Raw genomic sequence first — 56431 nt, forward strand, 5'->3', positions numbered from 1 at the left:
ACCTGCACCTGGTCCCCTGGCAGCAGCCGTGCGTCCCCGCGGGTCGAGGAGTCGAGCGCGACGATCACGCGAGTGTGGTCCGGCAGCTCGACCCGGTCGCGGCCGAGGCGTGCTGACCGCTCAACGGGGTCCGCATGCGCGGTGACGCGGTCTCCGGCAGTGCTGAGCTCGGTTTCCCCGCTGTTGTCGGTGCGCCTCTGCGCCCGGATGGGAGCCGGTGGGGTGCGGATGCGCAGGTCGATCGTCATCATCAGGTCGGGGGCCGACGGGTCCGTGCGGGCCTCGACAGCACGGTCCAGCGGCACGAGCTGTTGCTCCTGCGCGTCGGTGCGCAGCAGCTGCACCGGCCCCGTGATGCACAGGACCACCGCAGTCACGACAGCGGTCGCTGTGAGGTGGGTCCGTGCCGGGGATGGCGGGTCGACGCGGTCGTCCTCGAGGCGACGGTGCCGCCGAGTGATGATCGCGGTCCCCAGCGCCACCAGTAGGCCCCCGGCGAGGACGGCGCGGCCGCTCTCCAGACCGGACAGCACACCGGTGATCGCTGCCGCCCACAGGATGACGGCGGCTGGGACGAGCCGGCTGCGGACCCGGCGATCCGGCGGCATCGGCGCGGCCGGATCGCCGCCCAGCGAGCCTCGGGCGGGGCGTTCACCAGAGGCGGCGTCGCCGGCTCTGAGGGTGCGTCGCCCAGGTCGGTCAGACTGTCGCGGAGTCACGCAGCTTCTCCAGCGTGGCCGGGCCGATTCCGCTCACCTCGGTGAGGGAGTCGACGCTGGGGAACTGGCCGTTCGCGTCCCGGAACTCGATGATGCGCTGGGCGATGGACGGCCCCACTCCGGGCAGTTCCTGCAGCTCCTGAGCGGTGGCGGTGTTGATGTTGATGCGCCCGTCGGCTCCCCCACCGGGCCCGCCGGTGCTGGTTCCGCGCGCTTCGGCGGGCCCGCCCCCGCTGCCCGGGCTGCTGGAGCCGGTGGTGCCGGTGCTGCCGGGTGAGCCGATGGTGCCGGCGCTGTACCCGGGCGGCGGTTCCTCCCCGTGGGCGAGGACATGGATGTGCTCACCGTCCTGGAGAGGGCGGGCGAGGTTGAGGGAGGTGGTGTCGGCGTCGCCGGTGAGGCCGCCGGCGGCGCGCACAGCATCGTGCACGCGCGCGCCCGCCGGAACCCGGACCACGCCCTGGTTCGGCACCTGCCCGGTGACGTAGACGTACATGACCCCGGCGGCCGGTTCCGGTCCCTCTGCCGGGGCCGCAGGATCGCCGGGGCCGGGAGTCGAAGCGGGGGCGGGCTGCGGGCGCTCCGCTCCCCCACCGGTCCCGCCACCATCGCTGGCGGCAGTTCCCGGATCGGTGCGGGCGGCGGCAGCGGGCGGCACCACCGTGCCGGAATCGCTCCCGGCCGTCACCAGCCGGGCCGCCAGCACCACGACGGCGATGACGGTTGCGAACAGGAGCACGCGGGTGAGGGTGACGGCGCTCCGGACGCGTTCGGTGAGGGTGGGGCGTGCCCACTTCTCCAGATCGTCCCAGCTGCTGGCCTGTGTGTGCGGGGCCGCTCGGCGGCCCTTCCGCGTATCCCTCTGACTCATGCGCCCACGCTAGGAAGCATCGTCCCCAGCCTCCGCCCGGAGACGGGGACTGGGGACAAGCGGTGATGTGGACCGAGCCGCCGTGTACGGACCGGGTCAGCTGCGGCTCACAGACCGAACATCAGCACCCACTGGTTCCAGAACATCACGACGATCAGAACGATCACGAGCAGGTACCAGGAGAGGGTGAGCACCACCCAGGAGCGCAGCACCCGTCGGACGGCCCCCTGGGCGCCGATGTGCCCGGTCTCCACCAGGCGCGCCGCCACCGAGAAGAACATGGGGGCGCTGGCCACCCACGCCACGAGGCACCAGGGGCAGAGGGCGTGGATGAAGAAGATCGCGGAGATCGCCAGCCAATGGATGAACGCGAACGAGAACGCCACTCCGCCGAACACCGCCCATTCGAACCAGCGCGGCAGGAGGACCCAGGACATCATCAGCGCACCGACGGCCGCCATGATCGCGAACCCGCCGATGCCGATCAGCGGGTTCGGGATGCCGAACGTGGACGCCTGCCACGTGTTCAGCATGGTGCCGCAGGAGATGAACGGGTTGACGTCGCACCCGAGCTTCGCGTGCGGGTCCTTCAGCAGGGTGAACTTGTCGAGGGTGAGGGCAACCGACGCCCACCAGCCGAGGAAACCGCCGATCAGCAGGACGAGCCCGACCGTGCGCTGAGGGGCGCGCGGGGCGGCATCCATATCGGCGCGGATCTCGGCATCCAGGTCCTGGTAGTCCTCAACGGCGTGAGTGTTCACGATGTCCTTCTGTCTCGTGCCCGACGGATGCACGTCAGCGGGGGCTGGTGGAGTAGTAGCGGCGCAGGATCTCGAAGCCCTCATCGATGCTGACCTTCGGCGTCCACTGCAGGCGCTCACGGGTGCGGCGCTGATCGAACCAGTGCGCGGTGGACAGCTGTTCGGCGAAGAACTCCGTCATCGGCGGTTCGTCATATCCCGGTCGGATCTCCCAGAGCCGCTCGATGATGCGCCCGGCGATGCGCGCCACTGACGACGGGATCCGCAGCGTGGGACGCTCGGCACCGACCGCGGCGGCGAAGCCGCCGATGATGTCGCGCACCGTGCGCGGTTCGCCGTTGGTGACGACGAACGATTCGCCGTGCACCTCGTCGATGCGGTTCAGCGCCGCCACGATCGCGTCCGCGGCGTTGGTGACGTAGATGGTGTCGATCAGGGCGTTGCCCTCGTCCAGCAGCGGCATCCGCCCCTGCTTGGCGCGGCCGCCGATGCGCTCGACCAGCTGCGTGTCGCCCGGTCCCCACACCACGTGCGGGCGGATCGAGGTGACGAGCATGCCGTCCTCGCCGTCCGCGGCCATGGCGACGAGCTCCGCCGCTGCCTTCGTCCGCGCGTACGGGCTGGAGGCGCGCTCCGGTTCCGGGGCGGTGGTGCCGAGGCCCACGATCGACTGGCCGAAGTGCGCGACCGACGGGGAGGAGATGTTGACGAGCTTGCCGCCTCCCTGTGCCTTCATCGCCTCAACGATGTGGCGGGTGCCCTCGATGTTGATCTTCCGGTACTCCTCTTCGGGACCGGAGATCGACACCTTCGCAGCGAGGTGCACAACGGCGTCCTGCCCGGCGACGGCGCGGCGGACATCGGCCTCCTCCGTGAGGGAGCCGGTGATGTCGGCGACGCCGTCGATGCCGGCGGGGCGGCGCTGGAATGCGGACACCTCATGGCCGGCGTCGCGCAGAGCCCGCGCAACATACCCGCCGAGCATGCCGGATGCGCCGGTGACGAGGACCTTCACAGCTTCGCCTTCTTTCCGGACAGTGCCACCTCGGCCCACGCGGCCAGGCGCGTGCGGTCGATCTTGGAGTTGTGGCGGATATCGGTGGGCAGCGTGGTGGTGGTGAACACGGCGGTCACTTCGGCGCCGGTGCGCTCGCGCACGGTCCGACGGATGCTGTCCTCCAGTTCGTGCGGCGCCGGCTTCGGCTGTGCGGGCCTGCCCGGACGGTGGTCCTCCTCCATCTCCACCACCGCGATGATCTGCTGGGTGCCGGCGGGGCCGACGCCGCAGACGCCGGCGCGGCGCACGCCCTCGACCGATTCCACGGCCTGCTCGATCACGACCGGGGTGCGGACGCCCTCGGCCGTGGGGATCACGTGCGCGAGGCGGCCCTCCACCCAGAGCCGGCCCTGGTCGTCGAGGTGGCCGATGTCGCCGGTGGCGTGGTAGCCCTCGATGCGCATCGCCTCCCGGGTGGTGCGCCACAGCATGAGGTAGCGGTCGCGGACATGGGCTGCGCGGACCAGGATCTCACCGGTCACCCCTGCGGTGGTGACGGCGTGGTCGGCGGCGCGGCCGAGCTCATCGACCGGCGCGATGGCGATCTCCACGCGCGGAACGGGTCGGCCCACGCAGACGCCGTTGCCACTGCCGGCCTCCTCGATGCCGTCGAGGTCGATCGCGGCGACCGCGAGGCATTCGGTCATGCCGTACGGGGAGAACGACTGCGCGTTCGGCATCAGCGTGCGCAGCTGCCGCAGCAGCGGCGCCGGGATCGGCGCGCCGGCGGAGAAGAAGCTGGGCACACGCGCCAGCGCTTCCCGCTGTTCAGTGGTCAGCTCGCCGGCGGTGTCGATGATGTTCTTCAGTGCTGCGGGGGCGGTGAACACGGCCGGGGAGCCGAGCGCATCCACCGCATCTGCGAGAGCCGCAGCGGTCAGCTCACCGGGGCGGGTGACATCCATATCCGGCACCACACTGGGGGCGCCGAGCGAGGGACCCAGCAGCGCGAACGGTGCGAACCCGGCGACCAGGCCGCGCTCGGGACGCAGCTGCAGGGTCTCGCCGACGGCGCTGAACATGGCGCTGGCCTGACGGTGCGTGTAGGCGGCGCCCTTCGCGGGGCCGGTCGAGCCGGAGGTGAACAGGATCAGGGCGTCCTCGTCCGGGTCCAGGTCTTCGGCGCGGGTATCAGCGGCGAGGGCGCGCATCTGCGAACCCTCGTTCATCAGCTCCGCCACCGAGGTGGTGACGCCGAGGACGGCGCGGTCCACGGTCGGCAGGGTCTGCACACTGATCTTCTGCCCCGGCCAGCCGAGCACCTTCGCGCCGATGAGGGCACGGTCGATGCCGATGATGAAGTCCGGGTGGGAGCCCACGACCGCGCGGGTCAGGCCCTTCACGCCGAGACCCGCATCGGCCACAACGGCGACGGCCCCGATGCGCAGGCAGGAGTAGAGCACGGCGGTGAGGTCCGCACCCGGCTCCACCAGCACGGACACGCGCGAGCCCCGACGGATGCCGTGGGCGAGCATGCCGGCGCTGAGGTCGGCGATGCGCTCCTCGAGGCGGCGCCAGGTGATGGTGCGGCGGCCCCCGTCGGGCCCGCCGTTCATCTCCACCACGGCGGGCAGGTCAGCGGTGGCGGGGTCCTCGGCGAGCTCGGTGATGCGGGAGCCGAGCGGCACGTGCGGCGGCTGGTCCGCGAACGTGGAGACGGCCTTCGGGCCGCGCTCCAGCGAGGGGACAGCGGTGTCGCCCGGCTTCTGGTCGCCGTAGACGTCCTGCAGCCACTCGGCGATGGTGCCGGCGACATCGGCGTCGTCCCACACGAGGTGGGAGGCGTTCTCGAAGCGGTGCACCTGGGCGTGCGGAACGCGTTCAATGAGGTCGCGCAGGAACCGGTCGGAGAAGACGACGTCGCGCGGGCCCCACAGGAACAGAGACGGCACCTTCATGCCCTTCAGGCCCTCGGCGAGGCGCTCGAGCGTGGCGCGGGAGGGGTGCATGGCGTCGGCCGGGATGTCCGCCACGAACTGTTCGATGCCGGCGCGGCGCTTGGAGCCGCGGTACGGGGCGAGGTACGCCGCCTTCACCTCAGAAGGCAGCGGCGGCTTGGAGAGGTTGATGGTGCCGCGGAGGAACGCGTCGGTCCCCGAGGTCATGGTGCGGATGATCGAGGGCGCGGAGGCGATCTGCAGCGCCTTCGGCAGGGACTCGCCGAGCCCCTGGTAGATCGCCGTGTTGGTGAGGATCATGCCGACGACGTCGTGCTTGTTGTCCAGCGCCCAGCCGATGGAGATGATGCCGCCCCAGTCATGGCCGACGGTCACGATCGGACCACGCAGGCCGAGACTGTCGGTGAACAGGGAGAGGTCGGTGATGCGGTCCTGGAGGCCGCGGATGCGCTTCGTGCGCTCCGAGTAGCCCATCTCCAGCTGGTCGACTGCGATGACGCGCCAGTCGATGTCGTCGCGGAACAGGGTGCGGAACAGGAAGGAGTAGGTGGGGTTGCCGTGCACCGCGAGGATGGTGCCGCGCGGCGTCACACCGCGCTCGGCGAGAAGATCGATGTTGTCCAGGTAGTGCCACTGGCGGTCGTCTCCGAAGGAGTCCTTCACGGTGGCGAACCTGTGCAGGCGAGGGTCCACTCCAGGCTGCTCGGGGATCTCCGGCGCTGCTGTACGGCCGGCGTCGGTGCTCTGGTGTCCGATCGTCACCACTCAACCTCCATCATTGCGGTGTTCAGACCGGAGCCCACACCCATCATCAGAATCTTGTCGCCGCGGGAGAACTTGTCCTGGTGCTTCGCCACGGTCATGGGGACCGCTTCGGCGGCGATGTTCCCGAGGTCCGGGAAGATCAGCGGCACGCGGTCGAAGTCGAAGCCCGCCGCCTTCGAGAAGGCGCGGGAGTACACCATCGACACCTGGTGGATGACCACCCAGTCGCAGGCGTTGTAGTCACGGCCGGACTCCTTGGCGGCGCGCCAGGTGTCCAGCACGAGCGCCAGTCCGTTCTCGAGCAGGCCGGTGGAGTCGGTCTGCATGTGGTCCATGCTGCCGATGCACAGTTCGTGGTGCTCGGTGCCCGCCCGGGACTGGGTGTGCAGCAGACGGTGCCCCTCCGGGTGCCGGTCGGCCGGGCCGATGACAGCGGCGGCGGCACCGGACCCGAGCGTGAGGGAGGCGAACTGGTTGTTGTAGTCGTCGCGGGTGGCGGTGCGCTGGTTGAGGCGGCCGATGGTGCGGCGCTGCACCTCTTCGACGTCCTCCGCGCCGACCACGAGCACGTAGTCGAGCTGGCCGGCGTCGATCAGGCCGGCGGCCATCGTCATGGCGTTCACGAAGCCGAGGCAGGCGTTGGTGATGTCGAAGTTCATCGTGGACGGCTGCATGCCGAGCGCGGCGTGGATGTGCGTGGACATCGCCGGCTCCAGATGCTTGCGGGACACCGAGGCGTTGATCAGCAGACCCACCTGGTCGCGAGAGATGCCCGCCTCGGCGATGGCCCGCTCAGCGGCCTGGACCACGCCGTGCTTCCACCCGTTCTCCGGGTCCTTCCACCAGCGGCGCTCGTACACGCCGGCCACGCGCTGCAGCATGCCCTTGGGGATGCGCAGGCGCTTGCGGGCGGGGGCGAGCATCTCATCGAGCTCGTCCGAGGTCACGGGGACCTGCGCCTCCACCGCGGTCATGGAGAGGATCGCGGCGTTGCGATGCTCGAACGAGGCGTTGCTGCTGAGAACCATGTCACTTCCGTCTGTCTTCGTCTGCTCGTTGTTCGAGGCGCGCACTCGTGCACGGGTGCGCGGCGCGCTGCTCTGCGGGAGGTTCGCGCTGCTCGGCCGACCGGACGGGGCCGGGCCCGAGCGCGCGGAATCCATCAGGTGATTCTCTCACCTGCCTCTGAAAAAGGGTGCAGAAATCCCATCACTCGAAGGCATGGTGACCGAGCTCGCGTCGGGCGAACGCCAGTGACCTCTCGATCGCCGGCATCTTCGCGTCCAAGCGGCGCCCCTTGCCGGTGCTGATCTCCACCACGATCGAGCCGTACCACTCCGTGATGGCGAGGTGCCGCAGAACCTCGGCGGCGGGCTGCTTGCCCTCCCCAGGCACCAGGTGCTCGTCCTTCATGCTGTGCCCGTTGCCGTCGGTGAGGTGCAGATGCGCCAGCCGGTCCCCCACCCGCTGCACCATCGCGAGCGAGTCGTCTCCGGCGGTGGAGGCGTGGGAGAGGTCGATCGTGACGTGGGCGAAGTCCTGGTCGGTCGGGTCGTGATCCGGGGCGTACACGAGGACTTCGCGCACGCCGAGGCGCCACGGGTACATGTTCTCCACCGCGATCTCCACGCCGTAGCGCTTCTCGAGGTCGCGCACGATCTGCTCGAACCGCGCGGCGTACTTCCCCTGCCAGCGGAACGGCGGGTGGGCCACGACCGTCGGCACGCCGAGCTCAGCGGCGAGCGCCGCGGACCCCGCCAGCTTGCGGCGCTGATTGAGGCCGCCGACGAACTGCAGCAGGAACAGGGTCGGGGCGTGCAGCGACAGGATCGGCATGTCGTAGCGGGCGACCAGGTCACGCAGGTGCTCGGCGTCGTGCGTGCACCTTTCGTGCGAGAGCATCACCTCGACGCCGTCGTACCCGGCCCCCTGCGCAGCTCGGAACGTGTCCTCGAGCCCCAGGGGGAACACCGACGACGTGGACAGCCCCACCGGGATGCGGCGGTTCACCTCGTGCCGCTGCAGAGCGTCCAGCTGCGGGCGGTTGCGCTCCCGCCACGCCGACGAGGCGCGCCTGGCCTGGTTCGGGCGGCTGATCCGCCTCCGGGGTGTGGAGTCGTCGGGCATGGCACCGAAGCTAGCAAGTCGGGGTGAACTAGAGTTGTGAGGCATGGCCAAGCTGCACTTCAAATACGGCGCGATGAACTCCGGCAAGTCCGACACCCTCATCAAGACCGCCTTCAACTACGAAGAGCGCGGCCTGAGCACCCTCACCGTGAAGCCCGCTGTGGACACCAAGGGCGATGACTGGGTCGTGGCGCGCGCCGGCAGCCGCCGCCGCGTTGACCTGCTGGTGGAGGAGGGCGAGGATCTGCGCCGCATGATCCACGACGCCGCCGCGCAGCTCAGCAGCCCCCTCGCCTGCATCCTCGTGGACGAGTCGCAGTTCCTCACCTCCGCGCAGATCGACCAGCTGTTCCTCGTCGCGAAGCTCGATGACATCTCCGTGATCTGCTATGGGCTGCGCACCGACTTCCGCACCGCGCAGTTCCCCGGCTCCTCACGGCTGTTCGAGGTGGCCGACAACTTCGAGAAGCTGCCCACGATGTGCCGGTGCGGCTCCCAGGCCGAGTTCAACTGCCGATCGGTGGGCGGCCGTTTCGTGTTCGAGGGCGACCAGGTCGCGATCGACTCCGGCGCCGGCGGCACCGTCACCTACGAATCGCTGTGCGGCCGCTGCTACCTTCAGGAGCGCTCCCGCGCCGCCGGTCCCGCCATGTTCTGACCGCGCACCGGGGGTGTAACAATGAGGGCATGAAGATTCTGTCCATCCAGTCCTCCGTCGCCTACGGCCATGTCGGCAACAGCGCGGCCGTCTTCCCCCTGCAGCGCCTCGGCCACGAAGTGTGGCCCGTCAGCACCGTGCTGTTCTCCAACCACACGGGGTGGGGCTCCTGGCGCGGCCCCGTGGTGGACGCCGACGATGTCCACGAGGTCATCCTCGGCATGGAGGACCGCGGCGCCCTCTCCGAGGTCGATCTGGTCCTGTCCGGCTACCAGGGCTCGAGCGCCATCTCCGAGGTCATCATCGACGCCGCGAACCGGGTGCGCGCCGCGAATCCGAACGCCACCTACACCGCTGACCCGGTGATGGGGAACAAGAACTCCGGCTGCTTCGTGGCCGATGACATCCCGCCGCTGCTGCGCTCGAAGGTGATCCCCGCCGCGGACCTCATCACTCCCAACCAGTTCGAACTGGGCTACCTCACCGAGACCGACCCGACCGATCTGGAGTCCACGCTCGCGTCCGTGGACCGTGCGTTCGAGATGGGCCCGTCGGCCGTGCTCGTCACTTCCGTGTTCCGCCCGGACCGCGAGGCCGACACCCTCGAGATGCTGTTCGCCGACCAGGACGGCGCCTGGATCGTGCAGACCCCGCACCTGCCCACCAAGCGCAACGGATCCGGTGACGTCACCGCGGCCCTGTTCTCCGCGCACTACCGCTCCGGCGCAACCCCGGAGGAGTCGCTGGAGCGCACCGCCTCGGCCGTGTTCGACCTGCTGACCGACACGGAGGAGAAGGGCGCGCCGGAGCTGCTGCTGGTGGAGAACCAGGAGCGCTATGTGAACCCGCGCGACCAGTTCACCGCCCGCCGCGTCCGCTGACCGGTCCGCACAGGGACCGACCCCGCACAGGGAAGGGCCCCGTCGGCGCTGAGGAGGTCTCCTCGGCCGACGGGGCCCTTCGTCATCTCACCCCAGCCCTGCGGGCAGTGCGGTGAGACGACCGGTCACATCTGCTCGGCCATGTGCTCCAGCACGCGGATCACCTGCGAGGAGTAGCCGAACTCGTTGTCGTACCAGACGTACAGCACGAGGCTGTTGTCCTCAGCGATGGTCGCGAGGCCGTCCACGACGCCGGCGCGCTTGGAGCCGACGAAGTCGGTGGAGACGACCTCGGAGGACGCGATGTAGTCGATCTGGTTGCGCAGCTCGCCGGTGAGGGACTCGGCGCGCATGTCGGCGTTGACCTCGTCGCGGTCGACCGGCTTCTCCAACGTCAGGTTCAGCACCGCAAGGGAGACGTCCGGCGTGGGCACGCGGATGGCGTTGCCGGACAGCTTGCCCTCGAGCTCCGGGAGGGCCTTGGAGACGGCCTTCGCAGCGCCGGTCTCGGTGATGACCATGTTGAGCGCTGCGGAGCGGCCGCGGCGCGGGCCCTTGTGGAAGTTGTCGATGAGGTTCTGGTCGTTGGTGTAGGAGTGCACGGTCTCCACGTGGCCGCGGACGATGCCGTAGGTGTCGTTGAGCTTCTTCAGCACCGGGGTGATGGCGTTGGTGGTGCAGCTCGCAGCGGACACGATGCGGGTGTCCGGGGTGATCTGCTCGTGGTTGATGCCGAACACCACGTTCGGCAGATCGCCCTTGCCGGGCGCGGTCAGCAGCACTCGGCCCACACCGGTGGACTTCAGGTGCTCGGCGAGACCGGCCTCGTCGCGCCAGCGGCCGGTGTTGTCCACCACGATGGCGTTGTCGATGCCGTACTCGGTGTAGTCCACGGATGCCGGGTCGGAGGAGTAGATGACCTGGATGCGGGTGCCGTTGGCGATGATCGCGTTGGAGTCCTTGTCCACGGAGATCGTGCCGTCGAACTTGCCGTGCACGGAGTCGCGGCGCAGCAGGCTGGCGCGCTTCTGCAGGTCATCCTCACCGTTCTTTCGGACCACGATGGCCTTCAGGCGCAGGCCCGCGCCGGAGCCCTGGTGGGCGATGAGGATGCGGGCCAGGAGACGGCCGATGCGGCCGAAGCCGTACAGGACCACGTCAGTGGGCTGCTGCGGGGCGCGGTTCTCGGCCTTCTCGAAGTACTCCAGGGCGGCTTCGCGCACGTCCTTGCCGTCACGGTAGGCGGCGCGGATCAGGCGGCCGAGGTCCAGCGGGATCCCGGTGACGTCCTTCTCACGGGCGAGTTCGAGCACGGCGAGGGTGTCCTCCACCTTCGCTTCGCCGTTCTCGATGCGGCGGGCCCAGCGGTGGGCCTTGAGGATGTCGGTTCCGGACTTGTTGATCAGAGTGCGACCGAAGATGTGGGGCTTCACATCCTTCTCGCGGTAGAGCCCGCCGATCAGCGGGATCATGCTTTCGGCGATCGCCACACGGCGGAGCCAATCGTTGTGGACCTGGTCAGCGCTGGCGGATGCGTTGCTCACGCGGTGTTCCTCCTTGAACAGCAAGTGGTGCTCGGACAGTCGGCATCGACTGTCTCCGGATACCATTGTGCCCGAGTCCGATCGAATGCACCCATAGAGGTGACACAGCCCGCAGGGCTGCGCGTGACGCAGTCCGCACTCCTCGGGCTGGGCTCGAATAGGGGGAGTGCCCCTATTGTTGGATCGAGAGCGCTGCCCGGCGCCCTCTTGTCTACGGTGAGGAGAAGACAGAGTTGTCCACCATGCCCCGATCCGGCCGCCGCGCCGATCAGCCCGCTGCTATGGCCGGCGCCGTCACCGAACAGGTGCGCACCTGGGTGCAGGATGCAGCCCGTCTGCCCGTTCCTTCACAGGCGAAGATGCTCGCCGATGTTCTCGCCGACCCCAAGGGCCTCGAGTTCACCGTCGGATTCGTCGACCTCGTGATCCGCACGGAGGATCCGCGCGCCGCCGCGCACCATCTGCGCCACCTCGCCCAGGACCCGCCGAAGTTCCTGACCGGTCCCCTGCGCTCCATCGTGCAGCTCGGCTCCACCGCGTCGTACATCACGCCGCGCACCACGGTGCTGATCGCCGGTGAGGTCATGCGCCGCATGGTCTCGCACCTCATCCTCGATGCCCGCGACCCACAGCTGGGCCGCGCCATTCAGCGCTTCCGCGATCAGGGCGTGAACCTCAACATCAACCTGCTCGGCGAGGCCGTGCTCGGCGCCCGTGAGGCGAACCGCCGGTTGGAGGGCGTGCACCGCCTGATCCTGCGCGATGACGTCGACTACTGCTCCATCAAGATCTCCTCCATCGTGGACCACATGTCCCTGTGGGGCGCAGACATCACGATCGAGAAGATCCTCGAGAACCTGAAGCCGCTCTATTTCGATGCGGCGCGTCAGGCGAAGCCGACCTTCATCAACATGGACATGGAGGAGTACAAGGACCTCGAGCTCACCCTCGAGGTGTTCGAGCGCCTGCTGTCCATGCCGGAGCTGAAGGACCTGTACGCCGGCATCGTGCTGCAGGCCTACCTGCCGGATGCCGCTGCCGCGATGGAGCGCGTGCAGGCGTTCGCTGCCCGCCGCGTCGCCGAGGGCGGTGCCCCGATCAAGGTGCGCCTGGTGAAGGGTGCGAACCTGCCGATGGAGCAGGTGGAGGCGTCCGTGCACGGCCTGGAGCTCGCCACCTTCCACACCAAGGAGGAGTCGGACGCCCAGTACAAGCGCGTGCTGCGCTGGGCCCTGACCGAGGAGCGGCTGAAGAACGTTCATCTCGGCATCGCCGGCCACAACCTGTTCGACATCGCCTACGCGCACCTGCTGATGAAGGAGCGCGGACTCGAGGGCTCGGACGCCGTTGAGTTCGAGATGCTGGCGGGCATGGCCCCGGGCCAGCAGCAGGTGGTCCGCGAGACCGTCGGCTCGATGCGCCTGTACGTGCCGGTCGTGCACCCCAAAGAGTTCGACGTCGCTGTCTCCTACCTGGTGCGGCGCCTCGAGGAGAACGCCTCCTCGGACAACTTCATGTCCGCCGTGTTCGAACTGGACTCCAGCGAGGCTCTGTTCCAGCGCGAGCAGAAGCGCTTCGAGGCCGCTCTGCGCCGCTCCTTCGAGGAGGAGGCGCCGGTGCGTCACCGCATGGGTGACCGCGCCGCGGAGAAGCCGGCCGACGGGTCCCGCATCCCGCTCGGCTCCGCCGCCATCCCGTCCACCCCGGGGAAGTTCCTCAACACCCCGGACACCGACATGACCACCGCCGCGAACCAGGAGTGGGCGCGTCAGCTGCTGCCGCGCATCGCCGACTCCACCCTCGGCGTCGCCGAGGCGGAGGCCGCCCGCGTGGACAGCGAGAAGGAAGTCCACGACATCATCTCCGGCGCGCTGCGCGCCCAGGAGGCATGGGCCGCTCGTCCGATGTCCGAGCGTGCGAACCTGCTGCGCGAATGCGCCCGAGTCCTCGCCGAGCACCGTGCCGAGCTGCTGGAGGTGGCCGCGTCCGAGACCGGCAAGACCTTCGAGCAGGGAGACCCGGAGGTCTCCGAGGCGATCGACTTCGCGCTGTACTACGCGGACAACGCCGAGGACCTGGCGAGCCGCGACGACATCGTGTTCGAAGCGCGCCCGCTGACCCTGGTCACCCCGCCGTGGAACTTCCCGATCGCGATCCCGTGCGGCTCCATCGTGTCCGCCCTGGTCACCGGTTCCGCCGTGGTTGTGAAGCCGGCTCCGCAGGCGATGCGCACCGGCGCCTACCTGGTGCGCCTGCTGCACGAGGCGGGCATCCCCGAGGATGTTCTGCGCCTGGTGGACGTGCCGGAGAACGAGATCGGTCAGGCACTCATCGGTGATGAGCGCATCGACCAGATCATCCTCACCGGCGCGTACGAGACCGCGAAGCTGTTCGCCCGCTTCAACCCGCTGGCGAAGATCAAGGCGGAGACCTCCGGCAAGAACGCGATCATCGTGACGCCGCACGCCGACCTCGACCTCGCCGCCTACGACGTCGCCCACAGCGCCTTCGGCCACGCCGGCCAGAAGTGCTCCGCAGCTTCGCTCGTCATCACCGTCGGCAGCGTGGAGCGCTCCCGCCGCTTCCAGTCCCAGCTGGCGGATGCCGTGCTGTCCCTGCGGGTCGGCTGGCCGACGGATCCCACCGTCGAGATGGGCCCCGTCATCGAGAAGCCCGGCGAGAAGCTGGAGCGCGGCCTCACCGTCCTCGGCGAGGGCGAGAAGTGGCTCGCGAAGCCGGAGCAGCTGGATGAGACCGGTCGCCTCTTCTCCCCCGGTGTGCGCACCGGTGTGAAGAAGAGCAGCGAGTTCCACCTCACGGAGTACTTCGGTCCGATCCTCGGCGTGATGCACGCGGACACCCTTGATGAGGCGATCGAGATCCAGAACGGCACCGACTACGGTCTGACCGCTGGTCTGCATTCGCTGGAGCCCGCGGAGATCGCCGAATGGGCTTCCCGCGTGGAGGCGGGCAACCTGTACATCAACCGCGGCATCACCGGTGCGATCGTGGAGCGTCAGTCGTTCGGCGGCTGGAAGCGCTCCGCCATCGGCCCGACCGCGAAGGCGGGCGGCCCGAACTACCTGATGCACCTCATGGTGGGCAGCGACCCCGTTGAGGGCGAGCGCGATGCCGCCTGGCTGGAGAAGGCGAAGAAGTCCGACATCGAGAACTGGTCGACCTTCTACGCCCCGAAGGACGTGCAGCAGCTGCACGGCGAGATCAACGTGATGAAGTACCGCCCGGTGGAGATGCTGATCCGCGTCGGCGGCAAGGTCACCGAGTTCGAGGTGGAGCGTGTGCTGCACGCCGCCAAGACCGTCGGCGCGACCGTATCCGTGTCGGTCCCGGAGCAGTTCGCCTCCCAGGTCCCCACCGACCACCCGGGCGTGGAGGTCGTCACCGAGTCCGCTGCGGCTCTGGCGGCGCGCCTGCGCACCGCACCGATCTACCGCGTCCGCGCCATCGGCGGTGTGGAGCCGGAGATCCGCGAGGCGATCAACCTCCGCCCGGAGGTCGCCCTGTTCGATCACGCAGTGGTGCAGTCCGGTCGCGCCGAGCTGATCAGCTACGTGCATGAGCAGGCGGTCAGCGCCACCAACCACCGATACGGCAACCCGCTGCCGTACGACCTGGAGAAGATCATCCGCGAGGTCTGATCCTCCGTCGGTCAGCCTCGCTGACGAACAGAAGCGGCGGCCGCTCCCTCGTGGGGACGGCCGCCGCTCGTCGCATCTGCGCCGCGCAGCCCTGCGGGTTCGCGCAGGCTCAGCGCGTCATGTCACGCGGTCATTGGCCCAGCACGGTCCCGTCGGCCACCTGACCGCCCTCGGCGCCGAGGCGCCCCTCACCGCGGACCACTACGTCCGCGCCGAACGTCCAGTCACCCTCCACGGTCAGGCGGGACGCCTCCTTCATGGACGGCACACCATGCGGGAAGCGGGCATCGAAGTCACCGATCAGCTTGTAGTCATCGCTCAGCGTCACCAGCGGCACCGTGTCCACCGCCTTGCGCAGCGCGAGGTCATCGGTGAGGGAGTAGGCGTCGGAACGGATCAGCAGCAGATCGCTGGTGGCCTTCACCGGCAGGAACCGGGCCCGATCCACCACGATCGCGGTCGCGCCCTCGAACACTTCGATCGCGGCGCCCATCGCGGACTCGATCTGGTAGACGGGCGTGCTGGACTTGTCGCCCGGGTCCACGGTCTTCTCATTGCGGATCAGCGGCAGGCCCATCACGCCCCCGCGCTCATCCAGGATCTCCTGCAGGCGCACCAGATCGAACCACAGGTTGTTGGTGTGGAAGAACGGGTGGCGGTCCTCGTCGGTGAAGAAGTCCATTTCGTCCGCCGGGGTCTGCGCGGTGTCGCGGAGGATGAGGCGGCCGTCCTCCTTGCGCACGGCCAGGTGGCCGCCCTTGCGGTCCGCTGCGGTGCGTCGGCACAGCTCCGCGGCGTAGGGGGCACCGGAGGCGGCGAACCAGCCGGCGAGCTCGGGGGACGGCTCGGCGCCGAGGTTGTCCGAGTTGGAGACGCAGGCGTAGCGGAAGCCCGCATCGATCAGCTGGGTGAGCACACCCGAGGCGAACAGAGCGGTGTAGATGTCGCCGTGACCGGGCGGGCACCATTCGAGGCTCGGGTCCGCCTCCCACTCCACCGGGGTGAGGTCGTCCTTGCGGAGCTTCGGCTCCTTGTTCTGCAGGAAGTCCAGCGGCAGCCCCTCCACGGCGAGGTCCGGGTACTGCTCGAGGACCTCGAGGGTGTCCTCGCGGGTGCGGAAGGAGTTCATGAACAGCAGGGGCAGGCGGGCGCCGGTGCGCTCCCGCGCCGACAGAACCTGCTCGGCGAGGATCTGCAGGAAGTTCTTGCCGTCGCGCACCGGAAGCAGGGTCTTCGCCTTGTCCAGACCCATCGACGTGCCCAGCCCGCCGTTGAGCTTGATCACCACGAGCTTCGAGAACGCGTCGGCCGCGTCGTCCTCGCTGACGGTCTCATCGGCGAGCTTCGGCGGGTTCAGGTACGGCTCGATGGTGTCCTCGGGGATCTGGCCGGTGGTGCCCTCCTCGAGCTGGCGGTAGAAATCGGAGAACACGCTGATGGCGGCTTCGGGGACGGAGGCCTCGCGCATCTTCCGCTGGGCGTGGGAAAGACCTTGTTCACTCATACCGCCATCCTACTGAGCGCAGGTGAGGACGCCTCGTAGACTGGGCCTATGAGCAGAGTTCTTTCAGCAGTCGCCTGGCCGTATGCGAACGGCCCCCGCCATATCGGTCATGTCGCCGGCTTCGGAGTCCCATCCGATGTGTTCTCGCGCTACATGCGCATGGCGGGTCATGACGTGCTGATGGTCTCCGGAACGGACGAGCACGGCACGCCCATCCTCGTCGCCGCCGATTCTGAGGGCGTGAGCGCTCGGGAGCTCGCCGACCGCAACAACCGGGTCATCGTGGAGGACCTGGTGCAGCTGGGCCTGTCCTACGATCTGTTCACCCGCACCACCACGGTCAACCACTACTCCGTGGTGCAGGAGATGTTCCGCGCTGTGCGGGACAACGGCTACATGATCGAGCAGACCACGCACGGCGCCATCTCCCCCTCAACCGGCCGCACCCTCCCCGACCGCTACATCGAGGGCACCTGCCCGATCTGCGGGACCGACGGCGCCCGGGGCGACCAGTGCGACGCCTGCGGCAATCAGCTCGACCCCACCGACCTCATCAACCCGCATTCGCGGATCAACGGCGAGACCCCGCAGTTCATCGAAACCCAGCACTGGTTCCTGGACCTGCCGTCGCTGGCGGAGGAGCTGGGACGCTGGCTGGACCAGCGGGAGAGGACCGGCCTGTGGCGGCCGAACGTGATCCGCTTCAGCCAGAACTTCCTGAAGGAGATCCGCCCGCGCGCCATCACGCGCGACATCGACTGGGGCATCCCGGTGCCGGGTTGGGAGGACCAGCCCACCAAGCGCCTGTACGTCTGGTTCGATGCGGTCATCGGCTACCTCTCCGCTTCCATCGAATGGGCCCGTCGCGGCGGCGATTCGGACGCGTGGAGGAAGTGGTGGAACGATCCCGAGGCCCTGTCCTACTACTTCATGGGCAAGGACAACATCGTCTTCCATTCCCAGATCTGGCCGGCGGAGCTCATCGCCCACAACGGCGAGGGCGCCAAGGGCGGCTCCCCCGGTGTGTACGGGGAGCTGAACCTCCCCACCGAGGTGGTCTCCAGTGAGTTCCTCACCATGGAGGGCAAGAAGTTCTCCTCGTCCAAGGGCGTGGTCATCTACGTGCGGGACATCCTCTCCCGCTACCAGCCGGATGCGCTGCGGTACTTCATTTCGGCGGCGGGTCCGGAGAACAACGACGCGGACTTCACCTGGAGCGAGTTCGTCTCCCGCACCAACAACGAACTGGTCGCCGGCTGGGGCAACCTGGTGAACCGCACCGCAGCGATGATCGCGAAGAACGTCGGCGAGATCCCCGCCGCCGGCGAGATGGAGCAGATCGACCTCGACCTGCTGGCGAAGATCCGCAACGGATTCGACACCGTCGGCGATCTGATCGCGCACCACCATCAGCGCTCTGCCATCAACGAGATCATGCGTCTGGTCGGCGAAGCGAACGGGTACGTCTCCGCGACCGAGCCCTTCAAGATGAAGGCGGAGGAGCAGCGGCCGCGCCTGCTGACCGTGCTGCACACGCTCGCCCAGGCCGTCACGGACCTGAACACGATGATCTCGCCGTTCCTGCCGCACTCCTCCAACGAGGTGGAGAAGGCCCTCGGCGGGGACCGCGTGGTCGCGCCGATGCCGCGCATGGAGGATGTGGACGACCTCGACGGCGGTCCCGGCTATCCGATCATCACCGGCGACTATTCGGACGTGCCCGCTTGGGGCCACCGCCCGGTCACCGTCGGCGCCCCGGTTGCGAAGCCGAAGCCGATCTTCCAGAAGCTGGACCCGTCGATCGTGGATGAGGAGCTGGAGCGGCTCGGCGTGAGCGACGCATGAGCGAGCCCCTGTTGCTGGCGATCGCGCACGGATCCCGCCTGGACTCCGCTGTCACCGCCACCCAGGACATCGCCCGCTCCGCGGCCCGCATCGCCGGCGCCCCCTTCGCTGACGCGTACCTGGACCTCGCGGAGCCGTCCGTGCAGGCGCGTGCCGCGGAGCTGGCGGCGAACCAGTGCCCGGGAGCGATCGCGGTGCCGCTGCTGTTCACGGAGGCGTTCCACGCCACCTCCGATGTTCCGGCAGCACTGAATGAGGCGCAGGCGGCGACGGGTCTGCCGATCCACCGCGCCGGCATCATCGGCACCGGTGACGATGTGCTCGCGGTCCTCGCGGACCAGGCACGGGCCCACACCTCACCGGGTCGCGAGGACTCCCCTGTTGTGCTGCTGGCGGTGGGATCCTCACACGAGCAGGCGAACGCCGCGGTGGCGGACCTCGCGGACCGGCTGGGCGCTGCCCTGGGCCGACGGGTGCGGGCGGGGTTCGCGACCTGTGCTCCGCGAGCGGCGGACATGATCACCGCGGACGAGCCGGGCCTGCTGCTGCCGCTGTTCACGGCGCCCGGTCTGCTGTTGGAGCGCACGTCGGCGGCTGCCGCCGCAACTGGGTGGAGCACCGCGCCGCATCTGGGTGCGGCGCTCGGGCCCCTGGTGGCGCAGCGCTATCTGGACTGCGCTGCCGCCCTCAGCGCCGACTGACCCGTTCGGGCAGCTGCTCGGCCATGAGCTGGATCATCGCACCCATGCGCTGACGCTGAGGCGCGATCGGGGTGATCCCTTCGGCTTCGAGGGGCTCCGCGGTGACGGGGCCGACGGCGACGGCCTGCACATCGCTGCGCAGCGCATCGACGACGTCGTCGCGGCGGCCGAGTTCGTCGGCTCGGGCGAAGAGGGCATCCACGGACGGCGCGGCCGTGAACGTCACCGCGTCGATGCTCCGCTGGCAGATGGCGCTGACGAGGTCATCAACGGAGTCGAGGTCCTCAGGCGGCTCCCACCGGTAGGGCGCCACCACCACGAGGTCGTGCCCCTCCCCCTCATCGGCGAGCCGGGTGAGGACATCGGGGTGGATGTAGCCGTGGCGCTGCAGGCCGACGGGGCCCGCGGGGACGCCTTCGGCGAGGGCGACGTCGACCATCGATGCGGACGTCTCCAACGGTGCGGCCGGTGCGTCGGGCAGGCCGCGGCCCCGGACAGCTCCGCGGGCCTTCGCACCGCGGCAGATGATGCGCGTGTCGGCGAGGTAGGCCATGGCGGCCTGCGCGAGATCGGGGTCGGCGCTGCTGAGGGCGTCGAGCCATGCGGTGAAGCCCTGTGCCGTGGTGACGAAGAACAGTGCGGGACGCACGTCCAGCAGGCGGCGCGTGTCGGTGAGCAGCTGGGCGTCGGCGCCCGTCGGCACGATCCTCATGGTGGGGGCGAGCAGGACGTCGGCGCCGCGTCGGCGCAGAGCATCGGCCTGGTCATCGGCGCGTCGGCTCGCCGTCACCGCGATCCGCAGGCCCGCCAGCGGCTGCTGCGTACCCTGTGCGGTCGTGGGTCCCGGTGCGGCCGACGGGTCCGCCGATCCCGCGTCGCCGGCGGCGGCAGGCGGTGTCTGCTGGGCGTGGTCGGTGGGCATGCCGTCTCCTTCTCTCAGAGGCCGTCGGTGATGTCCGCGGTGGTGGTGTGCAGTCCCGCCACCTCACCGATCACGATGATCGACGGGCTCGTCAGGCCGGCGTCGGCGGCGTCCTGCGCAACAGCGGCGAGGGTGCTGTGGCAGCGCTCCTCATCACCATGGAATCCGCGGTGGATGACGGATGCGGGCGTGGCAGGATCCAGTCCGGCCTCCAGCAGGGCGCGCTGGGTGAGCGGCAGGGTGCCCATGCCCATGAGGATCATGACGGAGCCGCCCAGCTGCACGAGCGCTGCGGCTTCTGCGCCGTCGATCGCTTCGTGGCCGGAGATGATCGTCACCGCGCGGGTGATGCCGCGGTGGGTGGCGGGGATGCCGGCCCTCGCGGGCACCGCCAGGGCGCTGGTGATGCCGGGGACCACGTCCACGCGGATGCCGTTCTCTGCGAGGTGCTGCCATTCCTCGGATCCGCGGCCGAAGATGAACGGATCGCCGCCCTTCAGCCGGACCACACGGGCGCCGGCACGGGCGAAGACCGTCATCTGCTCGTTGATGAGCTCCTGGATCATCGAATGGTGCCCGGGCTTCTTCCCCACATCCACGATGAGGGACCCGGGGGCGAGCCGGAGGCAGTCGCCGGCGGCACCGAGACGGTCGGCGAAGATGACGTCGGCCTCCGCGATGGCGCGCATGGCGGCCAGAGTGAGCAGCTCCGGATCGCCGGGCCCGCTGCCGATGAGCGCGACACTGCCTGGTACGGAGGGCGTCGGGCCCTCCCCCGTCGGTTCGCCGCTGCGCGGCGCTTCTACGCGGACGGTGATGGTGCCGAAATCGCGCGCCGCCCACTGCAGCACGGTGTCCTGCAGCCCCTGTTCACGGGCGAGGGCGTCGAAGCGCTGCGCGCGCCGCTGGGGCTCATCCGTGTCGAGGATGACGTGGGCGCCCTCAGCGGCGAACGCCTGCGCGGCCTGCCAGCTGAGGGGGCGGCCCGCCGTCTCCTGATCGACGGTCCGCCCCTGCCAGCTGCGCTCGAGGTGGAACGCGGTGGGCCTCACACTGTGCGCCCGGAGCCGATGGCTTCGCCGCGCGGTCCGCGGAACGCGATCTCGGGGCCGGAGATGAGGACCGATTCGCGCTCCTCCAGGGTGGCGGGGCGGTTCTGGTCGCGTTCGGGCACGCGGGCGAACAGCGGGTCGGCGGCCTCGGGGGCGTTGATGAAGGAGCGGAAGCGGGCGAGCTTCTGGGGGTCCTTCAGGGTCGCGACCCATTCGTCCTCGTGGCCGTCCACGAACTCCTGCATCTCCTTCTCCAGTTCGTCGGCGATGCCGAGCGAGTCCTCGACGACGACGGCGTGGACGTGGTCGATGCCGCCGTCCATCGAGTCGATCCACGCAGCGGTGCGCTGCAGCTTCTCCGCGGAGCGGATGTAGTAGCCGAGGAAGCGGTCCACGAGGGAGACGAGGGTGTCGTCGTCGACGTCGGAGGCGAGCAGTTCGGCGTGGCGGGGCGAGAAGCCGCCGTTGCCGCCGACGTACAGGTTCCAGCCCTTATCGGTCGCGATCACGCCGATGTCCTTCCCACGGGCCTCCGCACATTCGCGGGCGCAGCCGGACACTCCGAGCTTGAACTTGTGCGGGGAGCGCAGGCCCTTGTAGCGCTCCTCCAAGAGGATCGCCATGGACACGGAGTCCTGCTGGCCGAAGCGGCACCAGGTGGAGCCCACGCAGCTCTTCACCGTGCGCAGGGACTTGCCGTACGCCTGGCCGGACTCCATCCCGGCGTCCACGAGCCGCTGCCAGATATGGGGCAGCTGTTCGAGGCGGGCGCCGAACAGGCCGATGCGCTGCGCGCCGGTGATCTTCGTGTACAGGTTGAAGTCGGCGGCGACTTCAGCGATGACGCGCAGACGCTCCGGGGTGATCTCACCGCCGGGCACGCGCGGCACCACGGAGTAGGTGCCGTCCTTCTGCATATTGCCGATGAATCGGTCGTTGGTGTCCTGCAGCTCGCCGAGCCCTCGGTCGAGGATGTAGCGGTCCCGCTGGGAGGCGAGGATGGAGGCGACGGTCGGCTTGCAGACGTCACAGCCGTGACCGGTCCCGTATTCCGCGATGACCTCGTCGAACGTGCTGAGGTCATTCTCCCGGATCTTCGCGTACAGCTCGGAGCGCGAGTAGTCGAAGTGCTCGCACAGCGCGGTGGACACGGCGATGCCGGCCTTCGCGAGCTGCGCGGCGAGGATCTTCTGCATGAGCGGCACGCAGGAGCCGCACTGGGTGCCGGCGTTCGTGCAGGCCTTCAGGGTGGCGATGTCGCGGGCGGGGGTCTCGAAGTCCCCCTCGCCGTTGACGGCGCACTTGATGGTACCGGAGGTGACGTTGTTGCACGAGCAGACCACGACCTCATCGGGGATGTCGCCGGTGTCGGGCAGCTCACCGCCGCCGGCGGCGAGGTAGGCCGACGGGTCCCCCGGCAGCTCGCGGCCGATGTAGGCGCGCAGGGTCGAGTAGTTCTCTGCGTTGCCGACGAGGATGCCACCGAGCAGGACCCGGACATCGGAGGACAGGATGAGCTTCTGGTAGATCCCCTGCGTGGGGTCGGCGAAGACGACGTCCAAGGTGTTCTTCTGGGTGCTCTTGGCATCGCCGAAGCTGGCGACGTCGATGCCGGAGAGCTTCAGCTTGGTGGAGGAGTCGGGTTCGCCGAACACGGCCTTTCCGCCGAGGAGGCGGTCGACGACCACTTCCGCCATCGTGTTGGCGGGGGCGACCAGGCCGTAGCAGCGGCCCTCCACAGCGGCCACTTCACCGATCGCCCACACCCGGTCGATGGAGGTGGCGCAGTCCTGCCCGACCATGATGCCGCCGCGCGGCCCGATCTCGAAGCCGCCGACCTTCGCGAGCTCATCGCGGGGGCGGATGCCGACGGCGAGGCAGACCAGATCCGCAGGGATCTCGGAGCCGTCGGAGAGTCGAACGGCGCGCACGTTGGAGGCGGCGCTCGCCAGCGCGTCGGCTTCGGAGGCCGACGGCTTCCGCGAGGAGATCCGCTTCTCGATGGAGTCGAGGGAGACGCCCATGTGGAGGGTGATGCCGCGCTGTTCGATGAGGCGGTTGAGCAGTCGGCCGCCGCCTTCGTCGAGCTGAGCGGGCATCAGCCAGTCGGCGAGTTCGACGAGGTGGACGTCGTACCCTTCGGCGGCGAGACCACCGGCTGCTTCGAGACCGAGAAGGCCGCCGCCGAGGACGACGGCGGAGCCGGTGCGGTTCTCGTCGGACTGCATGCCCTGCACGCAGTCCGCCATCTGGTCGACGTCGTCGACGGTGCGGTACACGAACACGCCCTTGGTGTCCCAGCCGGAGATCGGCGGGGTGAAGGCATTGGAGCCGGTGGCCATGACGAGGTGGTCGTAGCCGTAGATGGTGCCGGAGCGGGTCCGTACCTGCCGCAGCTCGGTGTCGATGGAGTTGACGCGGTCGCCGAGGACGAGGCCGACGTGCTCGTCCTCCCACAGGGTGGGGTCGCCGAGGGTGAGGTCGTAGGAGCGGTCCCAGCGCTTGGCGAGGTTGACGCGGTCGTAGGGCGCCAGGGCCTCTTCGGAGATGACGGTGACCTTGAAGCGGTCCTCGGTGTCGCGGCGGCGCATCGTCTCGGTGAAGCGGTGTGCGGCGGGTCCGCCGCCCACCACGACGACGTGCTCGACCGCCGGTTCGTTCGTGCTGTGCGCGAGAGTGTCAGTGGTCATCAACTGGCCCTTTCCCAGAGGTCTGTTCGTCGCCGACGCTACCCTGAAGATCTGCGGGTCACCAGGACGAGCGTCCTGTTCGGGTCCATTCGACGGGTGGGAGGACCAGTGTCCCCGCGTCCCAGCCGCCCGGGCACGACAATGGTGGAGACAGCACCTGAGCTGAAGGAGTGTTCCATGACCGACGATCAGTGGCGCGAGGTGTGCCGGATTGACCAGTTGGAGAAGAACTGGGGCGAGGCAGCGCTGTTCGGCACCGAACAGCTCGCCGTGTTCCTCGCCTGGGACGGCCAGGTGCACATCACCTCGAACATCGATCCGCGCACGCACCAGGGCGTGATGTCGCGCGGCATCGTCGGCGACCACGAGGTGGGCGGTGAGCGCCGACCCACGATCGCGAGCCCGCTCTACAAGGAGTCCTACGATCTGGAGACCGGCGAGTGCTACACCTCGCCGAACTTCCGCCTGTCCGTGTACGACTCCCGCGTCCGCGACGGCGTCGTGGAGGTGGATCTGTCCTCCGCTACCGAGGCTGTCCGACGGGAGCTGCCGCAGCGCTGACCGAGCCCCGCCCGGCAGCTCCGGGCTCGGGCGGTTCGTTCGTCAGCAGCGGCGCCGGCTCAGCGGCGAGATCCGTCGGCCCCGAAGAGCCCCGACGCGCCGCGTCGGTGCGAGCCGACGAGGTGGGTGTCGACCAGTCCGATCGCTTCCATCAGCGCGAACATGGTGGTGGGGCCGACGAACCGGAACCCCCGTCCCTTCAGGTCGCGGGACAGCGCCCGTGACGTCTCATCCTGCGTGGGGATCTCAGCGAGGGTGCGCGGTGCGTAGGTGAGCGCCGGCTGGAACGACCAGATGTGCTCGGCGATGTCGGTTCCTTCTGTGCGCATGCGCTGGGCGATCCGCGCGTTCGTCACCGTCGCGGCGATCTTGCCGCGGTGCCGGATGATTGCGGCGTCGCTGAGCAGGCGCTGGATGTCCTCCTCCCCCATCTGGGCGACGCGGTCGACATCGAAGTCGTGGAAGGCGCGGCGGAACGCGGCGCGCTTGGTGAGGATCGTCGCCCAGCTGAGCCCCGCTTGGAACCCTTCGAGGCTGAGGCGCTCGAACACTCCCTGTTCGGTGCGCACCGGCATGCCCCATTCGGTGTCGTAGTAGGCGCGCAGCATCTCGTTGGCCGTCGCCCAGGGCGGTCGGGCGCACCCGTCGGCCCCCACTACGAGGTCGGGGCCTGCGCCGACGGGACCGACGGTCTCAGAAGATCTGCCCAACGGCTTCTCTCTTCTCCGCCTGGAACTGGTCCTCGACCCGCCCGAGCGCCCAGTACGCGGAGATGGACACGTCCTCGCGGTCGAGGCCGCGCTCATTGATGAGGGACCTGCGCAGGCGCTTCGTGGCGCCGCGCTCCAGGTGGCAGAACACCTGCAGACCCCGCTCGGCGATGAGCTCCTGGGGCAGCTCCAGCGATTCGACCGCCTGAACGAGCTCCTCACGGTCCCCGATGATCCACTGGATCCGCATCCCGTCGGGAGCGTCGAGGTCGAGCTGGTCCTCGGCATGCTCGAGGTGGATGAGCACCTGCCCGACTGCGTCGGCCGGCATGGCGTCCAGGGCGCTGCCGATGGCGGGCACGGCGGCGTGATCACCGATCAGCAGATGCTGGCGTGCATCGGTCCGCGGCGTGTAGCCGCCGCCGGCTCCGTTCATGGCGATCTGGTCACCGGGCGTCGCGGTGCGGGCCCATTCGGAGGCGATGCCGGTGCGGCCGGGCTCGGCGTGGATCACCACGTCCAGCCACAGCTCCTGGGCGTCGTGGTCCCAGCGGCGCACCGTGTAGGTGCGCCGGGACGGCAGCAGCTCAGGGGTCTGCTCACGGATCGCGTCCATGTCGTACGGCGGGGTGAGGCCGCTGCCGGGCTGCGGCAGCAGGAGCTTCACGTACCGGTCCGCGTGCTGATTCGGGTTCAGGCGTTCGATCTGGTCACCGCCCACGACGACGCGGGTCAGTCGCGGGGTGAGCGGCGTGACGGAGCGGACGGTGAGGACGGCCTGCGGGCGCGGTTTCTTCGCGGGGCGGGGGCTCGGAGTCATCATGCGCCCCACCCTACGCGAGCACCCTGTTTTCGACAGTCCCAGCTTGCATAAACCGGTCAGCTACGATCGGCAGCATGCCGAGCCGTCACCTCCCCACCGCCCTCATCGTCGTCGCTGCCGCCATTCAGCACAACGGAGCTTTCCTGTGCGCCCGCAAAGCCCCCGGCACCGCGAACGCCGGACTGTGGGAGTTCCCCGGTGGGAAGGTCGACCCCGGCGAAACGGACGCGGCCGCGCTGATCCGCGAGATCCGCGAGGAGCTCGGCTGCTCCATCACCGTCGGCGACCGTGTCTCGGCCACGGTGACGCCCGGCCGGCGCCGCGCCGTCGAACTGCGGGTCTACACCTGCGCCCTGACCGGGGATGCGCCGACATCATCCACGGACCATGATGCGATGCAGTGGGTGCACCCGTCGGACCTCCCACACCTGGCCTGGGCGCCCGCCGATCTCGACGCGGTGCGGATCCTCTCCGGCGGAGCCTCGCCGGCATGACGAACGGGCGGGCCCACGATGATCGTCGTGGACCCGCCCGGTGCGGTGATTCAGGTGCAGCGGATCAGCCCTGCTGCTTCGCCTTCTGCTCCTCGTAGGCCGTGCGCACCTCATCCATGTCCAGGCCCTTGACCTGTTCGATGAGGCTGTTCAGGTCGTTCTCGCGCAGTGCGCCGGGCTGACCGAATACGGGGATGCCGTCGCGGTAGGCGACCAGGGTCGGGATGGAGGTGACGCCGTACTGCATGGCGAGCTGCTGCTGCGCCTCGGTGTCGACCTTCGCGAAGGTGATGTCGGTGTGCTTCTCGGCCGCGGCCTCGAACACAGGGCCGAACTGGCGGCAGGGGCCGCACCATTCCGCCCAGAAGTCGATGAGGACGATGCCGTCCTTGACGATGTCGTCGTGGTTCTCGGTGGTCATCTCAAGAGTAGCCATGCTGGTTCCAACCCCTTTCGGTGTGGTGCTATTCCGTGTGCGTGAGCGCGGTCACTCGGCGGTGGTGATGCGCACTCGCGCGTCCTCAGCGGGGATCTCCCAGGTGCGGGCATCGGCCTGCACCTGCTCACCGCTGCGGATGTCCTTGACGTCGCCGGTGGTGCCGCCGTCCTCCGACGGGAACCAGACGAACGGGATGCCGCGCCGGTCGGCGTAGCGGATCTGCTTGCCGAACTTCGCGGACGTCGGCGACACCTCCGCGGCGATGCCTCGTTCGCGCAGTTCGCGCGCGATCTCGGTGCTGCGCAGACGCTCCTGCTCGCTCGCCACGATGACGAGGACCGCAGTCGGCACGGAGCGGGTCGGCACCGCCGCCTGGCGGGTCACCAGGCGCGACACCAGGCGCGACAGGCCGATCGACAGGCCCACACCCGGGTAGGTGAAGCGGCGATCGGCGGCGAGGGTGTCGTAGCGGCCGCCGGAGCAGATGGAGCCGAGGTCCTCATGGTCCTCCACGAACGTCTCCACGACGGTGCCGGTGTAGTAGTCGAGTCCGCGGGCGATCGACAGGTCCGCTTCGCACACGCCCGGAGCCGACGCATCGACCGTGCGGATCACGTAGGCGAGCTCCTCGACCGCGGCGTCGATGTCGTCGCTGCTGAGTCCGAGAGCAGCAATCCTGTCGGCGAGGTCGTCGGCGCCGGCGCGGATCTGGGCGAAGGCGAGGCACCCGTCGGCCTGCTCCCCCGTGGCGCCGGCCTTCTCCATCAGCTGACGGCGCACCTCTTCGGGGCCGATCTTCGCGATCTTGTCCAGTTCGCGCAGAACCGCAGGGGTGTCGGTGAGGCCGAGCGCGGTGAACACAGCTTCGGAGAGCTTGCGGTTGTTGACGGCCATGCGGAAACCGCCGGGCAGGGGGAGGCGGCGGAGGATGTCCGCCATCACGATCGCCACATCGGCGTCCATGTGGGCGGGCAGCGCGTTCTGGCCGATGATGTCGAGATCGGCCTGGTAGAACTCGCGGAAGCGGCCGTCCTGGGGGCGCTCGCCGCGCCACACCTTCTGCACCTGGTAGCGGCGGAACGGAAACTCCAGCCTGCCCTGGTTCTCCAGCACGTAGCGGGCCAGCGGCACCGTCAGGTCGAAGTGGAGGCCGAGGCGGCGGTCCTCCCCGTCGGGAGCGGGGGCGTCCTCACCGTCCTCCGCGTGCAGGCGGGAGACGACGTACACCTCCTTGTCGATCTCGCCCTTGCGCAGGAGCTGGTTCATCGGCTCCACCGCGCGGGTCTCGATGTTGGCGAAGCCGTGCAGTTCGGCCACCTCGCGGAACACGTCGATGACGTGCTGCTCCACGAGCCTGTCGGCGGGCAGCCATTCGGGGAATCCTGACAGCGGCGTGATCTTCGCCATGCGGGTGTGCTCCTTGGGGTGGTCCGGGTGGGGCGCCCAGCCGTGCGGCTAGAGGCTCAGGAACCTATTATCGGTCAGTTCGCGTCCGAATGCAGAGGCCGGTCCGTGTCCCGGCACGATCGTCATCGCACGCCGCTGCTCAGCGAGGGCCCGCAGCCGGCGCAGGGACGCGAGCATGTCGTCACTGCTGCCGCCGGGCAGATCCGTGCGGCCGATGGAGCCTCGGAACAGGATGTCGCCGGTGAAGGCGATGCCGTGCTCGTGGAGCTCGGCCAGGCCGTCGGTGATGCCGCCGGCGGGTACGGCCCGCACCGGAGTGTCGGCGCAGATGATCGTGGATCCCTCCGTGTGCCCGGGCAGGGTCGTGGTGGTGAGGCGGTGCGCGCCGAGCTGGATCGTGTCCTCCTCGGCGAGTTCGCGGACCTGCGCGGGCCGCTGCCAGCCGAGCTGCTCCCAGACCGGCCGGATGGCGCCGGTGAAGGCCTCCGGCAGCTGATCGATCGGGCAGTCCAGCCGGTAGGAGTCGCCCCGGCCCACGTGCACGGGGACGTCCCAGTCGGCGGCGAGGCGGGCCGCGTCGGCCACGTGGTCGAGGTGGCCGTGGGTGACCGCGAGACCGACGGGTTCCAGCTCCCCCGCGTCCAGGTACGCCTGCACGGTCGGCGCGACGTCGAACCCCGGGTCGATGATGAGGGCGGCTCCGCCCTGCTGATCCTCGTGGAGGACGCAGCAGGTGGCCTGCAGGAACGGGGAGACGACGAAGCGGACGGCGAGAGGACTGCTCATGACTCCATCGTGGCACAGGCCGGTCCCCGGGCCGATTCCGCGACGATTGCCCGCACTTCAGCCCGACGGGGTAGGGTTTTCGCAGGTCCCGGCCCACTCGCGCCCGCGCGTGCGATCACGGTGCGGGGATCGTCCCCGCGGCGGCTGACTGCGCGCTGCGGATCCATGCCCCGGGCACCGCCGAGTGCCCCTGTCCGCGCCCCCAGTCGGGCGCAGCACCGTACGAAGGAGCATCGACGTGAGCGACGACCGCACCGCCGAGACCCAGCAGAACTCCGGCGAGCCCACCGCCGCCGAGGCCGCCCCCGAGACCGCCGCAGCTGAGCAGACCGCCGGTGCGGTGACGCCCGCGGACCAGCCCGTCGACCAGTCCGCGAAGACTGCCCAGGAGGCGGCGCAGACCGGCGCGGTCCCGTCGGCCGGCGACGATGCCCCGACCCCGTCGGCACCCACCACGCCGGCGCCGTCTGCGCTCACCTCGGCGACCACGTCGTCGCCCGCCCCCAACCCGGCCGCTGTGGCCAAGCGGTCCACTCCCCTGGTGCCGGTGATCCCCGTGGCCGCCGAGTACGACGACGCGAAGGTCGCCGAAGCGAAGACCTTCGGCACGGTCCGCGAGGACGGCGTCGTCACCGTGCAGGACGGCACCCAGGTGCGTGAGATCGGCGCCGTCGAACCGGGCACCGACGTCGACGAGGCCCTCACTCCGTTCGCCCACGCCTACCTCGACCTCGCGGCGTTCCTCGACATCGTCGAGCAGAAGCTCGGGGTGGACGGCAACACGCAGGCCGATCTCAACCGCATCCTCGAGCAGATGCGCAAGAACATGAAGGAGCCGAAGACCGTCGGCGACATCCCGGCGCTGCGCCAGCGCGCCCACGACCTGCGCGAGAAGGCGAAGGAGCAGATCGGGGAGCTGGAGAAGAAGCGCCAGGCGGCTCGCGATGAGGCCACGGCGAAGCGCACCCGCTTCGTCGAGTCCATCGAGGAGCTCGTGGCCACCGATTCCCACCGCATCTCGTGGAAGAAGGCCGCCGCCACCATGCGCGGCATGGTCGGCGAATGGAAGACGATGCAGAAGGGCGATGTCGCCATCGACCGCTCCGTTGAGGACGGACTGTGGAAGCGCCTGTCCGCCGCCCGCAGCGAGTTCGACCGCAAGCGCCGCGCCCACTTCAGCCAGCTCGATGCCGACCACGCCGAAGCCGAGAAGGTGAAGGCCGCCCTGATCGACCGCGCCGAGGCGATGAAGGACTCCGAGGACTTCGGCAACACCGCCCGCGCCTACCGCGAGCTGATGGACGAGTGGCGCGCCGCCCCGCGCGGCAACCGCAAGAAGGACGACGCCCAGTGGGCGAAGTTCAAGGCCGCCCAGGATGCGTTCTTCGAACGCCGCAATGCCGACCGCAAGAGGATCGAGGGCGAGCAGAAGGAGAACCTCAAGGTCAAGGAGGCGATCCTCGACGAGGCGGAGGCACTGCTGCCGATCACCGACCTCGACGCCGCGAAGGAGAAGATGCGCGGCATCGAAGAGCGCTTCGACGCCGCCGGCCGTGTCCCCCGCAACGCGATGCGCCGCGTCGAGGACCGCATCCGCGCTGTCCGCGATGCCCTGAAGAAGGCGGAGGACGCCGAGTGGCGCCGCACCGACCCGCGCACCCGCGCACGCGTCGAAGGCGCCTCCAGCCAGCTCCACAGCGCCATCGCCTCCTACGAGGAGGACCTGGAGAAGGCGAAGGCGTCCGGCGATGCGAAGCACATCGAGAAGGCGCAGGCCGCTCTCGACGCCCGTCGCGAATGGCTCGCTGTCATCGAACGCTCCGCACAGCAGCTGAACTGACCACCGGCACTCAGCGAGTCCCTATGGACGCCTGACTGTCCACAAAAGGATCTCCCCTCCTGCCCCGCCGTCCGAACCGGACGATACTGACGGGCATGAGGGGAGATCTTTCTGCCTGTGCCGAACCGCTGACCGTGTGGTCTCCGCACGCGTACGAGCTCGGACGAACGATCAGCCGACATCTGCTGCTGGACGCCGGTGATGTCCGCACCCAGCTGATCGGCTTCGACGTCCCCGTGCACCGCATCGGTGCAGACCTGCTGCTGCCGGCCCACGTCGACGTGTCACTGCCGGAGCGCGCCGTTCTCGCAGCGATGGGCATCGGCGCGGACCTGCGCCGGCCGTGGGTGCTGGCCAACTGGAGCGCCGCCTGGGTGTACCTCGGCGGCGCGCCGCCCGAGCGTCCCGCCGTGGCGGTGCCGCACCGGGCCCGCACCCGTGGTGGGGTGACGCTCCACCAGTTCTCCCTCTCCCCCGCCGATATCCTCACGATCGGGGGCTGCCCTGTCATGTCGCCGAGCCGCGTGGCCGCTGACCTGCTGCGCACCGGGCCCGACGACCCCGGTGTGATCGCTGCGCTGCGAACGCTGCTGGAACGCGGGTGGACGCAGAGGACCGACGTGCGCGAACGCATCCACGAGATCGGGCCGGGCAGGAACTCACGGCGCTCCCTGGATGCGCTGGAGCGTCTCTGAACGGCCGACGGGACCGTCAGTGGGAGCGGGCACCCGTCGCGTCGAGGATCGGCTGACCGTCGCTCGAGACGCGATACGCATCCAGCACACCCTCGACACGGCGCACCTGCGCCAGCAGGAAGCTGAGGTGACCGGGGTCCACCAGCTCCACCGAGAAGTGGGCAATGGCCAGACGGTCCGGATGGCTGTTGCAGGAGGCGGACAGCATGTTCGCCTGCTGGTCGCTGATGACGTTCGCGAGATCGGTCAGCAGGCGGGAGCGGTCCAGTGCCTCCACCTTGATGTGGACCAGGTACTGGGAGCGGGCACTGCCGGACCATGACACCTTGAGGAACCGCTCCGGATTCTGCTTGTTCATGTCGATCGCGTTCGTGCAGGCCGCGTGGTGCACGCTCACACCGGCGCCGCGGGTCACGAACCCGACGATCGGGTCGCCCGGCACGGGCGCGCAGCACTTCGCGAGCTTCACCCACAGATCCGATTCTCCGTCGACCACCACGCCCTGGTCGGCCTGGGCGGCATCGCTGCGTCGCCGTGAAGTCACCTTCGACGGCAGCACCGCCTCCGCCTGGTCCTCCTCGGAGCCGTCGACCCCTCCGAGGGCGTGGACGAGGCGACCCGTGACAGCGCCTGCGCTCACATGGTTCTCACCGATAGCGGTGTAGAGCGCGTCCACGCTGTCGTAGTTGAGGTCCAGCGCCACCTGCGACAGCAGCTCATGGGTGAGCATGCGCCGCAGCGGCAGGTTCTGCTTGCGCAGCTCCTTGGCCAGTTCGTCCTTGCCGCGGTCCAGTGACTCTTCGCGGCGCTCCTTGGAGAACCACTGCTTGATCTTGTTGCGCGCACGCGGCGACTTCACAAAGGCGAGCCAGTCGCGGCTGGGCCCTGCGCCCTCCGCCTTGGAGGTGAACACTTCGACCACGTCGCCGGTGGCCAGCTCCGCCTTCAAAGACACGAGCTTTCCGTTGACTCGGGCGCTGATGGTGCGGTGCCCGACCTCCGTGTGGATGCTGTACGCGAAGTCCACGGGGGTGGCACCCTGCGGGAGGGAGATGACGTCGCCGCGCGGGGTGAAGACGTACACCTCCTGGGTGTTCATCTCGTACCGCAGGGAATCGAGGAACTCACCGGAGTCGGTGGTGTCCTTCTGCCATTCGAGGAGCTGGCGCAGCCAGTTCATCTCCCCGCCCTGGATGTCCAGGGTGCTGCCGGAGCGTCCGTCCTGCGGCTCGTTGCGCATCTGCGCCTTGTACTTCCAGTGCGCGGCCACACCGTACTCAGCGCGTCGGTGCATGTCCCAGGTGCGGATCTGGATCTCGACGGGTTTGCCGGTGGGGCCGATGACGGTGGTGTGCAGAGACTGGTAGAGATTGAACTTCGGCAGCGCGATGTAGTCCTTGAATCGGCCCGGGATCGGGTTCCACCGCGAATGCAGGATGCCGAGGACCCCGTAGCAGTCGCGCACGGAATCCACGAGGACGCGTACGCCCACCAGATCGTAGATGTCGGCGAAGTCGCGGCCGCGCACGATCATCTTCTGGTAGATCGAGTAGTAGTGCTTCGGACGGCCCGTGACGGACGCGCCGATCTTCGCCTGGGAGAGGTCGTCCTCGATGATGGCGGTGACCTGCCCGAGGTACTTCTCGCGGGCCGGGGCGTGGCGGGCGACCAGGGCGACGATCTCGTCGTACACCTTCGGGTAGAGCACCTGGAAGGAGAGGTCCTCCAGTTCCCACTTGATGGTGTTGAGGCCGAGGCGGTGCGCCAGCGGCGCGTAGATCTCGAGGGTCTCCTTCGCCTTGCGCTCCGCGGACGACCCGGACACGTACTTCCAGGTGCGGGCGTTGTGCACGCGGTCGGCGAGTTTGATGAGCAGCACGCGGACATCGCGGCTCATCGCGATGATCATCTTGCGGACCGTCTCCGCCTGCGCCGCTTCGCCGTACTGGACCTTGTCGAGCTTGGTGACGCCGTCCACCATGACGGCGATGGTCTCGCCGAAGTCGGTCCTCAGCTCGTCGAGGGAGTAGTCGGTGTCCTCCACGGTGTCGTGCAGGAGCGCTGCCGCAAGCACCTCGGACGGGCTGCCCATTTCGGCGAGGAAGGTGGCGACGGCGACGGGGTGGGTGATGTACGGGTCGCCGCTGCGCCGCATCTGGCCGCGGTGCGCCTTCTCGGCGACCTGGAAAGCGCGCCGGATGAGGGTGAGGTCGGTTTTGGGCTGGTGGCCGCGGATCGCCCGGATCAGCGGTTCGAGCAGGGGGTCGTCCGGGGTCTTCTTCCCGCCGAAGAGGCTCGTGAGGGACCGCCTGGGCGTGCTCGGCCCATCGGGGTGGGTGCTCTCAGCCATAGCGCGACCTCCTTCTGACCTGTGCCCTGATCCTAGCGGTCCGGCGCGCCTCGGCCAGCCACTCGCCGCGCTTGTGACCGAACCGTCAACCCTGGTCCGGTCCGGTCGTCAGTTAGGGACGCTCCACACGGTGGTGACGGGGACGTCGTCCAGGACGTTCCGTCCGCCCAGACCCTCGAGTTCGATGAGGAAGCTGGCACCGGCCACGTCGGCCCCGTACTGGCGGGCGAGGTCCACGGTGGCGCGGGCAGTACCGCCCGTGGCGAGGAGGTCGTCGACCACCATGACGCGGTGGCCGTCGCCGATGGCGTGCTCAGCGATCTCGACCGTGGCGGTCCCGTATTCGAGGTCGTAGGTGAGCGAGCGGGGGTCGCCGGGCAGCTTGCCGGCCTTGCGGACCGGCACGAATCCGATGCCGAGGGCGTACGCCATGGGGGCACCGAACACGAAGCCGCGCGCCTCGGTGCCGATGATGAGGTCGATGTCCGACGGGATCTTGGAGCACCAGTGGTCCATCACCTGGCGGAACGCGACGGGGTCGCGCAGCAGCGGGGTGATGTCGCGGAACAGGACCCCGTCCTGCGGGAAGTCGGGGTACAGCGCAATGTGGCTGTCGTAGAGGCTGTCGATGGTCGTGTCGCTCATGCGGCGACTCCTTCCTGGCCGGGCGCGGACGCCACGCGTGCACTGTGCTCCCGGATGCCGCGTTCACGGCTGCGCAGATCCACGAGCAGCCCCGGGGCGAGGAAGATCGAGGAGAACGTTCCGCTGATGATGCCGATGAACAGGACCAGCGAGATGTCCTTCAGCGTACCTGCACCGAGCAGGAATGCGCCGATCACGAGGATCGCGCCGACCGGCAGCAGCGCAACGACGGAGGTGTTGATGGACCTCACCAGGGTCTGGTTGGCGGCGAGGTTCACCAGCTGTTCGAACGTCCTGTTCTCCCTGGGCAGGTGAGCGGTGTTCTCACGGACCTTGTCGAACACCACGACCGTGTCGTACAGGGAGTAGCCGAGCACGGTGAGGAACCCGATGATCGTGGCGGGGGTGATCTCGAAGCCGATGGCGCCGTAGGCGACCACGCTGAAGATCAGATCGCTCAGCAGGGCCAGCAGCGCTGCGGCGGACGCCTTCCAGTTGCGGAAGTACAGCGCCATCACCACGCCGACGAGCGCGAGGAAGACGAGGACTCCGCGGATCGCCTTGTCGGTGACGCCCTGGCCCCAGTTGGGGCCGATGAAGGAGGTGGAGACGGCCGACGGGTCCACGCTGTAGGCGGAGGCGAGGTCGGCGGCCAGGGCCTTCGTGGCGTCGGAGTCCAGCTGCTGGGTCTGGATCCGCAGAGTGTCGGAGCCGAGGGCGGTCACGGTGGGTTCGTTGTCCGGGACGTGCTCGCGGACCACGGTGCGGGCGGTGTCGGTGTCAGTGACGCTGACGCCCGGCACCTGGAATTCGCTGCCGCCGGTGAAGTCGATGCCCCAGTTGAATCCCCGCACCCCGGCGATGATGCCGAGGATCAGAAGGACGCCGATGACGATGGCGTACCAGGTGCGTCGGTGGGTGACGATCCCGAAGGAGCGCTTCCCACTGTGGAGGTCGTTGCCGAATTCGGCCAGGTTCAGCGTGCTCATGCGTCGTCCTCCATCTCGCGCTCCAGGCGCGCCTTGCGCTCGGCCAGGGTCTCAGTGGGGGCATCGTCTCCGCCGCGGCGGGAGCGCAGGCCCTTCCTCTCATCGGCGCTGCGGAAGCGGCCGCGTCCGGCATAGGCGGGGACGTTCCGACCCAGCTGCGCGGGATCCAGACCGCTCATCGGGTGGCCCTTGCCGAAGAAGTTGGTGCGCACCAGGGTCTGCAGGATGGGGTGGGTGAAGAGGAACACCACGACGAGGTCGAGGACAGTGGTGAGTCCGAGGGTGAAGGCGAACCCGCGCACCGATCCTGCACTGACGAGGTACAGCACCACCGCGGCGATGAGGTTGACCGCGTCGGAGGCGAGGATGGTCCGCTTGGCGCGGTCCCAGCCGTGGTCGACCGCGGCGCGGATGCCGCGGCCTTCGCGGATCTCGTCGCGGACGCGTTCGAAGTAGACGATGAACGAGTCGGCGGTGAACGCGATGGACACGATCAGGCCGGCTACACCGGCGAGGGAGAGGCGGAAGCCGATCTCGCTCAAGTTCGACATGATCGTGATGATCCCGTACGCGAGCATGCCCATGGTGAGCAGACTGAGCGTGGTGACGATGGCGAGGACGCGGTACTGGAAGAACGCGTAGACCACCACGAGGACCAGGCCGATGAGACCGGCGATGAGGCCCTTCTGCAGCTGGTCGCCGCCGAGCGTGGCGGAGATCTCCTGCTCGGATTCGACTGTGAACTCCAGCGGCAGCGCCCCGAACTTCAGCTGATCGGCGAGCTCCTGGGCGCTGTCGGCGGAGAAGTTGCCGGTGATGGAGGCGCCGCCGTACGTGGGGGCCTGCACCTGGGGTGCGGAGATCACCAGGGAGTCCAGGACGATGGCGAACTGGCCGGTGGCTCCCTCCCCGTTGAACAGGGCGGTGGTCATGTCACCGAATGCCTTGCCGCCGGCCTTGTCGAAGTTCATGGAGACCTGGTAGTAGGTCGAGTTCTCCTGCGGCGCGGCCTTGGCGTCGGTGATGGAGGTGCCGTCGGCGGTTTCAGGGCCCAGGATGTACTTGGCGGATCCGTCGGGCGCGCACGCCACCACGGCGGACTTCGGGGCACTGTTGACGTCGTGGTTGCGGCGGACCTCGGCGTCGGTGCAGTCGAGGCTCGTCCACTGCTTCTCCACCTCGGGAGTGATCTGCTCCAGCGACCAGGCCGGCTTGCCGTTGACCACGGTGGGCGATGCGCCGCCGCCGGCATCGGAGGCTCCGCCGGCATCGGAGCCGGTCGCTTTCGGAGCCGCCTGGGCGCCGCCGCCGTCGGATGCGGCCTGGGCCTTCGCCTGGTCGATCTCCGAGGTGCCGTCGGACCCGCCGCCGTCGGAGGCGGTGGCGTTCGGCGCGCCCTGGATGAGCACGGGCCTGAAGGCGAGTGTGGCGGTGCGGCGCAGAGCGTCGGAGGTCTTCTGGTCGATCGAGCCGGGGACGCTCACCATGATGTTGGTGCCGCCCTGGACGGAGATCTCCGTTTCCGCGACGCCCATGGCGTTGACTCGCTGCGCGATGATGTTGCGGGCCTGGTTCATCTGCTCGCTGGAGATCGGCTCGCCCGTGTTGGATCGGGCCTTGAGGATCACCTGGGTGCCGCCTTCGAGGTCGAGGGCGTACTTCGGCTGCGCCTGCCAGCCCTGGGTGGCGACGGCGAGGCCGAGCCCTCCGCAGACCAGGATCAGGAGGACGGCGAAGGCGCTCAGGGCAATGCGGCGTACTGGCATCAGTGCTCTTTCACGGGAAAGCACCGCCCCGTCATGAGGGGCGGTGCTGCGGAGGGGTCAGAGGGCGGAGGATCCGCGGGTGTCGTCGCGGCGGTCGGAGGGGCGGGTCTCACCGAACGGGCCGGAGGTGTCCTCGGGACGGTGGCCGAACGAACCAGCGCTGTCGCTGTCCACGGAATCGGCATCAGCAGTCGTGGCGCTGCCGGTCGCAGAACCGGACTCGCCGTGGGTCTCCGCGGTGTCCGCCGTGACGGCATCGGTCGGGGTGATGCGCTCAGCGATGGACTGAAGCGCCCACTTCAGCTCGGAGCCGTCCTCGGCTTCGAGGATGACGACGTCGTCGTACTTCTCGACCACGAGGCCGTAGAAGCCGGAGGTGGTGCGGACCTCTTCTCCGACCTGGACGGACTGCACCATCTCCTGGTGCGCCTGCATGCGCTTCTTCTGGCCGCGGCCCATGAGGAGCATCGGCAGCAGCATGAGGGCGAAGAGCAGGAGGAGGAAGGTGAAGTCCACGGAGGGTCCTTTCATACGATGAGTGCGAGCGGCTCAGCGGCCGCGCACAGTGCACCGTCCACTGTATCGGGCGGAACGGTGTTTGCGAGAGCAGCCTCAGGCGAATCGTCCGAGACCTATGTCGTCCCCGGGGTCGTCGGTGAGGGCGGGCTGCGCGCCCCACTGCGCGGACTGCGGCGGCGCGGCCAGGCCGAGGTGCTCCCACGCGGCCGGGGTGGCGATGCGTCCACGCGGTGTCCGGCCGAGCAGACCTTCTCGCACGAGGAAGGGCTCCACCACGGTCTCCACGGTTTCGGTCTCCTCCCCCACCGCGATCGCCAGAGTGGACAGGCCGACGGGGCCGCCTCCGAACTTGGTGCACAGGGCGGAGATGACCGCACGGTCCAGGCGGTCCAGCCCCCGCTGGTCCACTTCATAGACGCGCAGGGCTTCGAGAGCGGAGTCGATGGTGATGTCCCCGGTTCCGCGGACTTCGGCGAAGTCGCGCACGCGGCGCAGGAGACGGTTCGCGATGCGGGGTGTGCCGCGGGATCGGGAGGCGATCTCGTGGGCGGCATCAGGATCGACGGCGATCTCCAGCCGACCCGCGCTGCGCTCGATCACCTGGGCGAGTTCAGCCGCCGAATAGAAGTCGAGGTGGCCGGTGAATCCGAAGCGATCCCGCAGCGGGGACGGCAGCAGACCGGCCCGGGTGGTGGCCCCGACCACGGTGAACGGCGGCAGCTCCAGCGGGATGGCGGTTGCGCCCACTCCCTTGCCGACCACGACGTCCACGCGGAAGTCCTCCATCGCCATGTAGAGCATCTCCTCCGCCGGGCGGGCCAGGCGGTGGATCTCGTCGATGAACAGCACCTCGCCCTCCTCGAGGGAGGAGAGGATCGCGGCGAGGTCACCGGCGTGCTGCACCGCGGGACCGGAGGTGATGCGCAGCGGCGCCCCGAGCTCGCGGGCGATGATCATGGCGAGCGTGGTCTTGCCGAGCCCGGGCGGTCCGGACAGGAGCATGTGTTCGGGAGAGCGGCCGCGCGCGGAAGCGGCGTCCAGGACCAGGGACAGCTGTTCGCGCACGCGGGTCTGCCCCACGAACTCCCCGAGGTCCTTCGGCCGCAGCGCCCCTTCGGCGGCGCGCTCCAGAGCGGCGGCCTCCGCGCGCACAAGGTCCCGGCCGTCCGCGTCGGCACCCGTCGGCCCTCCCCCACCGGGACGCGGCGCCCCCTCGGGGCTGCTGGAGCGTTCGATCATCGCTGACCTCCGAGGCTGCGCAGCGACAGACGCAGCAGCAGCGACGACTCCGCGAGGCGCGCTTCGTCCTCGCTCATGGTGGACAGGACGCTGGTGACGGCGTCCTCCGCCTGCTTCTGCGACCAGCCGAGACCGAGCAGCGCGGTGACCACGTCGGCCGCGTTCGGGGGCAGCGCCGCGGTCTCCTCGTCGGGTTCGGGGCCCGACGGGGCCTCCTCGTTGCCGAACGCAGCGAAGCGCGCCGCCTTCTCCTTCAGCTCCAGCAGGATCCGCTTGGCGCTCTTGGGGCCGACGCCGGGCACCCGGGTCAGCGCTTTGACGTCATCGCTGACGATGGCGCGGCCGAACTCGCCGGGGGTGAACACGGCGAGAACAGCGAGCGCGATCCGCGGCCCGATCCCGGAGACGGACTGGACGGTGCGGAAGAGGTCGGTCTCCTCAGCGGTGAGGAACCCGAACAGGGTCAGTGAGTCCTCGCGCACCACCAGTTCGGTGTGGAGCAGAATCGCCTGGCCGTGCCGGGCCTGTTCGAGGGTCTGCGGAGCGGAGTGGACGAGGTAGCCGATGCCGCCGACCTCCACCACAAGCGCATCGAGGCCGATGGCACTGACGGTGCCGTTCAGAGTTGCAATCACGAACCCATCCTAGAACACATGTTTGATCACCAGTGGGATGTGGAGGCTTCTCGGGAGCGCCGGGCTCGTCGTTCGGCGTCGGCCCACTGCGCCTGCGCGCTGGTGCGCGCCGCTCCGGTGCGGTCCAGGCGAACGGTGCCGCGTCCGCGCCACAGCTGGGTGATCGCGATGGCGACCGCGTCGGCGGCGTCGGCCGGCTTCGGCGCTTCGGCGAGCCCCAGCAGCCGGGCCACCACGGCCTGGATCTGCTTCTTGTCGGCGCGTCCGTTGTCGGTGATCGCGCGCTTCACCTCGGAGGGAGTGTGCATCTCCACGGGGATGCCGCGCTGGGCGGCGAGCACGATCGCCAGTCCAGACACCTGCGCCGTGCCCATGACGGTGCCGACGTTGTTCTGCGAGAACACGCGTTCCACGGCGAGGATGTCCGGGGCGTACTCCTCGATCACCTGCTCCAGGCCGGTGTGGATCTCCAGCAGGCGCTGGTCGATCGTGTCCGCGCTGGAGGAGGTGATGACGCCGGCGCCGACGAAGACGGCGGAGCGAGAGGCCCCGCCGTCGACGGCTCCGAAACCGCACCGGGTCAGACCCGGGTCGATGCCGAGAACGCGCATGGAATCCGATCAGTCGTTGAGCTGCGCGGCGACGTCGTCGGGGATGTCGAGGTTGGTGAAGACGTTCTGGACGTCGTCGGAGTCCTCGAGGGCGTCGATGAGGCCGAGGACCTTCTTCGCACCGTCGAGGTCGACCTCGGTCTTCATGGACGGCACGAACTGCACCTCGGCGCTCTCGTAGTCCTTGCCCGCCTCCTGCAGGGCGGTGCGGACCGCCACGTAGTCGCCGGGCTCGGAGATGATCTCGAAGACATCGCCCTCTTCGTTGATCTCCTCAGCGCCGGCGTCCAGGACGATCTCGAGCAGCTCGTCCTCGGTGTTGCCCTCGACGGCCACCGCGACGACGCCCTTGCGGGCGAACATGTAGGACACGGAGCCGGAGTCGGCCATGTTGCCGCCGCCGCGGTTGAACGCGAGGCGGATCTCGGAGACAGCGCGGTTCTTGTTGTCCGTCAGGGCTTCGACCAGGACGGCGACACCGCCGGGCGCGTAGCCCTCGTACCAGAGCGTCTCGTAGTCGACACCGGACCCGTCCAGGCCACCGCCGCGCTTGACCGCGCGGTCGATGTTGTCGTTCGGCACGGAGTTCTTCTTCGCCTTCTGGATGGCGTCGAAGAGGGTCGGGTTGCCGGCCGGGTCAGGTCCACCCATGCGCGCTGCGACCTCAATGTTCTTCACGAGCTTCGCGAAGAGCTTGCCGCGCTTGGCGTCCAGTGCCGCCTTCTTGTGCTTGGTGGTTGCCCATTTGGAATGACCGGCCATCGATGCTCCCTCTGTCTGTCGGCGAACGGGGGCGCAGGGGTGTGGAGGCAGGCTCCATGGGACCCCGTGCGCCGGGGTCAGGAATCCATTGTAGTGGTCCCACCTGATGCGCCGTTCACCGGCAGCGTCAGGGACGAGATCAGGCGCCGTTCGGACACCAGATCGGTCAGCAGCTCCGCTTCTGTGCGGCGGGCGGCGGCCCCGGCGTCCGCTCCCCCGCTCTGCCGCTGCATGGCGAGCGTCAGGGCCGTGCGGTGGAACGCCCGCATCGCCCACAGCACCACTGCTCCCTGCTCGGACGCCCACACGAGGGACCGACGGCGACTGCGGATGCCGGCGAGCATGTCCACCTCACCGGGGGTGAACCAGCCCGCGGCCGCGTACTCTCCGAGGCGACGGCGCACGATCCGGCGCTGCCGCAGTCGCAGCGCGATCAGCACACCGGCGAGCACCACGAAGATCGGCACCTGGATCAGCGAATAGGTCAGCAGGAAGCTGCCGAAGCCGCCGTCCTGACGGCTGGCGGGGACGAGGAAGGAGGAGCCGTTCCACAGGGCGTGCAGGCACATCCCGAGCGCGATCCCGGCGGGACCGAGCGTGAGGCCGAGCAGGGGTGAGCGGCGCTCGGCTGCGATGCCGAACGCGAGCCCTGCAAGTGAGGTGAAGGCGGCGTGCGCGAAGGGCGACAGCACGCCGCGCACCAGCAGCATGGTCCAGAACAGGGTGGAGTTGCCGGTGATGCCGGCGGCATCGAGGGCGCGAGCGAAGTAGGTGATGTTCTCGGTGAACGCGAATCCGCTGGCGATGAGCATGGCGTAGACGACGCCCTGGACGGGCCCGGCGATGTACCGCCGGCCGAACGCCAGCAGCACGAGCAGTCCGGCGGACTTCATCAGCTCTTCGATGACGGGCGCCTGGATCACCGCGCTGATGAACTGCTGCTCCGTCGGCTCCGGACGCTGCACAGCGAGCAGCAGCTGCACCGCGGTGCCCAGGATGAGGGTGAGCACAACGGAGCCGATCGCGCCCCACGCGAACGCGTACACCATCGTTCCGCGCGGCACCGGGTTGTAGCGGTCCAGCCACCAGATGCCGACGCCGACGATCGCCAGCGGCAGCAGTGAGGCCGTGCCGGCGGCCAGCGCCGTTCCGAACCCCATCGGGATGAACACGAACACGAGCAGCAGCAGGGCTGCAACGGCGAGAACGGCGGCGGCCATCCCGAACACGATCCAGCGCGGCCAGCGCCTGCGGCGCACGTCGAGGTGCGCCGTGCGGGAGCCGTTGGTGAGCGGTCGGTCCGCGGAGCCGGCCGGTCGCTCGACGTCATAGTCGTAGTCGTGGGCGTTTCTCACGCGCCGTCCTTCGGCCAGGCGTCGGCAAAGGCACGGCGGGTGTCGTCCAGCAGGATCGGCAGAGCCTTGGTGCGGCCGATGATCGGCAGGAAGTTCGCGTCGCCGAACCAGCGGGGAACCACGTGCTGGTGGAGGTGCCCGGCGATCCCAGCGCCGGCCACGTCCCCCTGGTTCATGCCGAGGTTGAACCCGGCCGGTTTCGACACGGAGCGGACCACCCGCATGGCTGTGCGGGTCAGCTCCGCGACTTCGTGCACCTCCTGCTCGGTCAGGTCCGTGTAGTCGGCGACGTGCCGGAACGGACACACCAGCAGGTGACCGGAGTTGTAGGGGAAGAGGTTGAGGATCACGAAGGCGCTCTGTCCGCGGTGGACGATCAGGGCGTCCTCATCGGTCCGGTCGGGCGCGGAGCAGAAGGGGCATTCGTCCGTCGCGTCCGTGGAGGACGGCTTGCCCGCCCCGTCGATGTACGCCATGCGGTGCGGCGTCCACAGGCGCTGCATGGAATCGGGCGCCCCGGCGAACCGGTAGGGGGCTTCGGATGCGGGCGCGCCCGCGCCCTCGCCGGAGGCGGGGACGCGGGCGGTGTCCGGGTCGTGCGGGAGCGGAGTGCTCACACCTGCTCCTTCTCGGCGATGGAGCGGACGATCCTCTCCACGGCTTCGTCCACGGGGATGCCGTTGTCCTGGGAGCCGTCGCGCATGCGGAAGGACACGGCGCCGTTGGCCTGATCCTCTCCGCCGGCGATCAGCAGATACGGCACCTTCTCCTTGGTGTGGGTGCGGATCTTCTTCTGCATGCGGTCGTCGGAGTCGTCGATGACCACGCGCACTCCCCGCTTGCGGAGCTTGTCCGCCACCTCGTGGAGGTAGGGAGCGAAGTCGCCGGCCACGGGAATGCCGACCACCTGCACGGGGGCCAGCCACACCGGGAACGCACCGGCGTAGTGCTCCAGCAGCACACCGAAGAAGCGTTCGATGGATCCGAAGAGGGCGCGGTGGATCATCACGGGGCGCTGCCGGGAGCCGTCGGACGCGGTGTACTCGAGGTCGAAGCGCTCCGGCAGGTTGAAGTCCAGCTGGATGGTGGACATCTGCCAGGTGCGTCCGATGGCGTCACGGGCCTGCACGGAGATCTTCGGGCCGTAGAACGCGGCGCCGCCCGGGTCCGGAACGAGCTCGAGGCCCGAGGCGGTGGCGACCTCTTCGAGGGTGCGAGTCGCCTCCTCCCACACGGCGTCGTCACCCACGTACTTCTCCTCGTTCTTGGTGGAGAGCTCGAGGTAGAAGTCGTTGAGGCCGTAGTCCTTGAGCAGGTCGAGGACGAACTCGAGCACGCGGGTGAGCTCGTCCTTCATCTGATCGCGGGTGCAGTAGATGTGGGCGTCGTCCTGCGTGAAGCCGCGGGCGCGCGTGAGGCCGTGCACCACGCCGGACTTCTCGTAGCGGTACACGGTGCCGAACTCGAACAGCCGCAGCGGCAGGTCGCGGTAGGACCGGCCGCGGGAGCGGAAGATGAGGTTGTGCATCGGGCAGTTCATGGGCTTCAGGTAGTAGTCCTGGCCCTGGCGGGTGATCTCACCCTCGGCGCTGCGCTCCTCGTCCACGTGCATCGGCGGGTACATCCCCTCGGCGTACCAGTCGAGGTGGCCGGAGGTCTGGAACAGCTGTGCCTTGGTGATGTGCGGGGAGTTGACGAAGCAGTAGCCGTCCTCCACGTGGCGGCGGCGAGAGTAGTCCTCCATCTCCATGCGGATCATCGCACCCTTGGGGTGGAACACGGGCAGGCCGGAGCCGATCTCGTCCGGGAAGGAGAAGAGGTCGAGTTCGCTGCCGAGGCGACGATGGTCGCGGCGCTCCGCCTCCGCGATGCGCTCCTGGTACTCCCGCAGCTCCTCCTTCGTGGGCCAGGCGGTCCCGTAGACGCGCTGCAGCATCGGGTTCTTCTCGCTGCCGCGCCAGTAGGCGGCGGCGGAGCGGGTGAGGGCGAAGCCGTTGCCGATGAGCTTGGTGGACGGCAGGTGGGGGCCGCGGCAGAGGTCAGTCCACACGACTTCGTCGCGACGGTTGATGTTGTCGTACATGGTCAGGCCGCCGTCGCCGACCTCCACACTGGCGCCTTCGGCGGCTTCGGACGCGTTGGACTTCAGACCGATGAGCTCGAGCTTGTACGGCTCGGAGGCGAGCTCCTGCTCGGCATCGGGGTCGAGGATGTCACGCCGCTGGAAGCGCTGACCCTCCTTGACGATCTTCACCATTTCCTTCTGGAGGGCCTTGAGGTCCTCCGGGGTGAACGGGGTCTCCACATCGAAGTCGTAGTAGAAGCCGTCGCGGATCGGCGGGCCGATGCCGAGCTTCGCCTCGGGGTTGATGCGCTGCACGGCCTGCGCGAGGACGTGCGCGGTGGAGTGGCGGAGGATCATCAGGCCGTCGTCGCTGGTGAGCTCCACGCCTTCGACCTGGTCGCCGTCGGCGACCTCCGCGTAGAGGTCCTTCAGTTCACCGTTGACGCGCAGGGCGACGATGTCCCGCTGAGATTCGAAGAGCTCGGTGCCGGTGGTCCCTCCCTCGACGGTGGTGGGCGTTCCGTTGAGGACGATGCTGATCTGGGACACGTGAGCTCCTTATCGCTGAGGGGATCCGACCTACCATGCCGGCTCTGCCGTCCAGTGTAACGATGCACCGGGGGCGCTCACAGCTAGGGTTGTCGGTATGGATCACATGCCACGCCCAGCCGTCGATCCGGCCGTGCTCCGCGGCTGTTCGGGACCGTGGGATGCGGTGGTGGTCGGCTCCGGCCCGAACGGCCTGCTCGGCGCACTGACTCTGGCCCGACGGGGCATGCAGGTGCTCGTGCTGGAGGCGGAGGCCACCCCCGGCGGTGGGGCGCGCACGCTCGATCTGGGGCTGGCCGACGGGGTCGTCCATGACGTCTGCTCGGCTGTGCATCCGCTGGCGCTGGCGAGTCCGGCGATCGGAGCTCAGTGGCTGCGCGCCCGTGGTGTGGACATGATCGCGCCGGAGGCGTCGTACGCGCATCCGCTGGACGGCGGCAGGGCAGCGGTTGCGATGCGCAGCGCCGCTGCGACGGGAGATCTCATCGGTGGGCGCCGCGGGCGAGTGTGGGCCGACGTGTTCTCCTCTCTCGCCGCTCATGGACCGGACGTGATGGCTCTGATGCTCGGCACGGCTGAGCAGCGCCTGCGCGCCATCACCTCACCGACGGGTGCCCGCACGGCAGCGCTGCTGGGCCGGGCAGCTGCCCTGGCGGACCGCTCCGTCCGCAGCGGCGACGATGCCGGCGCGCTCCTCGCGGGGGTCGGCGCCCATGCGATCAGCCCCCTCTCCTCCCCCACGGCGATCGGGACGGCTGTGCTGCTCGGCTCCCTCGCCCACACCGGCGGCTGGCCGATCCCCCGCGGCGGCTCGCAGTCCCTGGTCACCGCGTGGATCGCGGAACTGTCCGAGCTCGGCGGCTCAGTGGTGACGCACGCGCCGGTCACGTCACTGGATCAGCTCCCGCCGTCGAGGGTGGTGCTGCTGGATCTGCCTGCCCCGTCGGCCGGTCGACTGCTGGCTCCGTGGGCGAGGTCCGCCGCCTCCCGCCGGCTCACCCGCCGTCTGCAGGTCTTCCCTCCGTCGGCGGGGGCGGCGGCGAAGGCGGACCTGGTGCTGTCCGGGCCGATCCCGTGGGCGGCCGCACAGCAGGCGCCGGGGATTGCGCGCGCCGGGACGGTGCATCTGGGCGGGTCGGCGACCCTGATCAACACGGCCGAGCGGGAGGTGGCGGAGGGTCGGCTGTCGGAGGCCCCGGTGGTGCTGGTGAGCGATCCGGCGGGGGCGGATCCCTCGCGGGAGGTGCGAGGGCTGCGGCCGGTGTGGGCGTATGCGCACGTGCCGCTGGGCTGCCCGGTGGATCCGGTGCCGTTGGTGCTGGCACAGCTGGAGCGGTTCGCCCCGGGCGTCCGAGACCTGGTGGTGGCGGCGCGGGGCGTTCCGGCCTCGCGCATGACGGGTCACAACCGGAGCCTGACCGGCGGGGACATTGCGGGCGGCAGCACGGCTCTGCCGCATCTGGGGGCCCGGCCGTTCCTCGCGACGGATCCGCACCATCTGGCGACCCTGCCGGGCTGGGCGCCGGGCGGCGAGGATGCTGAGGTGCTGCTGTGCTCGGCCTCGAGCGCGCCGGGGCCCGGTGTGCACGGCCTGGGAGGGCAGGCGGCAGCGCGCAGCGCGCTCGCACGGCTGGCCTGAGAGCTGCGATGCGCGGACCCCGTCGGGTTCCCCTGCGCCTGTCATGCAGAAGACCCCCTCGGCGAACCAAGGGGGTCTTCTTCGTGGGTGGGCGATACTGGGATCGAACCAGTGACCTCTTCCATGTCAAGGAAGCGCGCTACCACTACGCTAATCGCCCGTATGCAGGACCCGTGGGCCCATTGTTGCGAGGTGGGTACGGGATTCGAACCCGTGTACACGGCTTTGCAGGCCGTTGCCTCGCCTCTCGGCCAACCCACCGTGCGAGAACCGAAGTTCTCCGAGCGGATGACGAGACTCGAACTCGCGACCCTCACCATGGCAAGGTGATGCTCTACCAACTGAGCTACATCCGCAGATCACTATTCATATGTGACGTGGGCGATACTGGGATCGAACCAGTGACCTCTTCCGTGTGAAGGAAGCGCGCTACCACTACGCTAATCGCCCGGGTCTGCCGGTGCGTTTCCGGAGCGGCCTGCTCCCTCAACGACCTGAACAACATTACACGACTTCCGAGCGGCGACAAATTCGCAGAGGCCGAAAACGGGCAGTTTGCGGCGAGCGCCACATTCGGCCCGCTCGGCCGTGACCCCGACCACGAAGCAGCCTGCGGATTTGCGCGGCCCTGACGGGCCTGGCTACTGTCTTCTTTCGTCGGAGCACGCTCCGGCCGACCCATGCGGATGTAGCTCAGCTGGTAGAGCATCACCTTGCCATGGTGAGGGTCGCGAGTTCGAGTCTCGTCATCCGCTCCACGAGGAAAGGGCCCCGGGTAACCGGGGCCCTTTCGCTGTTCCAGAGCCCGCACCCGCGCCAGCACCGCCGGCGCGGGCCACGAGTGGGCGGTGCACGCCGCGCCTCACACGAGCGCGCGGGCCCCGTCGGCCTGCAGCGCCCCCAGGCGGGACAGGCAGCGCAGATACTTCTTGCGGTAACCGGAGTTGAGCAGGTCCTCGGTGAACAGCTCCGGCACCCGCACCCCGCTCAGTGCCACCGGCACTTCCCGGTCGTAGAGGCGGTCGATCAGAACCACGAGACGCAGCCCGCGGTTGTGCTCACTGACCTGCTCCATCCCCACGATGTGGCAGCGCTCTATCCCTTCGATCATCGCGCCGTAGCGGGAGGGGTGGACCTCCCGCAGGTGCTCGGCGAGCGGTTCGAAGTCGTCGAGGCTGACCCTGTCACCGCGAGCGCCGCTGCGGACCTGGTCGTCGGCCAGCTGGGGCGGGTCGTCGATGCGGTCCTTCTCGCGGTAGTCGAGGCCGTCGATGCGGAGCACATCGAAGCGGTCGGCCATGGCCTGGATCTCGCGGAGGAAGTCCTGGGCGGCGAAGCGGCCCTCGCCGAGTGCGTCGGGGAGGGTGTTGGAGGTGGCGACCACGGGGACGCCGCGGTCGGACAGCTCACGGATCATGCGCGTCATGAGGAGGGTGTCGCCGACGTCGTCGAGTTCGAACTCGTCGATGCACAGGACGCTGGCGGTGGAGAACTCCTCGACGGCGCGGGTGAAGCCGAGGACGCCGATGAGGTTGGTGTACTCCACGAAGGTGCCGTAGAGGGGCCGTCCGGGTGCAATGTGGAAGAGGGCGGTGAGCAGGTGGGTCTTGCCGACTCCGAAGCCGCCGTCGAGGTAGAGGCCGTGGGCTGCGGCCGGGCCCTTCTTCCTGCCGAACATGCTGAGCACGCCGCCCCGGCTGCTGCTGGGCTGAGCGGTGAGGCGGGACGCGAACTGCTGCAGGGACTGCTTCGCCGCCTCCTGGGAGGGGTAGTCCGGGTCGGGGATGTAGTTGTCCAGGCGGGCCTGCTGGAAGCGCGGCGGGGGAACGAGCTGGGCGACGAGTTCGCCCGGTGCGGGTGTGGGGAATCGGGAGGTCAGGCTTGTGGTCACGGCGTTCAGTGTACGGCGGAGGGGTCTGGGTCTGCTCACTATGCTGGAGGCGATCCCAGGAGCCCGCGAGCCGTGCCGGGCCCTTTTCCTGCGCGGAGGATTGGAGAGTGCGATGACCGCCGACGGGGTGCAGAAGGACAGTGTGCACATGGTGCTGCGCGATGGTGCGTTCACCGACGGTGCCGCTGCCACGGTGCCGATGGACGATGCGGGTGCTGAGGAGCTCGCGGACCTGTACCAGTTCGATCCGGAGCGCACCACGGTGCGGGTGATGATGAACTCCTCGGTGGACGGTTCCGCCACGGGGGCCGACGGGACCAGTGCGTCTCTGGGGAACCCGACTGACTTCTTCAACCTGGTGGTGCTGAGGGCGATGCCCGATGTGATCGTTGCGGGCGCTGAGACTGTGCGGGCGGAGGACTACAAGCGGCCGGGCGGCCGGAAGTCCCTGCGCTCTCCCAGCAGGCGGCCGAGCGGGACGGAGTTTCCGGCGCTGGTGGTGCTGACGGGCAGTGGGGACCTGGGTGGGGCGGTGGATCCGTCGTGGCCGACCCTGCTGGCGACCTCGCGGGGGAAGCGGGATGCGGTGATCGAGGCCTCCGGTTTCCCCACGGAGAACGTGGTGACGTTCGAGGAGCCGTTGGACCTGATCGAGCAGCTCGCGCAGCGCGGCTGGGTGGGCATCCAGGTGGAGGGCGGCCCGTCAGTGAACGCGCTGTTCTTGGAAGCCGATGCAGTTGACGAGCTGTGCGTGTCCACCAGTCATGTGACGGTGGGCGGCGAGCACACGCGGATCGTGCGGGGGGCGGAGCATGACGCGCAGTGGCAGCTGTCGGACATGCTGGTGGGCCGCGGCGCCACTCTTCATCGGTACGTGCGGGACCGCGACTGACGCCGGGGCGCTGGTGGCTCCCGGCTTCAGAGCCTGCGACCGGAGGACAGCGGCTGGGCTGGGGCGCTGGGCTGACGGATCGGGAGGGCCGACGGGTCCACGCGGTTGATCGGGAACCCCGCTCCGGCGGAGCGCTGCTGGATCCAGGTGAGGATCTGGCTCTCCCAGCGCGCCGGGTCGAGGTTCCATTCCCGGGTGTGGGAGGCCATGTCCCAGGTGCGCAGGTGCACGAGGTCGGGGCGCGAGTGGGCGAGGAGCCTGCTCGGTTCGTAGGGGACGACTTCGTCCTCGCGGGAGTGGATGAGCAGGGTGGGGTGGCGCAGCGCGTCTGCCGCGTAGTCGGTGGTCATCTCGTTCAGGAGGATCGGCTCCAGCAGGCGGACGGAGCGTGACCAGCGCGGGTGCGTCATCAGGCTGCGGGCCGCGAGCGCGAGCGGCTGCGGAACCCGTCGGAGCCGCGTGTGGTGCTCGAGGATGACCTCCCAGTCGACCGCGGGGGCGTCGAGGATGAGGGAGTCGATCACGTCGCGGTGCTCGGAGAAGAACGAGGTGCGCAGAGCGATGGCGCCGCCCATGGAGAAGCCGATCAGGAGGATGCGGCGAGCACCGTGCCGCAGCGCGAACGCGATGGCGGCGTCGACGTCCTCCCACTCCTGGGCACCGAGGTGGAGGAGGCGGTCGGGTGAGGGGGCGGCTCCGGCGTCGTTGCGGTAGGAAACCATCAGCGTGGTGAGGCCGAGGGCGTGCAGCAGCGGGAGGACGCGCAGGCCTTCGCCGCGGACGGAGCCGTGACCGTGGATGGTGATCGCCCACGTGCGGGCGGGGTCCGGGCCGCCCGCGCTGGGGGCCGCGCCGGGGACCAGCCAGGACGGCATGGAGCCCACGGGTGAGTCGATGGTGACGTCCTGGAAGGGCATGCCGTGGGCGTGCATGGGTGTGCCGGCCCAGAACAGGCCGTTGCGGGCGGCGGGTCCGGGCGCCAGGTGCTCGCGGGTGTCGGCGGCGAGGATGCGCCGCACCACCGTGGTGGGCGTGGGTTTGGCGATGATGTCGCCGATGCGGGCGTGGACGGCGCCGCCCTGTTGGCGGATGCCGAAGACGCCGGGCCATTCGGCCGAGCGGGACGCGGTCAGGGTGACGCAGTGGACATCGGCGTGCTGAACGGTCAGCAGGGGCGGTTCGGACGCGACGGGGGTCAGGGGCGCCCGGGCGACCATGGTGGCGGCCGCTGCTGCTCCGGCCGCGGAGAGGGCGAACGCACCGGCGCCGACGGTGCTGGCGACGGCGATACGGGAGGCCTTGGTCATGTTCGTCAGGGTACGGGACGGGCCTGGGTGCAGATGGTGCAGGGGCCGGGTCTACGATCGGTGACATGTGCACCCTCGCCGAGCAGTGCGGCCCCGATCTCGTGGTGGTCGCCGACTGCACCATCGACTCCATCGATGCGCTCAATGCCCTGACGTTCCTCGGGATCGACCCGCGGGACGGCGGCCGCCCGTCGGCTCGTCTGCGAGTGCACTCCTCCCGCACCCGGAACCTGGTGCTGGACACCGTCGACGTGCTGGGCCTCTCCGATTTCGCCGACCGCTTCCCGCAGGAGATGGCCCTCCTGCGGGGTGCTGAGCACGGCCGCGAGCAGGCGGAGCCCGAGGAGATCCTGTCGTCACTGACGCGGGCGTTCACCGCGGCGGGCTGCGATGTGGTGGACGGCTGTGTGACGGACCGTCCCCTGTCGGCCTGCTCCGCGGACGTCTCGGAGTGCTCGTCGATGACGATCGTGGCGTTCACGCAGCCGATCGTGCGCGACCATGAGTTCGCCGACGAGTGGGCGCATACAGTGGAGGACGCGGTGGAGGCGACGTTCCTGCACCTCTACCCCACCCCGGCGGGTGCGGCACCGGCGCGCCCGCAGTGAAAGGAGTCCACCCATGAGCACGCACCGGATCGGCGACGGCGACTATCCCCTGGCGCTCAGCGGCGAGCAGTGGCGTCAGCGTCTCAGCCCTGAGGAGTTCCATGTTCTGCGCGAGGGCGGCACGGAGCGGCCCTTCACCGGCGAATATGAGGAGGTCCGTCCGTCGGGGACGTATGCGTGCCGAGGCTGCGGCGCGGAGCTCTTCACCGCTGAGACCCAGTTCAACGCGCACTGCGGCTGGCCGGCGTTCTACGCGCCGACGGATTCCGACGCGGTGGAGCTGCTCGATGACGATTCGTTGGGGATGCGCCGCACCGAGGTGCGGTGCCGGGCCTGCGGCAGCCACCTCGGGCATGTGTTCCGGGGAGAGGGCTTCCCCACCCCCACGGATGAGCGCTTCTGCATCAATTCGATCTGCCTGGTCCATTCCGACGACGCCGCCTGAGAACACCGGCGATCGTCGCGACCGGCCCCATATCCGGTCGGCGCGTGCGGCGCGCCGCCGCGATCCGGGAACAGCGCGCCGTTAGGGTGTTCGCGTGGCAGTCCATCAGTTCCCTCAGCATCGTGCGGCGTTCCAGGCCCTGACCGATGCTCTCTCGACAGTCCGCGTGCGCCGGGAGGTCGAGTGGAACGAGATCCCCGCTCCCTCCCGCCTCGCCCCGTTCACGTGGGCGGCGTCCGCTGAGCTCATCGGCGATGACGATGAGGAGGTCGCCAGCGGAAAGTTCATCGTGCTGTACGACCCTGCCGGGAACGACTCATGGCAGGGCGACCTGCGCGTGGTGACGCTGATGCAGGCCCGGCTGGAGCCTGAGTTCGCTGTGGAGTCGATGCTCGGTGACGTCGCCTGGTCCTGGGTGACGGAGTCGCTGGAATCGATGGGCGCGTCCGCTCATGAGCTCGGCTGCACCATCACCCGGGTGGTGTCGCAGAGCTACGGCGCGCTGGCTGCCCGCCCAACCTCGGTGGATGTGGAGATCCGTGCCTCGTGGACACCGGACGAGCACCACCTCGAGCCCCATTTCGCCTCCTGGACGCAGATCCTTGCAGCGGCCGGCGGCCTCCCGCCGCGTCCGGTCGACCTCGCGTCCGCCCGACCCCCTCTTCGAGCCGATGACCTCTGAATCTCCCCGCTCCTCCTCACGCACCCGGACGCGCTCCCGCAGCCGCGCCCGCTCCCAGTCCCGCGCTCGGTCCGGGCGGCCCTTCTCCTCAGCCGCCGCCGACGATGCCCCGGCGTCCTCCGGCTCCCCTGCCGATACCGGGTCCGCGGATGCTGCTCGCACCGGCCGTGCCGGTGACGCGGCAGCCCCGGCGCCGGCGGCGCCGCTGGTGCGCGAACCAGCCGGCGGCACTCCTGAGCTCACCACCACGATCCAGCAGCTCCTGGCGTGGTGCGACCGCGTGGCGGCCGAGGAGGACCTCGCGGTCGATGTGGAGCGCGCCTCCTCCTACCGGTACAGCGCGAAGGCGTACCTGATCCAGGTGCGCAGCGAATCCGCAGGCACCGTGCTGGTGGATCCGCTGGCGATGCGGTTGCCGCGCAGCTTCGTGGAGCTGATGAACTCCCGCACCTGGGTGCTGCATGCCGCCCGGCAGGACCTGCCGTCCTTGGCGATGGACGGAATGGAGCCCGCGGGGCTGTTCGATACGGAGGTCGCCGGTCGGCTCCTCGGTCTGGAGCGCGTCGGCCTCGGTGCCGTAGTGGAGGAGTTCATAGGGGTGCGCCTGGCGAAGGAGCACTCCGCCTCGAACTGGTCGAAGCGCCCCCTGCCGACCTCCTGGCTGGCCTATGCCGCTCTCGATGTGGAGTACCTGTTGCCGCTGCGGGACGCGCTGACGGAGCGTCTGCGCCACGACGGGAAGTGGGAATGGGCCCTGCAGGAGTTCCACCACGAGATGCGGTTCTCCCACCCGGAGGTTCCCGATGAGCCGTGGCGGTCCCTCAGCGGGGTCAGTTCACTGCGGTCCCGCAAGCAGCTCGCGATCGCCCGTGCCCTGTGGACGAAGCGCGATGAGATGGCGCGGACCGCGGACATCGCTCCGTTCATGGTGGTGCGCGACAAGCACCTGATGGCGATGGTGAAGGCGTCGATGCGGACGAAGGCGGATTTCCTGGCGGCCATGCCGAAGGGGATGAAGCAGGGCGAGGCCTGGTGGCAGGCGGCCCGCGCCGCCCGCGCCCTGGGGGTCGGGCATCTGCCGGAGACGAACGAGAAGGGCCCGCACCCGCACCACAAGTCGTGGGCGCGGAAGCACCCGGAGGTGCAGGAGCGGTACCGGACTGTGCGCGAGCGCCTGCTTCGGCACGCTGAGGAGATCCGCATGCCGGTGGAGAACCTGATCTCCCCCGGGCAGGTGCGTCAGTGGGTGTGGAACCACGAGACGGCGTCCGATGATACGGCCGCTGTGCGCCGCGAGCTCGAGGCCGTCGGTGCGCGGCCGTGGCAGGCTCAGCAGGTGGCGCCGCTGCTTCAGGCGGCACTCCCCCGCCGCTGACCCGCACCGGTCACTGCGCTCGGGTGGGACATGCGCGCTGGGGTCAGGCGCCCGGCAGCGGTCGGTCGGCGTCGGGCAGGTCCAGCTGAGCAACATCCGCCTCGCCCAGACCCTGCCGGTTCAGATGCGCCCAGACGGCGAGCACTGCGCTGCCCAGCGCCGCATTGGTGACCTCACCGCCGAGGACGGCGTCGACCAGCTCCCCCAGCGGCACGAGCTCCACCTCGATCTCCGCTTCCTCATCCGTCCGGTCGAATTCCACGGAGGCGGCGGGATGGGCGTCGAGAGCGACGAAGATCCGGATCATCTCACTGGAGCTGCCCGCCGACGGGAAGACGTCGAGGAGGTGATGGATCCGCGTCGCCTCGTACCCGGTCTCCTCCGCCAGTTCGCGCAGGGCCGCGTCCCCGAGTGCCTCGCCGTCCTTGTCGAGCAGTCCCGCGGGGATCTCCGCGAAGCACCCACCGGCCGGGTGGCGGTACTGCCGGATGATGACGGCGCGGGCGTCGTCGGTGAACGCGAGGACGGCGACCGCACCGGGATGGTCGATGTATTCGCGGTCGAAGCGGACCCCGTCGGCGAAGTCGACGGTGTCACGCCGGACCGTCCAGATCATGCCGGAATGGACGGCTCGGGACTGGACGGTGGGGCGAGCGCCGAAGCGGTCGGTGAGCATCAGTTCTCCTTCAGTCGAGCTGCAGCAGCCGGGTGATCTGCTCCAGCAGGTCCGCATCGCCGGGCAGGCTGTGGGATCGGCGGAGGGCCCGCAGGCGGAAGTCAGCGCGCACTGCGGCATCGCTCATCTGCACGATCGCGTCGGCGAGGGCCGACGGGTCCGCCGGTGGCACGAGCAGGGCAGCGTCCTCCGTCACCCAGCGGGTGCCGCCGGCGTCGGTGGCGATCACGGCGCACCCGCGGTGCAGTGCTTCCTGGATCGCGACGGGCTGTCCTTCCCAGGCGGAGCTCTGCACGATCACGTCTGCGTCGGCCATGAGGGCCGGGAGGTCGGTGCGGTGGCCGAGCAGGTGCGCTTCCTCCCCGGAGCCGGCGATGAGCTGCTCGAGGTGGTGGCGCAGCGGCCCCTCCCCCGCGATGTCGAGCCGCACCGGCCCCATGCCGCGCTCCTTCAGCAGGGCCATGGCCGCGAGGGCGGTGGGGATGTCCTTCTGCGGGGCGAGCCGCGCCGGCATCAGCAGACGCAGGGGCTCCGAGTCGGTATCGGTTCCGCGTGATGGGTTCGGGTCGCGGCCATCGCGCCGTGCCGAGGCCAGCTCCTCGGAGTCGCGCGGCGCGTCGGTGGCGCCGGGTCGCTGCGCGGGGATGACAGCGCGCTCCACCTGCTCCGCACCGGCGGCTCGTGCGGCATCCGCGAGGTCCGGGGAGACGGCGAGGATGCCGTCGGCCCCGCGAGCGGTGATCCGCAGCAGCACCGCCCCCACTGCGGCGCTGACACCTCGAGTGGGGAGGGCGTTGTGCAGGGTGACGATGAGTCGACCGCGGCGTTCAGGCGCACAGCCTCGACGGGCCAGAACGGCCAGTGCCCCGGCCCGCACCCCGTGGGCGTGCACCGCGACGCCGGGGCTGCGGCCCAGCAGGGTCCGCAGGGCGAGCACGGCGCGGAGGTCCCGCAGCGGGTGCGGGCGGGCACCGATCGGCATGCCGTGATGGTGGATGGCGCTCGCGGGAATCGCATCGTCGGTAGGGCCGGCGTCCAGGGTGGGGTGGCCGGCTGCGGTGAGCATCCGGTGCTCATCGCGGATGTGGCTGAGGATGCCGCCGGCGGCGCGGGGACGAATGATGATCATGCTGATTCGTCGGCGGTGCGCTCTGCTCGGCGGCCCGGCAGCAGAGAACCGGCGATGCCGATGACGGCGCGGGCACGAGCGGGGTCGAGCACGGCGATCAGCCCCAGGCAGGCCGCTCCGGCGGCGACGCCGATCACGGCGCCGAGCAGCGCGGCGGTGGCGGCCCCCGTCATCATCGGTTCCGCGGCCCGCCCGCCGAAGTAGCCGCCGACGGACGCCACGATCGACGCCATGGCCGCCGTCGCGGTTCCGCGCATCATCGCCGCCCCGTCCTCGGGCGCGAGCGTGTGCTCACGCAGCACGGTGATCGCGCTGACCGCACCGACGATCTGCCCGATCGCGATCGAGAACGCGAACAGCACGGCCGCCTCGGACGCGGTGCGGGTGCTCGAGGTGAGGACGGTGAAGGTGATCAGCAGTCCCGCGCACAGCCACGGCACCGCCCCCACCATCAGTGCTTCGCGCGATTTCAGGGCCGCGTTGAGCACCCGGATGGAGTGCATGACGACCCCGAACGGGATCAGTCCGATCGCGAACGCGGCGGTCACGGCGCCGACACCGACCACTCCCGTCCGGTCGATCGCGGTGAAGAAGCGCTCCAGACCGACGGATGCGCCCCACAGCGCGGCGCCGCCGACGCCCGCCAGTGCAGTGATCGACAGCATCGACCCGAGAGCCAGCCGCGACAGTTCCGCCTTGTCGCCGGCGAGCCTCGACTCGGACAGGGTGGGGAACACGGTGGTCATGATCGGCACCAGCAGGATGGCGTACGGCAGGAGGTAGACGGCCTGACCGTACTGGAACAGGGGTAGGGTGCCGGAGCCGCCGGCGCGGACCGCGAGGATCAGCACGAGGGCGGTGACGGCCTGCTGCGCGAGCACCGCGGTCATCCC

The 56431-nt window shown here is 69.4% G+C and carries 49 protein-coding genes and 5 tRNA genes (2 of these 54 cut by a window edge); 16 read left to right on the forward strand and 38 right to left on the reverse strand.

The genetic code is table 11. The annotated features are described in order from the left end of the window. From MHY20_RS03000 to MHY20_RS03030, 7 genes are all read right to left on the reverse strand, one after another. Positions 1-608 carry the beginning of a ComEC/Rec2 family competence protein gene (locus tag MHY20_RS03000; RefSeq protein WP_239374622.1) on the reverse strand. Its footprint begins 1990 nt before the window's first position, so only the first 608 of its 2598 coding nucleotides appear in the window; it begins with the start codon at positions 606-608; its stop codon lies off the left edge, out of view. Between the two features lie 91 nt (positions 609-699). After that, positions 700-1590 carry a helix-hairpin-helix domain-containing protein gene (locus MHY20_RS03005; RefSeq protein WP_239374626.1) on the reverse strand — a complete coding sequence of 297 codons (891 nt, stop codon included), beginning with the start codon at positions 1588-1590 and terminating at the stop codon, positions 700-702. Positions 1591-1697: 107 nt separating this feature from the next. Continuing rightward, a complete protein-coding gene (locus MHY20_RS03010) occupies positions 1698-2351 on the reverse strand; it encodes a vitamin K epoxide reductase family protein (protein ID WP_239374629.1) in 654 nt (217 codons plus the stop codon). A 34-nt stretch (positions 2352-2385) separates the two neighbouring features. Beyond that, the gene (locus MHY20_RS03015; protein ID WP_239374631.1) at positions 2386-3366 is read right to left on the reverse strand and encodes an NAD-dependent epimerase/dehydratase family protein; all 981 of its coding nucleotides are present in this window, start codon (positions 3364-3366) and stop codon (positions 2386-2388) included. After that, on the reverse strand, positions 3363-6068 hold the full coding sequence (locus MHY20_RS03020; protein WP_239374633.1) for an alpha/beta fold hydrolase: 2706 nt from the start codon (positions 6066-6068) through the stop codon (positions 3363-3365). Before MHY20_RS03020 ends, MHY20_RS03015 begins: the two co-directional genes overlap by 4 nt. Next, positions 6065-7099 carry a 3-oxoacyl-ACP synthase III gene (locus tag MHY20_RS03025; protein WP_183374696.1) on the reverse strand — a complete coding sequence of 345 codons (1035 nt, stop codon included), beginning with the start codon at positions 7097-7099 and terminating at the stop codon, positions 6065-6067. Before MHY20_RS03025 ends, MHY20_RS03020 begins: the two co-directional genes overlap by 4 nt. A gap of 181 nt (positions 7100-7280) precedes the next feature. After that, the gene (locus MHY20_RS03030) at positions 7281-8198 is read right to left on the reverse strand and encodes a sugar phosphate isomerase/epimerase (protein WP_239374635.1); all 918 of its coding nucleotides are present in this window, start codon (positions 8196-8198) and stop codon (positions 7281-7283) included. Between the two features lie 43 nt (positions 8199-8241). Between MHY20_RS03030 and MHY20_RS03035 the strand changes: the two genes are divergently transcribed. Further along, positions 8242-8856: a thymidine kinase gene (locus tag MHY20_RS03035; protein ID WP_183374700.1), complete on the forward strand. Its 615-nt coding sequence runs from the start codon at positions 8242-8244 to the stop codon at positions 8854-8856. A gap of 29 nt (positions 8857-8885) precedes the next feature. Continuing rightward, positions 8886-9737, forward strand: coding sequence for a pyridoxal kinase PdxY (pdxY, locus tag MHY20_RS03040; protein ID WP_183374702.1), 852 nt, complete (start codon positions 8886-8888; stop codon positions 9735-9737). Between the two features lie 125 nt (positions 9738-9862). On the opposite strand, the gene MHY20_RS03045 is transcribed toward pdxY, so the two are convergent. Further along, the gene (locus MHY20_RS03045) at positions 9863-11281 is read right to left on the reverse strand and encodes a glyceraldehyde-3-phosphate dehydrogenase (RefSeq protein WP_259922794.1); all 1419 of its coding nucleotides are present in this window, start codon (positions 11279-11281) and stop codon (positions 9863-9865) included. Between the two features lie 242 nt (positions 11282-11523). On the opposite strand from MHY20_RS03045, the gene MHY20_RS03050 reads away from it, so the two are divergent. After that, positions 11524-14940: a bifunctional proline dehydrogenase/L-glutamate gamma-semialdehyde dehydrogenase gene (locus MHY20_RS03050; protein WP_239374739.1), complete on the forward strand. Its 3417-nt coding sequence runs from the start codon at positions 11524-11526 to the stop codon at positions 14938-14940. 130 nt (positions 14941-15070) lie between these two features. Here the strand turns inward: MHY20_RS03050 and MHY20_RS03055 are convergent, their stop codons facing one another. Continuing rightward, on the reverse strand, positions 15071-16444 hold the full coding sequence (locus MHY20_RS03055; protein ID WP_239374637.1) for a UTP--glucose-1-phosphate uridylyltransferase: 1374 nt from the start codon (positions 16442-16444) through the stop codon (positions 15071-15073). Positions 16445-16492: 48 nt separating this feature from the next. On the opposite strand from MHY20_RS03055, the gene metG reads away from it, so the two are divergent. Both metG and MHY20_RS03065 read left to right on the forward strand, forming a co-directional pair. Next, positions 16493-18289, forward strand: coding sequence for a methionine--tRNA ligase (gene metG / locus MHY20_RS03060; protein WP_239374639.1), 1797 nt, complete (start codon positions 16493-16495; stop codon positions 18287-18289). Further along, the gene (locus tag MHY20_RS03065; RefSeq protein WP_239374641.1) at positions 18286-18990 is read left to right on the forward strand and encodes a CbiX/SirB N-terminal domain-containing protein; all 705 of its coding nucleotides are present in this window, start codon (positions 18286-18288) and stop codon (positions 18988-18990) included. The genes metG and MHY20_RS03065 overlap by 4 nt, the downstream gene beginning before the upstream one ends. Here MHY20_RS03065 and MHY20_RS03070 read toward each other — a convergent pair. Genes MHY20_RS03070 through nirB form a run of 3 tightly spaced genes read right to left on the reverse strand, consistent with a single transcriptional unit; the run spans position 18977 to position 23654 of the window. Next, the gene (locus MHY20_RS03070) at positions 18977-19912 is read right to left on the reverse strand and encodes a uroporphyrinogen-III synthase (protein ID WP_239374643.1); all 936 of its coding nucleotides are present in this window, start codon (positions 19910-19912) and stop codon (positions 18977-18979) included. The genes MHY20_RS03065 and MHY20_RS03070 overlap by 14 nt on opposite strands. Positions 19913-19926: 14 nt before the next feature. Next, positions 19927-20964 (reverse strand): uroporphyrinogen-III C-methyltransferase, encoded by a 1038-nt coding sequence (gene cobA / locus MHY20_RS03075; protein ID WP_239374646.1) that lies wholly within the window; start codon positions 20962-20964, stop codon positions 19927-19929. After that, the gene (gene nirB / locus MHY20_RS03080) at positions 20961-23654 is read right to left on the reverse strand and encodes a nitrite reductase large subunit NirB (protein WP_239374649.1); all 2694 of its coding nucleotides are present in this window, start codon (positions 23652-23654) and stop codon (positions 20961-20963) included. Before nirB ends, cobA begins: the two co-directional genes overlap by 4 nt. Positions 23655-23831: 177 nt before the next feature. Between nirB and nirD the strand changes: the two genes are divergently transcribed. Further along, the gene (nirD, locus tag MHY20_RS03085) at positions 23832-24215 is read left to right on the forward strand and encodes a nitrite reductase small subunit NirD (RefSeq protein ID WP_239374651.1); all 384 of its coding nucleotides are present in this window, start codon (positions 23832-23834) and stop codon (positions 24213-24215) included. 59 nt (positions 24216-24274) lie between these two features. Here the strand turns inward: nirD and MHY20_RS03090 are convergent, their stop codons facing one another. After that, a complete protein-coding gene (locus tag MHY20_RS03090) occupies positions 24275-24925 on the reverse strand; it encodes a DNA-3-methyladenine glycosylase I (RefSeq protein ID WP_275436460.1) in 651 nt (216 codons plus the stop codon). Further along, complete coding sequence (locus MHY20_RS03095; protein WP_239374654.1) at positions 24909-25748, reverse strand: siderophore-interacting protein; 840 nt, start codon at positions 25746-25748, stop codon at positions 24909-24911. Before MHY20_RS03095 ends, MHY20_RS03090 begins: the two co-directional genes overlap by 17 nt. A 74-nt stretch (positions 25749-25822) precedes the next feature. Here MHY20_RS03095 and MHY20_RS03100 point away from each other — a divergent pair, with 74 nt between their 5' ends. Then, complete coding sequence (locus MHY20_RS03100; RefSeq protein WP_239374657.1) at positions 25823-26242, forward strand: (deoxy)nucleoside triphosphate pyrophosphohydrolase; 420 nt, start codon at positions 25823-25825, stop codon at positions 26240-26242. Positions 26243-26306: 64 nt separating this feature from the next. Here the strand turns inward: MHY20_RS03100 and trxA are convergent, their stop codons facing one another. From trxA to MHY20_RS03115, 3 genes are read right to left on the reverse strand one after another with little or no spacing between them, the layout of a single operon-like run. Then, the gene (trxA, locus tag MHY20_RS03105) at positions 26307-26678 is read right to left on the reverse strand and encodes a thioredoxin (RefSeq protein ID WP_183374724.1); all 372 of its coding nucleotides are present in this window, start codon (positions 26676-26678) and stop codon (positions 26307-26309) included. Positions 26679-26729: 51 nt separating this feature from the next. Next, positions 26730-28088 carry a histidine--tRNA ligase gene (gene hisS / locus MHY20_RS03110; protein WP_239374660.1) on the reverse strand — a complete coding sequence of 453 codons (1359 nt, stop codon included), beginning with the start codon at positions 28086-28088 and terminating at the stop codon, positions 26730-26732. 48 nt (positions 28089-28136) lie between these two features. Further along, positions 28137-28874, reverse strand: a complete 738-nt coding sequence (locus tag MHY20_RS03115) for an MBL fold metallo-hydrolase (protein ID WP_239374663.1) — start codon at positions 28872-28874, stop codon at positions 28137-28139. Positions 28875-29112: 238 nt separating this feature from the next. Here MHY20_RS03115 and MHY20_RS11715 point away from each other — a divergent pair, with 238 nt between their 5' ends. Both MHY20_RS11715 and MHY20_RS03125 read left to right on the forward strand, forming a co-directional pair. After that, positions 29113-30714, forward strand: a complete 1602-nt coding sequence (locus tag MHY20_RS11715) for a DUF349 domain-containing protein (RefSeq protein WP_239374666.1) — start codon at positions 29113-29115, stop codon at positions 30712-30714. Positions 30715-30809: 95 nt separating this feature from the next. Continuing rightward, positions 30810-31409 carry a hypothetical protein gene (locus MHY20_RS03125; RefSeq protein ID WP_239374669.1) on the forward strand — a complete coding sequence of 200 codons (600 nt, stop codon included), beginning with the start codon at positions 30810-30812 and terminating at the stop codon, positions 31407-31409. Positions 31410-31425: 16 nt separating this feature from the next. Here the strand turns inward: MHY20_RS03125 and MHY20_RS03130 are convergent, their stop codons facing one another. The 12 genes from MHY20_RS03130 to thrS all read right to left on the reverse strand — a co-directional run bounded on the left by MHY20_RS03130 (position 31426) and on the right by thrS (position 44894). After that, positions 31426-33759 (reverse strand): bifunctional (p)ppGpp synthetase/guanosine-3',5'-bis(diphosphate) 3'-pyrophosphohydrolase, encoded by a 2334-nt coding sequence (locus MHY20_RS03130; RefSeq protein WP_239374672.1) that lies wholly within the window; start codon positions 33757-33759, stop codon positions 31426-31428. A 108-nt stretch (positions 33760-33867) separates the two neighbouring features. Beyond that, entirely contained in the window at positions 33868-34404 is a 537-nt protein-coding gene (locus tag MHY20_RS03135; RefSeq protein WP_239374674.1) for an adenine phosphoribosyltransferase, read from the reverse strand. Beyond that, positions 34401-35393 carry a protein translocase subunit SecF gene (secF, locus tag MHY20_RS03140; protein ID WP_239374676.1) on the reverse strand — a complete coding sequence of 331 codons (993 nt, stop codon included), beginning with the start codon at positions 35391-35393 and terminating at the stop codon, positions 34401-34403. Before secF ends, MHY20_RS03135 begins: the two co-directional genes overlap by 4 nt. Continuing rightward, the gene (secD, locus tag MHY20_RS03145) at positions 35390-37159 is read right to left on the reverse strand and encodes a protein translocase subunit SecD (protein WP_239374678.1); all 1770 of its coding nucleotides are present in this window, start codon (positions 37157-37159) and stop codon (positions 35390-35392) included. Before secD ends, secF begins: the two co-directional genes overlap by 4 nt. Before the next feature lie 57 nt (positions 37160-37216). Further along, positions 37217-37675, reverse strand: a complete 459-nt coding sequence (gene yajC / locus MHY20_RS03150; RefSeq protein ID WP_183374740.1) for a preprotein translocase subunit YajC — start codon at positions 37673-37675, stop codon at positions 37217-37219. A gap of 96 nt (positions 37676-37771) precedes the next feature. Continuing rightward, positions 37772-38917 (reverse strand): Holliday junction branch migration DNA helicase RuvB, encoded by a 1146-nt coding sequence (gene ruvB / locus MHY20_RS03155; protein ID WP_239374680.1) that lies wholly within the window; start codon positions 38915-38917, stop codon positions 37772-37774. Beyond that, positions 38914-39552 (reverse strand): Holliday junction branch migration protein RuvA, encoded by a 639-nt coding sequence (gene ruvA, locus MHY20_RS03160; protein ID WP_239374682.1) that lies wholly within the window; start codon positions 39550-39552, stop codon positions 38914-38916. Before ruvA ends, ruvB begins: the two co-directional genes overlap by 4 nt. A gap of 26 nt (positions 39553-39578) precedes the next feature. After that, positions 39579-40163, reverse strand: coding sequence for a crossover junction endodeoxyribonuclease RuvC (gene ruvC / locus MHY20_RS03165; RefSeq protein ID WP_183374746.1), 585 nt, complete (start codon positions 40161-40163; stop codon positions 39579-39581). Positions 40164-40172: 9 nt separating this feature from the next. Next, complete coding sequence (locus MHY20_RS03170; protein ID WP_239374684.1) at positions 40173-40925, reverse strand: YebC/PmpR family DNA-binding transcriptional regulator; 753 nt, start codon at positions 40923-40925, stop codon at positions 40173-40175. Positions 40926-41002: 77 nt separating this feature from the next. Beyond that, positions 41003-42280: a PrsW family intramembrane metalloprotease gene (locus tag MHY20_RS03175; protein WP_239374687.1), complete on the reverse strand. Its 1278-nt coding sequence runs from the start codon at positions 42278-42280 to the stop codon at positions 41003-41005. Further along, the gene (locus MHY20_RS03180; RefSeq protein WP_183375356.1) at positions 42277-42783 is read right to left on the reverse strand and encodes an HIT domain-containing protein; all 507 of its coding nucleotides are present in this window, start codon (positions 42781-42783) and stop codon (positions 42277-42279) included. The genes MHY20_RS03175 and MHY20_RS03180 overlap by 4 nt, the downstream gene beginning before the upstream one ends. Positions 42784-42893: 110 nt before the next feature. Next, positions 42894-44894 carry a threonine--tRNA ligase gene (gene thrS, locus MHY20_RS03185; RefSeq protein WP_239374690.1) on the reverse strand — a complete coding sequence of 667 codons (2001 nt, stop codon included), beginning with the start codon at positions 44892-44894 and terminating at the stop codon, positions 42894-42896. 106 nt (positions 44895-45000) lie between these two features. Between thrS and MHY20_RS03190 the strand changes: the two genes are divergently transcribed. Next, positions 45001-46533: an NAD(P)/FAD-dependent oxidoreductase gene (locus MHY20_RS03190; protein WP_239374692.1), complete on the forward strand. Its 1533-nt coding sequence runs from the start codon at positions 45001-45003 to the stop codon at positions 46531-46533. An 88-nt stretch (positions 46534-46621) separates the two neighbouring features. On the opposite strand, the gene MHY20_RS03195 is transcribed toward MHY20_RS03190, so the two are convergent. The 4 genes from MHY20_RS03195 to MHY20_RS03210 form a co-directional block, all read right to left on the reverse strand. After that, positions 46622-46693: transfer RNA gene (locus tag MHY20_RS03195), tRNA-Val, on the reverse strand. A gap of 30 nt (positions 46694-46723) precedes the next feature. Continuing rightward, a tRNA-Cys gene (locus MHY20_RS03200) sits at positions 46724-46794 on the reverse strand. Positions 46795-46816: 22 nt separating this feature from the next. After that, a tRNA-Gly gene (locus MHY20_RS03205) sits at positions 46817-46889 on the reverse strand. A 22-nt stretch (positions 46890-46911) separates the two neighbouring features. Further along, positions 46912-46983 (reverse strand) — tRNA-Val (locus MHY20_RS03210). Positions 46984-47215: 232 nt separating this feature from the next. Here MHY20_RS03210 and MHY20_RS03215 point away from each other — a divergent pair. Next, positions 47216-47291 (forward strand) — tRNA-Gly (locus MHY20_RS03215). Positions 47292-47395: 104 nt separating this feature from the next. Here MHY20_RS03215 and zapE read toward each other — a convergent pair. Further along, on the reverse strand, positions 47396-48424 hold the full coding sequence (gene zapE / locus MHY20_RS03220; RefSeq protein WP_239374695.1) for a cell division protein ZapE: 1029 nt from the start codon (positions 48422-48424) through the stop codon (positions 47396-47398). Between the two features lie 112 nt (positions 48425-48536). Between zapE and MHY20_RS03225 the strand changes: the two genes are divergently transcribed. Continuing rightward, the gene (locus MHY20_RS03225) at positions 48537-49316 is read left to right on the forward strand and encodes a dihydrofolate reductase family protein (protein WP_239374698.1); all 780 of its coding nucleotides are present in this window, start codon (positions 48537-48539) and stop codon (positions 49314-49316) included. Between the two features lie 26 nt (positions 49317-49342). Here MHY20_RS03225 and MHY20_RS03230 read toward each other — a convergent pair whose 3' ends face one another. Beyond that, positions 49343-50623 carry an alpha/beta fold hydrolase gene (locus tag MHY20_RS03230; protein WP_239374701.1) on the reverse strand — a complete coding sequence of 427 codons (1281 nt, stop codon included), beginning with the start codon at positions 50621-50623 and terminating at the stop codon, positions 49343-49345. Positions 50624-50688: 65 nt separating this feature from the next. Between MHY20_RS03230 and MHY20_RS03235 the strand changes: the two genes are divergently transcribed. From MHY20_RS03235 to MHY20_RS03250, 4 genes are all read left to right on the forward strand, one after another. Further along, positions 50689-51231 carry a hypothetical protein gene (locus MHY20_RS03235; protein ID WP_183374755.1) on the forward strand — a complete coding sequence of 181 codons (543 nt, stop codon included), beginning with the start codon at positions 50689-50691 and terminating at the stop codon, positions 51229-51231. 13 nt (positions 51232-51244) lie between these two features. Beyond that, the gene (gene msrB, locus MHY20_RS03240; RefSeq protein ID WP_183374757.1) at positions 51245-51676 is read left to right on the forward strand and encodes a peptide-methionine (R)-S-oxide reductase MsrB; all 432 of its coding nucleotides are present in this window, start codon (positions 51245-51247) and stop codon (positions 51674-51676) included. Positions 51677-51770: 94 nt separating this feature from the next. Next, entirely contained in the window at positions 51771-52358 is a 588-nt protein-coding gene (locus tag MHY20_RS03245) for a DUF3000 domain-containing protein (protein WP_239374705.1), read from the forward strand. Next, the gene (locus MHY20_RS03250) at positions 52348-53733 is read left to right on the forward strand and encodes an HRDC domain-containing protein (protein WP_183374766.1); all 1386 of its coding nucleotides are present in this window, start codon (positions 52348-52350) and stop codon (positions 53731-53733) included. The genes MHY20_RS03245 and MHY20_RS03250 overlap by 11 nt, the downstream gene beginning before the upstream one ends. A gap of 43 nt (positions 53734-53776) precedes the next feature. Here MHY20_RS03250 and MHY20_RS03255 read toward each other — a convergent pair whose 3' ends face one another. The 3 genes in view from MHY20_RS03255 to MHY20_RS03265 are tightly spaced (at most 10 nt apart) and all read right to left on the reverse strand, a layout consistent with a single transcriptional unit that may run on beyond the window. Beyond that, positions 53777-54409 carry an NUDIX hydrolase gene (locus MHY20_RS03255; protein ID WP_239374708.1) on the reverse strand — a complete coding sequence of 211 codons (633 nt, stop codon included), beginning with the start codon at positions 54407-54409 and terminating at the stop codon, positions 53777-53779. A gap of 10 nt (positions 54410-54419) precedes the next feature. Next, positions 54420-55538, reverse strand: a complete 1119-nt coding sequence (locus tag MHY20_RS03260; protein ID WP_239374711.1) for a glycosyltransferase — start codon at positions 55536-55538, stop codon at positions 54420-54422. Then, positions 55535-56431, reverse strand: partial view of a lipid II flippase MurJ gene (locus MHY20_RS03265; RefSeq protein ID WP_183374772.1) — the 3' portion only. 771 nt of this gene lie beyond the right edge of the window; 897 of the gene's 1668 nt are visible here — the last part of the coding sequence; its start codon lies beyond the right edge, outside the window; its stop codon occupies positions 55535-55537. The genes MHY20_RS03260 and MHY20_RS03265 overlap by 4 nt, the downstream gene beginning before the upstream one ends.

It is taken from the genome of Helcobacillus sp. ACRRO (genome assembly GCF_022347125.1).
GTDB classification, from domain to species: domain Bacteria; phylum Actinomycetota; class Actinomycetes; order Actinomycetales; family Dermabacteraceae; genus Helcobacillus; species Helcobacillus massiliensis.

Bases quoted from the DNA above. Each gene is read 5' to 3' on its own strand.
- nirB (WP_239374649.1), bottom strand. From the start codon at position 23,654: ATGACCACTGACACTCTCGCGCACAGCACGAACGAACCGGCGGTCGAG.
- MHY20_RS03035 (WP_183374700.1), top strand. From the start codon at position 8,242: ATGGCCAAGCTGCACTTCAAATACGGCGCGATGAACTCCGGCAAGTCC.
- MHY20_RS03115 (WP_239374663.1), bottom strand. From the start codon at position 28,874: ATGAGCAGTCCTCTCGCCGTCCGCTTCGTCGTCTCCCCGTTCCTGCAG.
- ruvC (WP_183374746.1), bottom strand. From the start codon at position 40,163: ATGCGCGTTCTCGGCATCGACCCGGGTCTGACCCGGTGCGGTTTCGGA.
- MHY20_RS03050 (WP_239374739.1), top strand. From the start codon at position 11,524: ATGCCCCGATCCGGCCGCCGCGCCGATCAGCCCGCTGCTATGGCCGGC.
- MHY20_RS03260 (WP_239374711.1), bottom strand. From the start codon at position 55,538: ATGATCATCATTCGTCCCCGCGCCGCCGGCGGCATCCTCAGCCACATC.
- MHY20_RS03005 (WP_239374626.1), bottom strand. From the start codon at position 1,590: ATGAGTCAGAGGGATACGCGGAAGGGCCGCCGAGCGGCCCCGCACACA.
- MHY20_RS03180 (WP_183375356.1), bottom strand. From the start codon at position 42,783: ATGCAGCGCCTGTGGACGCCGCACCGCATGGCGTACATCGACGGGGCG.
- MHY20_RS03070 (WP_239374643.1), bottom strand. From the start codon at position 19,912: ATGCCCACCGACCACGCCCAGCAGACACCGCCTGCCGCCGCCGGCGAC.
- MHY20_RS03100 (WP_239374657.1), top strand. From the start codon at position 25,823: ATGCCGAGCCGTCACCTCCCCACCGCCCTCATCGTCGTCGCTGCCGCC.
- MHY20_RS03225 (WP_239374698.1), top strand. From the start codon at position 48,537: ATGACCGCCGACGGGGTGCAGAAGGACAGTGTGCACATGGTGCTGCGC.
- trxA (WP_183374724.1), bottom strand. From the start codon at position 26,678: ATGGCTACTCTTGAGATGACCACCGAGAACCACGACGACATCGTCAAG.
- MHY20_RS03055 (WP_239374637.1), bottom strand. From the start codon at position 16,444: ATGAGTGAACAAGGTCTTTCCCACGCCCAGCGGAAGATGCGCGAGGCC.
- MHY20_RS03230 (WP_239374701.1), bottom strand. From the start codon at position 50,623: ATGACCAAGGCCTCCCGTATCGCCGTCGCCAGCACCGTCGGCGCCGGT.
- MHY20_RS03065 (WP_239374641.1), top strand. From the start codon at position 18,286: ATGAGCGAGCCCCTGTTGCTGGCGATCGCGCACGGATCCCGCCTGGAC.
- hisS (WP_239374660.1), bottom strand. From the start codon at position 28,088: ATGGCGAAGATCACGCCGCTGTCAGGATTCCCCGAATGGCTGCCCGCC.
- MHY20_RS03030 (WP_239374635.1), bottom strand. From the start codon at position 8,198: ATGCCCGACGACTCCACACCCCGGAGGCGGATCAGCCGCCCGAACCAG.
- MHY20_RS03125 (WP_239374669.1), top strand. From the start codon at position 30,810: ATGAGGGGAGATCTTTCTGCCTGTGCCGAACCGCTGACCGTGTGGTCT.
- MHY20_RS03135 (WP_239374674.1), bottom strand. From the start codon at position 34,404: ATGAGCGACACGACCATCGACAGCCTCTACGACAGCCACATTGCGCTG.
- ruvB (WP_239374680.1), bottom strand. From the start codon at position 38,917: ATGATCGAACGCTCCAGCAGCCCCGAGGGGGCGCCGCGTCCCGGTGGG.
- MHY20_RS03095 (WP_239374654.1), bottom strand. From the start codon at position 25,748: ATGATGACTCCGAGCCCCCGCCCCGCGAAGAAACCGCGCCCGCAGGCC.
- MHY20_RS03025 (WP_183374696.1), bottom strand. From the start codon at position 7,099: ATGGTTCTCAGCAGCAACGCCTCGTTCGAGCATCGCAACGCCGCGATC.
- msrB (WP_183374757.1), top strand. From the start codon at position 51,245: ATGAGCACGCACCGGATCGGCGACGGCGACTATCCCCTGGCGCTCAGC.
- MHY20_RS03255 (WP_239374708.1), bottom strand. From the start codon at position 54,409: ATGCTCACCGACCGCTTCGGCGCTCGCCCCACCGTCCAGTCCCGAGCC.
- pdxY (WP_183374702.1), top strand. From the start codon at position 8,886: ATGAAGATTCTGTCCATCCAGTCCTCCGTCGCCTACGGCCATGTCGGC.
- nirD (WP_239374651.1), top strand. From the start codon at position 23,832: ATGACCGACGATCAGTGGCGCGAGGTGTGCCGGATTGACCAGTTGGAG.
- MHY20_RS03235 (WP_183374755.1), top strand. From the start codon at position 50,689: ATGTGCACCCTCGCCGAGCAGTGCGGCCCCGATCTCGTGGTGGTCGCC.
- MHY20_RS03250 (WP_183374766.1), top strand. From the start codon at position 52,348: ATGACCTCTGAATCTCCCCGCTCCTCCTCACGCACCCGGACGCGCTCC.
- secD (WP_239374678.1), bottom strand. From the start codon at position 37,159: ATGCCAGTACGCCGCATTGCCCTGAGCGCCTTCGCCGTCCTCCTGATC.
- MHY20_RS03130 (WP_239374672.1), bottom strand. From the start codon at position 33,759: ATGGCTGAGAGCACCCACCCCGATGGGCCGAGCACGCCCAGGCGGTCC.
- secF (WP_239374676.1), bottom strand. From the start codon at position 35,393: ATGAGCACGCTGAACCTGGCCGAATTCGGCAACGACCTCCACAGTGGG.
- MHY20_RS03170 (WP_239374684.1), bottom strand. From the start codon at position 40,925: ATGGCCGGTCATTCCAAATGGGCAACCACCAAGCACAAGAAGGCGGCA.
- metG (WP_239374639.1), top strand. From the start codon at position 16,493: ATGAGCAGAGTTCTTTCAGCAGTCGCCTGGCCGTATGCGAACGGCCCC.
- MHY20_RS03190 (WP_239374692.1), top strand. From the start codon at position 45,001: ATGCCACGCCCAGCCGTCGATCCGGCCGTGCTCCGCGGCTGTTCGGGA.